The sequence below is a fragment of the Pseudomonas sp. VEM90 genome, assembly GCF_054611535.1.
Genome location: NZ_JBTRAR010000013.1, coordinates 1 through 53,797, shown reverse-complemented (window position 1 = coordinate 53,797; position 53,797 = coordinate 1). Strand labels below are relative to the sequence as shown.

Here is a 53,797-nt window from a genome sequence, read left to right as displayed (position 1 = left end):
TCCAGGTGCTGTTCGAGTTTGGGCAGCGTTTCGCTGGCAAAGGCCTTCAGCTCGGCCTTGTCGGACGATGCAGCCTCCTTCTTGAACAGTTCCACCGCTTTTTCGTGAGCGTCGACCTGGTTGTTGAGGTACGACTTGTCGAAGGACTCGTCGCGCCACTCCAGGATCATTTTCTTGATCTTGTCGGTCATCGCGGCCTCATCCGGAACCGAAATGTCCAGTTTGCGGGCAATGTCGCCGAGTTTCTGGTTGGCCTGGGTGTGGTCGGTGACCATTTGCTGAGCGAAAGTCTTGATCTCGGCGTTCTGGCTTTTCTCCTGAGCCAGCTTGCCAGTCACCACTTCGGCAATGCCGGCCTCGGTGGCTGCATCGACGAAATCATCGGAAGTCGTGGCCATTGCGTGCATCGATGCCAGGCCCAAGACCATGGAAAAACCAACATGCCTGATGAAGAGGTTATTCATGCTTCACTCCTTAAACCGTGGCGCGACCTCTGTGTCGCGTACGGTTGAGGGTGAAGCCGTGGCAAAGGTTTAATCTTTTTTGCTGCGGGTTTCGACCGCGCGACACTGAACTAGAGGGTGAGAGGCGGCGAAACGCGCAGACGCATTGCACAACGCCCACTGAAACCGTGAGCATACTCGCTGGCCAGAATGCCCCGGAGCCGTTCGCCAAGCCGCCTTTCCTGAAGCATCTCAAACCCGAAACGTGCATAGAACGGCGCATTCCAAGGCACATCCACAAAGGTGGTCAGTGTCAGCTCACGTACACCGGCGCAGCGCCCTGCATCGACCACTTGCTGCAGCAACCGGCGCCCGACACCTTGCCCTTGGGCCTCCTGGCGCACCGATATTTCATGAAGGTGCAATGCCTGATCCGCCAGCCGGGCGCATGCAAAACCCACAATGCACCCAGCCGCGTCCTGCGCCACCCAACTACCACCTTCCTCGACGAAAGCCCTGTGCGCCGCGCCATCCATGACTTCGCCTTGCGCCAGCCAGGCCAGTGCCGGCCAGTTGACAAAAGCCTGGGCTGCCGAACGCTCGACGTCCGGCAGCCATTCAATGTCCTGTTCAAGGGTAGGGCGGATAAGCATGAATCACTCCTGTCGTTCTAATCCGTCGCCAGCACCTGCGGCTGTAATTGCCAGCGCACCGAGCTTACACCTTTCTCCAGGCTGACCCTGCTGACCAGGCGCTCCAGCTGCGCCGGTGCCTGCGCGGTGCCCAACAGCTCGGCGCGCACTTCCAGGTGCGCAGGGTTGTCCAGATCCTGGCTCTGCAACGACTGCAGGCGCAGCTGTGGATCGCCCAGGCTGTGCAACATCAGGCTACGCACCTGGATCTCGTCCTCGCCGCGGCAGACGATACGGACTTCGAAGTGCTGTTCCACCTCGCTGGCCGGCACCACGTCCTGACGGTCGAGGCGCTGGGCGATGTCACGCAACAAGATGTTGGCGCAGAGCACCACCAGGCTGCCCAGTGCCGCCTCCATCATCAGCCCAAGGCTGCACAGCACGCCGACCGCAGCCGTGCACCACAAGGTGGCCGCGGTGTTCAGGCCTCGCACATTGAAACCATCGCGCATGATCACACCACCGCCGAGAAAGCCGATGCCCGACACCACATAGGCTGCGACGCGCGACGCATCAGCAGGCGCCATGCCTGGCACCGCCTGGGTCATCAATACGAACAGGCAGGCACCGGTACTGACCAGCGCATTGGTGCGCAGGCCGGTCAGGCGCTGGCGCAATTGCCGCTCGGCACCGATCAGCGCACCCAGCACCAAAGCAATGCTGACGCGCAGCAGAAATACTTTCCAATCCATAGCAAACCTCTTCCGCAGGCACACGCCTGCATGAACGCCATCAGTTGGCGCGGTTGAAAAACCAGAAAATTGCGCAGGACCACGAGGAGGGAAGGAGAAGCGGGGGTTACAGGAAACCACCGTCTTGCCAGCGCGGCCAGACAGTGCAGAACATTGCCGGGCTAGCGCGCTACGCGGGCCTGTCGCAAGCGACTGGGGCTACTGTCCAAGGCAGGTCTCCTGTTGAGGAAGGCAAAATTGCGTCGCGGACCATACGCCGCAGGGCAGAGCAGGTCAAGGGCAAAAACATGACAATGGCTTCATCCGGGAACGGCCTGCTGCCGGTCACGCCCACATGGAAAAAACCCTGGGCAGCCGGTAACCTTGCGCCTTCCTTTGCCATCACCCGGACCGTTCCATGCTGTTCAATCTCGCCATATTGTTCGGCACCCTGGTGGCCATGGAGGGCGTTGGTACGCTGGCTCACAAGTACATCATGCATGGCTGGGGCTGGTGGCTGCACCGCTCGCACCATGAGCCACACCTGGGCATGCTCGAAACCAACGACCTGTACCTGGTGGCCCTGGGGCTGATCGCCACGGCGCTGGTGGCGCTGGGCAAAAGTGGTTATGCGCCTTTGCAGTGGGTGGGCGGTGGTGTGGCAGGGTATGGGGCACTGTATGTACTGGCCCACGACGGCTTCTTTCACCGGCACTGGCCGCGCAAGCCGCGGCCGGTCAACCGCTACCTGAAACGCTTGCACCGCGCGCACCGCCTGCACCATGCGGTGAAGGGGCGCACGGGGAGCGTGTCGTTCGGGTTCTTCTATGCGCCGCCGCTGAAGCTGTTGAAGCAGCAGCTGCGCAGCAGGCGCAGCCAATCGTGACGCATCCCTGGCACGCCCGGCACCTGCCGGGCATTGGGTGACGTCAGTTCACGGTTTCACCCTTGGGCTCTGCCGCCACATGCCCGCGGCTCACCCACCAGCCAAACCCGGCCGCGGTAAAGAACATGATCAAGCTGTACAACGCAGCCGGCACCGCCATGGTCGCGTTGTTCAGCAGCGAAGGGCTCAACGCCAGGGCAATCGCCAAGGTCCCGTTATGGATGCCAATCTCCATACCAATGGCAATCGCCTGGCGCTTGGGAATGTTCAACAGCCGCGGCACCCAATAGCCCACCGTCAGGCTCAGCAGGTTGAACAGCAGCGCCGCCAGGCCCACCACCGGTGCGTACTCGACCACCGTCTGCCAGTCCTTGGCCAATGCCAGGACGATAGTGAAGGCCAGGAACAACGCAGCCACCAGCTTCATCGGTTTTTCCATGCGGGCAGCGAACGCCGGGGCGAAGTGGCGAATCAGCATGCCCAGCGCCACCGGCAGCAAGACAATGGCGAACACCTGCATGACCTTGGCGAACTGCAGTGGTATAGCCTGGTCGGAGGCCATGAACCAGCTCAGGGACAGGTTCACCAGCAACGGCATGGTCAGGATCGCGATCAGTGAGTTGACCGCCGTCAGGGTGATGTTCAACGCCACGTCACCGTGGGCCAGATGGCTGAACAGGTTGGCCGTGGTACCGCCCGGCGAAGCAGCCAGCAGCATCAGCCCCACTGCCAGGGCTGATTCCAGGCCAAAGCCATTGGCGATCAGAAAGCACACCAGCGGCAACAGCAGGATCTGGCACACCAGGCCCACCACCACGGGCTTTGGGTACTTCACCACGCGAGCGAAGTCAGCCAGGGTCAGTGACAACCCAAGGCCAAGCATGATGATGCCCAGGGCAAGCGGCAGAAACGCAGTGAGCAGGGGCGAGGCAGTCATGAGGGCGTTCTCGGGCGAAGGATCTGAAGCAGTGTAGGTCGGCCCTGATTGATAGCTAATTGCAAAGGGCCAGCTCTTGGTAACCGTTTGTTACCACGTGCAGCAGCTGGCGAGGCTGCATGCCGCATTGCAGCAGGCATGCAGGCGAAGTAGCATTCCGTTTTTACCTTAGGATTAGCCTGATATGCCGTTCCAGCAAGGTCTGCTTGCCACCCCGGTGCCGGCCCACGCCCGTCACCTGTTCTTCACCCTGCAGTCGCCCGAGGCGTTGCCTGCCGCGCTGGATGCCTTGCTGCCGCAGGTCGATGGCGAACAGTTGCTGCTCGGCGTAGGCGCCCCGCTGGCCAAGGCCCTGGGCCTTGAAATACCAGGCTTGCGCCCATTCCCACTGCTGGATGCCGCAGTGGAGAACCCCAGCACTCAACACGCCCTGTGGCTGTGGCTGCGTGGCGACGAACGTGGCGACCTGCTGCTGCGCGCCCAGGCCCTGGAGCAGGCGCTGGCACCGGCCCTGCAACTGGCCGACAGCGTTGATGGCTTCCTGCACAGGGGTGGCCATGACCTTACCGGTTACGAAGACGGCACCGAAAACCCGGTGGACGAAGATGCCGTACAAGCGGCCATTGCCGCCGATGGCTCCAGTTTTGCCGCGTTCCAGCTGTGGAAGCACGACCTGGAATACTTCAAGTCGCTGCCCCAGGCTGACCAGGACAACATCATCGGCCGCCGCCTGAGCGACAACGAAGAGCTCGACGACGCCCCGGAGTCCGCGCACGTCAAACGCACCGCCCAGGAAAGCTTTGAACCCGAGGCGTTCATGGTCCGTCGCTCGGTAGCCTGGGCCGACCAACGCGGCGCCGGCCTGGCTTTCGTCGCTCTGGGCAAAAGCTTCGAGGCATTCGAAGTGCAGTTGCGGCGCATGAGTGGCCTGGAAGACGGCATCATCGACGGACTGTACCGCTTTAGCCGCCCGCTGACGGGTGGCTACTACTGGTGCCCGCCGATGGGCGAGACGGGTGTTGATCTGAGCCTGTTGCTGCGGGCCTGATCACTAAACATCCAGATACAGAAACACCCGCAGGCGAGTAACAGAGCGGCTAGCCTTGAAAGTTTCCGGTTTATGACGGGAGATTTTCCGTGTACGCACGTCGTGATGTCCTACGCGCAGGTGCAGCATTGGGGTTGCTGGCTGCTGCCAGCCCTTGGCTGCACGCTGCCGTGCCGGCTGGTTTGCTAGCCCGTAAAATACCGTCCACCGGTGAAGCGTTGCCGGTGATCGGTGCCGGTACTTCCGGCAGTTTCGAGGTAGTAAGCGGTTCACCCCAATACCTTCAGCTCAAAACCGTGCTGAAGGCGTTCTTCGAAGGCGGCGGCCGGGTGATCGACACCTCGCCCAACTACGGGGGGGCCGACCGCATTCTCGGCCAGTTGCTGGAAGAGGGCGGCTGGCACCGCCAGTGCTTCATTGCCACCAAAATCGCCGCCAATAGCCGGGCTGAAGCCCAGGCGCAGTGGTTCGGCAGCCTCAAGAGCCTGCGTACCGACAAGGTGGACTTGCTGCAGATTCACAACCTGCGTGACTGGCAGACCCAGCTGCCTTATGCCCGCGAGTTGAAGCAGCAGGGCGGGACACGTTATGTCGGCATCACCCATTACCTGAACAGTGGCCACGACGACGTTGCCCGTATCGTACGCAGCGAGCCGCTGGACTTCATCCAGATCAACTACGCGGTCAATGCTCCCGACGCCGCCCGTGAACTGCTGCCACTGTGCCAGGACAAGGGTGTTGCGGTACTGATCAACCGGGCCTTCGACGATGGCCGGCTGTTCGCCCGGGTCAAGGGCCAGGCCTTGCCGGGCTGGGCCGCCGAGACAGGCATCGGCAGCTGGGCACAGCTATTTCTCAAGTTCGCCATCAGCCACCCGGCAGTGACCACGGTCATACCTGCTACCAGTCGGCCTGACCGCCAGCTCGATCAGCTCAAGGCCGGGCATGGGCCAATGCTCACCCAGGCGCAGCAACAGGCGCTGATCAAGCAGTTTGCCTGACACCATGCAAGCCTGGCGGCGGCGCCTGGACCAAGCGCTGAACATCCAGCCTGGTGAGGGGGCGGCGGTAGTCGCCGGCTTGTTGCTGTTCTACCTGTTGTTCACCGGTTACTTCATGCTGCGCCCGGTGCGCGAGACCATGGGCGTTGCCGGTGGCGTGGAAAACCTGCAGTGGCTGTTCACCGGCACCTTCATTGCCACGTTGGCGTGCCTGCCGCTGTTTGGCTGGCTAGCATCCAAGGTGCAGCGCAGGCATATCCTGCCTTGGACCTATGGCTTTTTCGCCAGCAACCTGTTGCTGTTCGCGGCACTGTTGGCCGCTAACCCTGACGATCTGTGGACCGCCCGGGCCTTCTACATCTGGCTGTCGGTGTTCAATTTGCTGACGATCTCGCTGGCCTGGAGCGTGCTCGCCGATCTGTTTTCCACCGCCCAAGGCAAGCGCCTGTTCGGCCTGCTGGCAGCCGGGGCCAGCCTGGGCGGGCTCAGTGGCCCCATGCTTGGCACCTTGCTGGTGGCGCCGCTCGGACATGCCGGGTTGCTGGTGCTGGCCGCGGTATTGCTGCTGGGCAGTGTCGGCGCGACACTGTTTCTACAACGCTGGCGAGCACACCAGCCCATGCCGATGCAAACCCGGCACCAGGACTCGCGGCCGCTGGGCGGCAACCCGTTTACCGGCGCCACCGCCGTCCTGCGCTCGCCCTATCTGCTAGGCATCGCTTTGTTCGTGGTATTGCTGGCCAGCGTCAGCACATTCTTGTACTTCGAGCAGGCGCGTATTGTCAGCGAAACCTTCACTGACCGCACCCGGCAGACACAGGTATTCGGGCTGATCGACACGGCTGTGCAGGCCCTGGCCATCCTTACCCAGGTCTTTGTTACCGGGCGCCTGGCCCGTCGGCTGGGGGTCGGTGTGTTGCTGGTTGCAGTGCCGCTGGTAATGGCTGCTGGTTTTTTGTGGCTGGCACTGGCCCCGGTGTTCGCCCTGTTCGTGGTGGCGATGGTAGTGCGCCGGGCGGGTGAATACGCATTGGTACGGCCAGGGCGGGAGATGCTGTTCACCGTGCTGCCCGCCGAGGACAAGTACAAAGCCAAGAACTTCATCGACACGGTGGTCTACCGCGGCGGCGATGCCCTGAGCGGCTGGGTCAAGCGTGCACTGGACGTGTTGGGCGAGCACCCGCAATTGGCGATGCTGATCGGTGCGCTGCTTGCCGTGGGCTGGGCCGCGACAGGTGGCTGGCTGGGCCGGCGCCAGGCGCGCATGGAGAGCCCGCCGCACCACTGACAAGCGCACCCAATATGGCAATGTCGCTGAACGCCACCGGCCCGAACCTCTCGTAATAAAGCGAATCTGCCGATATCGCCGAGACTTGCATTTAGGCTGTGTTGGCCGACAATGGCCGCGCCCTTTGCAGCCACTCGGAAACACCTGCTCCATGATGCTGATCAAGCAATTCCCCGACATTTCCCTGGATGACACGCTGTTCGTCTTTGCCCTCGAGGCCGAGGCTGGCGATGTCTTTACCGAGGTGAACACCGTGTTCACCGGCATTGGCAAGGTCAATGCCGCGATCGCCCTGACCAAGGCGATCGCAACGCGCAGGCCCAAACTTATCGTCAACCTGGGCTCGGCTGGCAGCCAGCGTCATGGCAAGGGCGAAGTCGTGTGCTGTAACCGCTTCGTACAACGCGACATGGATGTGACCGCGCTGGGCTTTGCCCGCTATGAAACGCCCTTGTCCGATACCCCGGTGGTACTCGAGCACGGGGCGGTAATTCCCGGCCTGGCTGTGGAAACCTGTGGCAGCGGTGACAGCTTCGAGATCAACCATGGCGACGCACCTTATGACGTGGTCGACATGGAAGCCTACGTACTGGCATTGATCGCGCGTGGCGAAGGTATTCCGTTCGTGTGCCTGAAATACATTTCCGATGACGCCGGCAGCGATGCCGCGGGGGATTGGGCAGTGCAAGTGCACCTGGCGGCCGAAGCGTTCAAACGGGTGCTGTTCAGCCAGGCGTGACGGTTGCCGCAGGGCAGGGCAGCTAAACCTTTGTCGCCCGGCGCAGTCACTTCTGGTATCAGCAGGCAACCCTGGGAGCACCCTCATGGCTCGGGCAATCTGGAAAGGCGCCATCAGTTTTGGCCTTGTGCACATCCCCGTGGCACTCAATACCGCCGTGCGCACCGAGCGTGTGGACTTCGACTGGCTGGACAAGCGCAGCATGGAGCCGGTCGGCTACAAGCGGGTGAACAAGGTGACCGGTAAGGAAATCGACAAGGACAATATCGTCAAGGGCGTAGAGTTCGAGAAGGGCCGCTATGTGGTGATCAGTGAGGAGGAGATCCGCAAGGCCCGGCCCGAAGCGACCCAGACGATCGATATCTTTTCATTTGTGGAAGCGGGCGATATTCCGCTGCAGCATTTCGATACGCCGTACTACCTGACCCCGGACCGCCGTGGCGGCAAGGTGTACGCCTTGCTGCGCGAGACGCTGGAAAAGACCGGCAAGGTGGCACTGGCCACTGTGGTACTGCATACCCGGCAGCACCTGGCGCTGCTGCGGCCGCTGGAGGATGCGCTGGTGATGATCACCTTGCGCTGGCCTGAAGAGGTGCGCGGGCTGGAAACGCTGGAGCTGGACTCCAGCGTCACCGACAGTAAGGTGGAGAAGCGCGAGCTGGAGATGGCCAAGCGCCTGGTAGAAGACATGAGCGGGCCCTGGAAGCCTGAGGATTATCATGACGCCTTCCGCCAGACGATCATGGACCTGGTGGAAGAGAAAGCCAGCAAGGGCAAGATCGAGGCGGTGGAGAAGGGCGACGCAGGTGGGGCCGAGAAAGGTGCGGACATCCTCGACCTTACCGAACTGCTCAAACGCAGCCTGGGTGGCAAGAAACCGGTGAAAAAAGCGCGCAAAGCTTCATGAACACTGCCGAAATCCCAGTGATTTCAGGACTGCGCCTGTAACCCGGCCAGGTAATCCCCAAACCCCTCGCGGGCGCGGCTATCGCGCCGGCTGCTGGTGGCCACACTATGCCTGGCGGTCCAGATGATCTGGGCACCGCTGGCCTGCAGGTCGCTGACCAGTTGCACATCTTCATGCGCCGCCAGGGGCTGGAAGCCACCTACACGCTCATAAGCATCGGTACATACCCCCAGATTCGCGCCGTGCACATGCCGATGCCCTTCATACGCCTGGTAGCGGCTCTGGTACAGCTTGCGCAGCGCGGCGGTCTGCCAGGGTTGCCAGTACTCGACATGCACGGTGCCGCAAACCACCTCGGCGCTACAGGCCAGCTGCGACAGCAGCCAGTGCGCAGGGACTCGGCTGTCAGCATCAGTGCATGCCAGCCACGTGGCGCCACGCTCGACCATGTGCGCCGCCCCAACACGACGTGCCATGCCGACATTACCGGCATCCACCTCCAGCGTGTGTACACCGAAACGCCGCGCCACGGCGGCGCTGCCGTCGCTGCAGCGGTCCAGCACCACCAGCACTTCCACGTGCAGCCCCGTTTGCTGCGCCTGCCGGGCAGCCACCAGCACCGCCCGCAGGCATCGCCCAAGGCGGCGGGCTTCGTTATGCGCAGGGATGACAACGGCAATCATGGGCACGTCTCATCGAGATCGACAACGCTTGGCTGGCATGACCAGCACTCCAGCAAAAAGTCCGCCTCCTCATGCCGGAACTGCAGATGCAACGGCAAATGCCGGGTCAACATACGGTGCACCTCGCGACCATCCTGCGGGCAACCCGCGATAGGGTGCTTCCAGTGGCAGGCCAGTAGCGTGCCGTCGTAGCCAAGGCTGGCCACCGATTGTTCGATCACTTGCAGCCAGTCAGTGGGATCAAGGTAATAGCCCACCTCGCTGAGCACGATCAGGTCAAAGCGCCCGCCCGGCCAGTCCCCCGGTAGCCGGGCCCGCTCGACCGTAGCATTGTGCACGTGAGCCAGGCGTTCGCGGGCCAGGCCTACGGCTGTCGGGTCCAGGTCTTGGCACAGCAGCTCGGCGCAACGCTCGGCCAGCAGCGCACTGAGCTCACCATTCGCGCAGGCAGGCTCGAACACACGCTGATAGCACTGCCGTGGCAGGCTGGCCATCACCAGCTCGCGTTTGCGCTTCTCATACCAGCGGGTGCGGAAGGCCCAAGGGTCTTCATTGGTGGCGTATAGCTCGGCAAAATACTGTGGATCAAGGCTCATGACAGCTCCATTCAAAGGAACACCAGTTCGAAAGGTTGCAGAAGGCAATCCAGCAGGTGTGGCGGTAGCACCGGCGGCTGCTCGCCGTCCGGCTGCAACTGGCTGACGTGGGCGGCCAAAGCCTTGCGCTTGCGTGCCAGACGGCTTTCATCGAGCTGCATGCGGTGCGCACGGGGCCATGGCAGGCGCGGGTCGTCAGGCTCAGCCCAGTGCCAGGCCCAGACTGGTACCTCAGCCAATTGCACCCCACGGTTTGCCGCCGCATGCGCAGCGGCGCGGCCAACGGCCTCGTGATCGCAATGGCCGTCACTGCGCCAGGTGGCCATCAGTAGGTCATCGGGGCGCAGTAACTGCGTGAGGTAACTGACCAGAAACGCTTCTTCGCGCGGCAACTGGCCGTCCTTCAGATGGAGCCTGCGCCAGTCCAGGCGCTCAAGGTCCAGGCCGAGCTGTTGCAGGGCCTGTCGGCTTTCCTGGGGGCGCTGGCGGCGCAAGCGATGTTCGGTCCAATGGCTGGAGCCGGGGTGGCTGCCTTCGCCGTCGGTGGCGGAGATCAGCACCAGCTCATCCTCGCGCCCCTTGAAACCTGCCAGCAGGCCGCCGGCCATGAGAATTTCGTCATCCGGATGCGGCGCAATCAATACCAGCCGGCGCCCCGGCGGGCACAGTTGGCGTGAGTCGAGCCAGGTCGCACGCGCCAGGTGCGCGCTTTGCTGCCATGCGGCCCACGGCGTGCCATCCGCGGACTGGATGAGGTTCTGGCTCATAGCTGCCACACCCCGGCTGGCAAACGGGCCAACTGCTGGCCGAGCATCGCCAGATCGCGCTCGGCATGGCTTTGGCGCAGGAACACCGGCAGGTCGGCGCTCAGCCGGGAAAAATGACTGCTGCGACAGAACGGCGTGGCCCCCAAGGCACGACCGACGTGGCTGATAACCTGCTCTACGGCCTGTTCTACCTGGGCGCGGGTGCGGCGAACTTCGAAACTGGCATCCACGCCGGGCTGTTGATCGATCCAGGCAGCACACTCACGCAGTGACGCCCGGGCGCCATGCAACGCAGCGTCCACAGCCCCCAGATGCGCATCGGCATGCGGGTCTGGGCGGGGTTTGCGGCAATGTTCACGCAGGTAATCCGCCAGCGCCTCGGCCGCGCCGTACCAGCAGGCGGCGATACCCGCACCGCCTTGCCAGAAGCCAGGGCGCGAAAGGTATTGGCCTGGCGTGCCGATGAGCGTGCCTGGGGTATCGTTGAACGCCACCTCGACACTGGCGGTAGTGGCCATGCCAACGGCCTGCCAGTGTTCGATGTTCAGGCCCTGGCTTGGCTGCGACAGCTCGATTGCCACCAATTGCGGCTGCTCGGCCTCATCCCAGGCGGTAATCAGCGCGCGATCGATCTGCAAGGCACCGGAACACCAGGCTTTGGTGCCGTTCAGGCGCACCTGGTCGCCTTCACGCGCAGTGATGAGGACCCGTGCATCGGGCGGCTCTGCCGCCCACACGCCCCAGATGCCGTCGTTGGCGTGGTGCGCTGCGCCGCATTCCGCGAGGATCGCCAACGCATCGGTATGGCCCTCATAGAGCTTGGCCAACGCCAGGTCGCAACCTGCCACCCGTGCCAAGGTCTGCCAGCGCAGCAAAGTGTTGCCTTGCCCCGGCAGCGGTAGCAGGTCGAGGTGATCAGCTTGCAGCGCCTGGATCAGTTGCGGCAATTGGCTGTCGAGGTTGAGCGGTAACTGGCGTTCGCCAAAGGTGCGTAACAGGCGGTCAAGGGTGGTCAGGTTGAAGTCCTGAACGATGCTCATGGGCGGGCCTCCCGGTTCGTGTCCAATCGCTGTGGCGTCATCATTCGAGCCCTAGCTGCTTGCGCCTGCGCGCGGTGATCGACTGGCGTACCTTGCCCATGTCGGCCCAAGGGTCGTCGACCTCCGCCAGGCGCTCGCGCAGGTTGGTGATGTTCCATTGATTGGCGCTTTTTATTTGCGCCAGTTCCTCACGCCAGACAGGTACCGATACAGGCAGCCCGTCACGGGCACGCAGTGAATAGGCGCACGCCGTGGTGGCGCCCTTGCCATTGCGCAGGTAGTCGATGAAGATGCGTCCCACGCGATTTTTCGGCCCCGACACCGCGCTCAGGCGCTCCGGGAACAGCTTGGCCAGGTAATTGACGATGGCGTGGCTGAAGTCCTTGACCTCGTCCCACCCGGTTCGCCGGGTCAAGGGCACGACCACGTGAATACCCTTGCCACCACTGGTTTTCAGAAACACCTTCAGGCCCAGCTCGTCCAGCAGGGTGAGGGTCAGTTGGGTCGCCTCCACCATTGCCTTCCAGGGCAGCGCGGGGTCAGGGTCCAGGTCGAGGACAAAACGGTCCGGTTTGTCGAAGTCCTTGTCCGTGGCGTTCCAGGTGTGCAGCTCCAGCATGTTCATCTGCACCGCGCCCAGCAGCGTGTCCGGGCGATTGATGACCATCGCCGCCTGGCCTGCCTCGGCCTTTTCATAGCTGATTAGGTTGGGTATGTGCAGCTGGCCCGCGTTTTTCTGGAAGAACAGCTCGCCGCCCAGACCGTCCGGGGCGCGCACCAATGCCACCGGGCGGTGCTTGAGCTGGGGCAGGATCCACTGGCTGATGCCGGCGTAATACTCGGCTACCTCGAGCTTGGTCACCCCAGTGGTGGGATCAATGACCCGGTCGGGGTGGGTCAGGCGGAGTTCACCCAGGTTTTCAGACGCCTTGGCCTGCTTGTTGCGGTTGGATACAGTCGTTGCGGGCATGGCGCGCTCCAGGTCAATGGCGGTTGCCGCCTTGTCATCGCGCAGTCCGTGGAATACCGAGTGGCGCACGATGCCGTCACGGGTCATTTGGGCATAGGCGACTTCGGCCAACAGCTGGGGCCGCAGCCAGTGCACACCACGCGCCTGGGCACCGGCAGGCGGCGAGGGCAGGGCTGGCCTGGCGATTTCCAGGGGCTTGAGCCGCGCGTGGATGCTGCCCAGTGTCGTGGTATTGAAGCCGGTACCTACCTTCCCGGCATAGCGCAGCTCGCCACTTTCGTTGTCGTGCAGGGCCAGCAGCAGGGCACCAAAGCCGCTGCGGCTGCCTTTGGGGTCGGTGTAGCCGACGATCACGAATTCCTGGCGTTGCTTGCACTTGAGCTTGATCCAGTCTGGGCTGCGGCGGCCGCTGTAAACACTGTCAGCTCGCTTTCCGATCAGGCCTTCCAGCTTCAGCCGGCAGGCACTGTCGAGCAGTGACCCGACAGGTTGGTCGAAGTCGGCGGAATACTTGATGACGTCGGAATGGTTGTGTTCAAGCAGTTGGCGCAATGTATCGCGGCGGTTCTGCAGCGGTAGCTGTCGCAGGTCCTGACCGCCCAGAAAAGGCAGGTCGAACAGGTAATAAGTGATGTGTTCGTCGTGCTCGGTATCGAAGGCGTTCTGCAACGCCTGGAAGTCAGCCATGCCATTCTCATCAGCCACCACCATTTCGCCGTCGAGCCAGGCCGAGTCGATACTGAGTGCGCGCAGGGCAGCAACCTGCCGGGGCATCTTGCTGCTCCAGTCATGGCCGTTGCGGGTGAACAGGCGGATGTCCTGGCCCTCGATACGGGCGAGGATACGGTAGCCATCGAACTTGACTTCGTAGCGCCAGTCGCCGCTGGGTGGAGAATCCACTAGCGTGGCCAGCTGCGGCGGCAGCTGCGCTGGCAACGGTGCAGTCTGAGCTTTGCCAGGGCGTTTACGGCTGCTGCGCGGTGTAGCGGCTTTTTTCGCAGCGGGTTTGCGTGGCACCAGCGTGCGTTCGCTGAGCACACTGTCGGGCAGGGCCTCGACAATGCTGTACTCCGCTTCGCTGCGCGCCTGGGCATCGTGTGACTTGACCAGCATCCATTGCTCTTTCTTGCCGGCCAGGTGGGTGCGGAACAGGTTCCACACGCCGCCAAGCTTCTCACCTTGCAGGCGGAAACGCAGCTTGCCTTTGGCGTAGCCTTCATGGGCATCGACTTCAGGCTCCCAAGTGCCACGGTCCCAGACGATCACGTCCCCTGCACCATAGTGGCCTTCCGGGATATGGCCCTCGAAATTGGCGTAGTCCAGCGGGTGGTCCTCCACATGCACTGCCAGGCGGCGCACATTGGGGTCCAGCGAAGGGCCTTTGGGGATTGCCCAGCTTTTCAAGGTGCCATCGAGTTCCAGGCGGAAGTCGTAGTGCAAATGGCTGGCGTCGTGTTTCTGGATGCAGAACTGCAGCGCATGAGCCCGCTTGCCCCGGATGCGTTTGCCGGCGGGCTCGGGTGTGGCGTTGAAGTTGCGCTTGCGCGCGTATTCCTGCAGGGGCTTGGCCATGGCGGGCTCCGGGCAGATCACAGTCTCTAAGGTGGGAGGCGTCGGCCGAGGCGGTAGTTCAAAAAACTCTGAATCTTCCCTGAGCTGGCGCAGTCGACCGAATGAAGCCAACTGATGGAGAACGCACATGACCCGACCCGACGAACCTAAGCCGTACACACCCACCGAAATCGATGACACCGAAGACCGCATGGGCAGCGTGCATGAGCTGGATTTCGATGAACGCCTGGATGAGCGTGAAGGGCGTGTGGGCGACGAACGACCGGCCGCCGAAGTCGCCCGTGAGTTTCCCCCCCGACGCGTGGCGCAGAGTGGCATGACAGGCGGCGAGGCGCTGAGTGACAGCCTGCATGAGGACAATGTTACCGATGACGATTTGAGCCCGGACACGCTGCTTGACGAAACCGGTGCCCGCGATCCCCACGAGGCGGGCGGCAGAGGCGGTCCGGCAGACCAACGCCTGCGGCAGGTGGATGCCGATGAGATTGGTGGCGGCATTGGCCTGGACGAGGCCGAACTGGCCCGCTCTGCGCCGCTGGATGGGGTGCCCTGGACCGATGATGTGATTGACGACGAGGAGAGCAAGCCATGAACGATCAACGCTGCGCGTGCACGCACTGTTCCTGCACGGTGGATGCCAATGCCTTGGAGCGCGACGGTAAGGCATATTGCTGCGAGGCCTGCGCCAGCGGCCACCGCAAGGGTGAGCCATGCCGGATGCAGGACTGCCATTGTGGTGAAAAGCCGGGCGAGAATGCGGTGGACAATGCGCTGGATGAAACCTATCCGGCGAGTGACCCCATTTCGCCCTGAGGCCGATAGGCGGGCTGCCCTTTCACCCGGGCGCCAGTCATTGGGGCCTCGGGTGTTGCGTTGCCTGCTTCGCGGGTAAACCCGCTCCTACATTTACGGCGCATGGCTTGCGCGGGGTTGGTTTCTTGGCGCGCGCCCCCGTAGGCACGGGTTCACCCGCGAACACCGGCGCAGCCGGTGCCATGCAACGAGTTGCCTGCTTCGCGGGTAAACCCGCTCCTACATTTACGGCGCATGGCTCGGGGTTGGTTTCCTGGCGCGCGCCCCCCGTAGGAGCGGGTTCACCCGCGAACACCGGCGCAGCCGGTGCCACGCAACGCGTCGCATTTGTCACCTCCAGCGCACATGGCCCCTTTCAGGTCTGGGCAGGCTTGTCGCGCCGGCGCATGGCCTTGGCGCGCTTTTCCAGGATCAGGTAGGTCACCACCGCCAACAGCAGCGGAATCAGGTAGTACAGCGTGCGGTAGCCGAGCAGGGCAGCCACCAGCGTGCCTTGGGCCATCTGCCCATGCAGCAGGGCCAGAAACACCGCCTCCAGCACGCCCAGCCCCGCAGGGATGTGCGCAACCACCCCAGCCACACAACTGATCAGCAGGATGCCGAGAATCGACGGGTAGAAGGCTTCGCCCGGTAGCAACCAGAAGATCAGCAGCGCCATCAGCGCCCAGTTGCTGGCACCCAGCACCACCTGGCAAAGCGCCAGACGCAGCGAGGGCAGCGTCACTTCGTGGTCGCGCCAGCACCAGGTGCGCTTCTTGGCAAAACCACAGGCCAGCAGGTAGCCGCCCGCAATCGCCAGCAGCAGCAAGCCGATCAGGCGCAGGCCTGTAGTGCCTACCGCCCAGTTGCCGGGCATCTCGACCAGGCCCAGGGCGAAGACGGTGCCGGCCAGCAGCATGTAACCCATCCAGTTGGTCAACAGGCCCAAGGTGAGGATTCGCGTAATGGTCGCGGTATCCAGGCCCAGTCGGCCATAGAGCCGGTAGCGCAAGGCAACCCCGCCTACCCAGGTAGTGAAGTTGAGGTTGAAGGCATAACACACGAACGCGACTGGCAATACCTGACGGGCAGGTAGTGTATGGCCGGTGTAAGCCCGGGCGAGCAGGTCGTAACTGGCAAACGCGAAATAGCTGCACAACGCGATCGCCAAGCCGATGACAAGGGTGCCAGGTTTGTAGGCCAGCAAAGACTGGCGCACTTCATTCCAGTCCAGATTGCGCGCCAGCAGGTACAACAGCACAGGGATCAGGATCAGGAACGCAAGCGTAAACAAGCGTTTGCCCCAGGTTTGCCAGTTTTTGCCCGCCATCAGGAATTGCCCTCGTGCAGTTTGCCCTGGGGTTCGGCGTCCGGCTGCAGCGAGCGTAATCGCTGCCGGTGCGCAGGGAACCAACCCGCAATGCGCGGGAAGTGACGGATCACGTGGAAACACACGAAGATCAACGGTGCTCGCCACCAGTAGCCGCGAATCATCCGCTCCAAGGTAACCGGTTTGCATTGCTCGCTGGCCAGTGCTTGCAAATGCTGGTGCAGTTGCTGGTTGAAGGCTCGATCACGAATGAACAGGTTGGCCTCCAGGTTGAACGACAGGCTCAGAGGATCGAGGTTGCTGGAGCCAACGGTGGCCCACTGGTCGTCTACCAGTGCCACCTTGCCGTGCAACGGCCGCTGGCAGTACTCATGAATCATCACGCCGTCGCGCAGCAGGTAGTTGTATAGCAGGCGCGACAGCGCACGTACCCAGCGCATGTCAGGCTGGCCCTGCAAAATCAAGTGAACCTCCACGCCACGCCGGGCCGCGTTACGCAACTCTCGCATCAACCGATAGCCTGGAAAGAAGTACGCATTGGCGACCACGATGCGTTGCCTGGCCTTGCGAAAAGCCTGAAGGTAGTACGCTTCTATATCGTTACTGCGCATCCCGTTGTCCCGCTCGATCAACACCGCGTCGCTCCCCCCGGCAGGCTCGGTAACCGGGCGCACCGCACTGGGGGGCTGCAACACGGGGGACATCAGGCGCTTGCTGGAGGCATGTACCTGCGCCACCACCGGGCCGGTGACCTCCACGGCATAGTCCTGCTTGGCCATGGCACCAAAGTCACCCAAATGGTCGGCGCTGTAGTTGATACCGCCGATGAAGGCCCGCTCGCCATCGACCACCACGATCTTGCGGTGCAAACGGCGGAACAGGTTAGTGCGCATGCCTAACAACCGGGGTTGTGGATCGAACGCGTGAAAGCTTACGCCCGCATCGGTCATCGCTGAAATGAATGCAGCCGGCAGGTCGGCTGTGCCGTAGCCGTCCGCAGCCACTTCCACGCGCACACCACGCCGGGCAGCGTCGATCAACACCTGCTGCAATTGCTGGCCCACCTTGTCGTCGAAGATGATGAAGGTTTCCAGCAGTATTTCTTCCCGCGCCTTGGCCATGGCCTCGAACACGCGGGGGTAGTACTGCTCGCCATTGATCAGCAACTGCACGCTGTTGCCCTCTACCCAAGGTCGGTTCACAGGTTGATCTCCGCAGCCAGTGGTACGTGGTCGGACAGATGCGACCACGGGTATTTCGACAGCACCTGGGCAGCGCCCGGCATGGCGTTACGCACGTAGATGCGGTCCAGACGCAACAACGGCAGGCGCGCCGGGAAACTGCGCGCTGGGGTGCCGAAGGCCTCTGTCAGGTGCTCGCTCAGCACCGCGTCCGCCTTCAGCCGCCAGTCGTTGAAATCGCCGGCGATGATGACCGGCGCTGTGGGCGGCAGGCTGGCCAGCAGGTCCAGCATCAGCTTCACCTGGCTCTGCCGGTGGGCTTCCCGCAGGCCCAGGTGTACGCATACCGCATGCACCTCGTCATGGCCCGGCACCTCCAGCTGGCAATGCAGCAGGCCACGCTGTTCATTGCCCTGCACCGAGACATCCAGGTTGTCGAAGCGGCTGATGGGGAATTTCGACAGCAGTGCGTTGCCGTGATCGCCATGTGGATACACGGCATTGCGACCGTAGGCGAACTGCGGCCACATGCTGTCGGCCAGAAACTCGTACTGCGGTGTTTCTGGCCAGGCAGGGTGGCGCAAGGCGTGCTGCTGATGACTGCCGTGCACCTCTTGCAGAAACACCAGGTCGGCGCCGGTGGCGCGCACCGCCTCGCGCAACTCGGGCAAGATGAAGCGCCGGTTGAAGAAGGTGAAGCCTTTGTGCACGTTCAGCGTCAACACATTGAGCCGGCGTACAGCGGTCACCTTGTCGATGATGCAGCGTGGGGTGGGCAGGGTCTTGTTCACAAGGCCACCTCCGGCACCATGCCAGGCTCAGTCATCAGCTCATGGTCCAACGACAGCTTTTGCAGCAAGCGCCTGGCGTCGTATGGCGCGTGAACCTTCTGGTCGTTGTCGAAGTAGCAGTATACATCCCGTGTCGCACGCCGAGGCGGCGGCCCCGGCACGATCAGACGGGCATCGTCCGCCTGGTTACCTTCACTCCATTGCTGGATACGTTGTTTCCAGCGCCGTAGCGCGCGTGCGGTATATCCGCTGCTGTACAGCTCCACATCCCCGTGCAGGCGCATGTAGACGAAGTCGGCGGTCACATCTTCGACACAGGGCCACTTGCCGGCGCTGTCGGCAACCACCAGCGCCACGCGATGCTTGCGTAACAGCTTGATGAAGGCTTCGCAGAGAAAGCTCTCGTGGCGGATTTCCACGGCGTGACGCAAGCGTGCATTGCCCTTGATGGCAAGGCTGCCATTGCCCTTGAGGCGTTCGGTGCAGCCTTGGGCGCGTTCACGGGCCGCTTTGCGGGTGTGAGGCAGCAGCTCGAAAAACCGGGCAAAACGGTCTTCATCGAACTTCATGCTGGGAGGGAACTGCCACAGGAACGGCCCGAGCTTTTCGCCCAACAGCAGCGGCCCGGAGGCAAAAAAGTTGGCCACTGGCTCTTCGATGTCCTTCAGCCGCCGCACATGGGTGATATAGCGCGGCCCCTTGACCGCGAACACGAAGCCGTCCGGTGTTTGTTCACGCCAGCCCAGATAGCGCTCGGGCGTTTGCAGGCTGTAGAACGAGCCATTGATCTCGATGCTGTTCACCGCCCGTGAAGCGAATGCCAGTTCATCGTCCTGCTTCAGGCCTTTGGGGTAGAAATCCTTGCGCCAGGGGCCATAGCGCCACCCGGAGATACCGATGCGAATATCGCTCACGCTGCCGTCCTCACTGCCGGTTCCTTGTTCGGTCGCTCTGAAGGTGCGACCGGCAAAGGCCGGCGAGGGTTCACAACGCTTGACCAACGGAAATGCTGACGCCGAGTTGAACTTTGTAGCGGCTGGCGTCTCCACCGCATACCCGCTTCATGGCAGGGTGCCAGGACCAAGTGCGCTATCTAATGGCCTATCCCAGGATACTGGCGCCGCAGGAAGCGCTGGCAAACGGGATGATCCACGCAATCGACGAGATGCCGATCGAGGCGGATGCAGCTCAGTGGAGTGTGCACGCTTAGCTTACCGAACTGACGCAGCAGTGCCCGGGTCACAAGCCAGCAAGGAACGGATCAGGGACTTGATCTCGCCCTTCACCGCAGCCACCTGGTCCAGGTGGGCAAAGCGGCAATCGGAGATTTCATGTCGGGCCTTGGGTTGCGGTGCGTCGGCAAACTCCGCTGCGAACACGTAATGCATCCGTTCTGGCGTTTCGTGGCGCATCAACAAAATCAGCGACTCAGCCTGTAGGCCGGTCTCTTCCAGCAACTCCCGCTCGGCGGCCTGCATTGGCGTCTCGCCGGGTTCGATCTTGCCGCCTGGAAGGGTCCAGGGCGCGTTGGGCTTTCTTACCCACAACCATTTATGGCGCTGCTTGCCATGCCGGCAAATAATGGTAGCGCGATGCTTGACTGGCTTCATTCAGGCTCCTGGGCGAGTCCCTTATTGCATGAAGTTTGGGCCTTGGTTGGCAATGAACGTTGCGTTGAAGCTGACGAACGGTCACCTCCGTCACGCAAACATCTTGCCTGCGTGTTTTTCATGCCCCCGGTCAGCTGACGCCAAAGCCACTGAGCGCAACATGAGCCGGGGTCTCGGAACCTAGGCAGGGGCACACATTCGGCCACTGGCACCAAAGGTTCGACAAAATTTTGAATCTTCTGGTCACGGCCAGATCAATCAAAATGTCATCCATGGAGAAGAGGAGGCCCCCTGCGATGCCTAGCCCACAGCTGTACATAATTGATTACAAACTGCATGACCAGCCGCGCAGCTTCATCATTCGCCTGGAACGTCTGGATAATGCCGAGGCCTGGCATTGGGCAAGTTGTGATGCGGGCATCGGCATCATTCCCAAGTTCGGTCGCGAGAAGATCAGGAAAGTCAGTCGGCCGATGGCCGAGCGTTACGGCATTACCGCCGTGAGCTGGCGGATTTCGGGGAGCAAGCCCAACCAGTCGGTGGGCGATCCGGCGGCGATGGTTTAATAGCTCGCTTGCAACCGGTAGAAGAAACTGCAGGAGCGGACGTGCCCGCTCCTGCAGGGTACGCTGATACTCATAGTGTCAGGCGCCAGACTCAGGGTCGCTGGCCGGGACGCCGGGCCGGTTTTCCTCATCATCAGTCACATTGGGGTCGGTATCCGGGTCGTCTGCCCGATCATTGCGTCGATCCGGCTCCAGCTCCGGCCAGTCATCTTCAACATTGCCGCCACCCATTCGCAGTAGGGAATCCATGGTGCAGTCCTCGTTCATGATCCTCATAAACTAAGAGCGACAGGTGCACGCCAGAGGTCCACTGAGCATTGGCAGTCGCTGACCAACGGTTTCAAATGCCTGAATACTTCACGGCAGCCACGTAGGTGCATTGATCCCAAGTGCCTTGAGCTGCTACCGGCCTCTTCGCGGGTGAACCCGCTCCTACGAGGGCGCTGTGCAGTACCGGGCAAAGGCGGCTTGCCCGGGAAGAGGCCAGTAGATTCAACACATCATGCTGGCTTTTTCAGCACCAAGGTCAGGATGTCATAGCTGGCCACCAGTTCACCCAGCTGATTGGTTACCTCCACATCCCATGCCACCACCCCCTGCGGCTGCCCCAGCGGGCTGGTCTTGCCCTGGTCGATCTTGCGCTTGCAGGTCAGGCGCGCCTGGATGGTATCGCCAATGCCCACCGGGTTGATGAAGCGCAGGGTGTCCAGCCCATAGTTGGCCAGCACCGGGCCGGCACCGGGCGACACGAACAGCCCGGCCGCTGCCGACAGTACGAAGTAACCGTGGGCAATGCGTTTACCGAACTGCGACGCCTTGGCGGCGATTTCGTCGAAGTGCATATAGAAATGGTCGCCGGAGAGGCAGCCGAAATTGACCAGGTCAGCTTCCGTCACGGTGCGGCGATGGGTGAGCAGCGACTCGCCGATACGCAACTGCTCGAAGTAGCGACGGAACGGGTGCACTTCGGTTTCGATCACTTCGCCGCCGCGCACGTACTCGCCGGTGACCGCCGTGAGCATGCTCGGCGAGCCTTGTACTGCCGCGCGCTGCAGGTAGTGCTTGACCGCACGCAGGCCACCCAGCTCTTCACCACCACCGGCGCGGCCCGGGCCACCGTGCTTGAGCTGCGGCAGTGGCGAGCCGTGACCGGTGGACTCTTTGGCGGCCTGGCTATCGAGCACCAGCAGTCGGCCATGCCAGGCAGCAGCCACCGGGATAGCCTTGGCGGCCACGCTGCGGTCGGCGGTGACCAGGGTCGCCACCAGGCTGCCTTTGCCACGGGCAGCCAGTGCCAAGGCCTCGTCGAGGTCGTCATAGGCCATCAGCGTACTGACCGGGCCGAACGCTTCGATGTCGTGGGCGCCGCCCTCGGCATGCGGGTCGCGGGCCTGCAACAAGGTTGGCGCAAAGAACGCGCCTTCAGCCACGCCTTCGCCACGCGGGGCAAAGCCATCGCTGGCGCCAAACAGTTGATCACAACTCTGCAGCAGGCTGCGCACCCGCTCGCCAACGTCGCGCTGTTGGTCATGGGAGGCCAGGGCCCCCATGCGCACACCTTCCAGCGACGGGTCGCCAACCACGACCTTGCTCAGGCGCTCGCGCAGGCGGGTGGCAACGGCATCCAGGTGCCTGGCCGGGACGATCGCCCGGCGGATGGCGGTGCATTTCTGCCCGGCTTTAGTGGTCATTTCACGCACCACTTCCTTGATGTACAGGTCGAACTCTTCGCTGTCCGGTGTCACGTCCGGGCCGAGGATGGCGCAGTTGAGCGAGTCGGCCTCGGCAGTGAACGGCACCGAGTTGCGAATCAGATTGGGCGTCACGCGCAATTTGGCAGCGGTATCGGCAGAACCAGTGAAAGTCACCACGTCCTGGCCTTGCAGGCGGTCGAGCAGGTCGCCGGTGCTGCCTATAACAAGCTGCAGGCTGCCTTCGGGCAGCAGGCCTGAGGCATTCATCAGGCGCACCACGGCCTCGGTCAAATAGCTGGTCGAGGTCGCCGGCTTGACGATGCAGGGCATACCGGCGAGGAACGTCGGGGCAAATTTTTCGAGCATGCCCCAGATGGGGAAGTTGAACGCGTTGATGTGCACCGCAACGCCTGCCCGTGGCACCAGGATGTGACTGCCGGCGAAATGGCCTTGCTTGCCCAACGGTATGGCTGGGCCCTCGTGCACCAGGTTACCCGACGGCAGCTCGCGGCTGCCTATACCGGCATAGGAGAACAGCGTGGCGTTGCCGCCTTCGATGTCGATCCAGCTGTCGGCACGGGTGGCACCGCTGTGGAGCGACAGGGCGTAGAGCTGCTCCTTGCGTTCGGCCAGGTACAGGGCCAGGGCTTTGAGGCGTTGGGCACGCTGTTGGAAATCCATGCGCATCAGCGAGGCAAGGCCACGTGCACGCGCGTAGTCCACAGCTTCGGCGAAGTCTGGGCGCTCTTCATGGCTGTAGGCCAGTACGTGGCCGTCGAGGGCGCTGCGCAGGGCCTGGGCACCGTGCTGGCCGAGCCAACGGCCGGCGATGAAACTTTGCAGAGTAGGGGCGGCAGACATGCTGTTCTCCATGCTGTTCAAAATGTGAGGGGCGCTGTTACCACAGCGCCAGGGTGTAGCCGATGATCAGGCGGTTTTCGTCCACGGCGTTGGTCAGGCCGTTGCCGGAGCGGAAGGTGACATTGCGCCAGCGCAGGCTGACGTCTTTAAGCGGGCCGCTCTGAATGACATAAGCGATGTCGGTGTCGCGCTCGCGCTCGCGGCCATTGGTCACGGTGGCAGTTTCGGCGTGGCGACCGTCGGTGTAGCGGGTCATGAAACTCAGGCCGGGGATGCCCGTGGCAACGAAGTCGTAGTCGTAGCGTACTTGCCAAGAGTCCAGCCCGGCGCGGGTGAAGGTGTTGTAGGTGACCAGGTTGACGGTGAACGGGTCGCCGCCGTTGACGAACGGGAAGGCGCTGTCACCGGACATCTGCTGCCAGGTGGCGGTGAACTTGTGCGCCCGCACGCCCAGCGTGAACATGGCGTTGAAGTTACGGTTGTCAATGTTGCCGGCACGCTCGGCGCCGTCGTTGCGGCTGTCGAAGTAGCGCAGGTCACTGCGCAGGCTCACACCTTCTGCCAGTGGGCGGGTGTCGATCAGCCCGACGAATTGCTGACGGTAGATGTCCTGGAGCTTGGCGTAGTAATAGCTGACCGTGGTTTGCGGCGTGATGGCGTAGCTGCCACCACCAAAGTCCAGGTGGTCACTGCTGGCAGCGCCATAGCCGATGTCGTCGCGACCAGAGGAATCGCGCAGATTGGCCTTGGTCAGGCGCCCGGCATTGAAGGTGAGGCCATCGAGGTCCTGACTGGTGAGCAGCCCCCCCTGGAAGGTGGACGCCAGCAGGCGGGTGTCGTTGTACACCACCACCGGCAGGATCGGCTGCAAGGTGCCCAGGCGCAAGGTGCTCTTGGACACACGAACCTTGCCGGTCAGGCCCAGCTCACTGTACTCGTCGACCGGTTCGTGGCTGTTCGGGCCAAACGGCAGCAGGCCGGTGTTGCGACGGTCGCGGCTGGAGTCGAGCTTGATGCCCAACTGCCCCAGCGCGTCCACGCCAAAGCCGACCGGGCCCTCGGTAAAACCCGATTCCAGCTTGGCGGTAAAGCCCTGGCCCCATTCCTCGGCCTTGGCCTGCGGGGCGTTGCTTTGGCGGAAGTCGCGGTTGAGGTAGTGGTTGCGCAGCTCCAGGCGAGCATGGCTGTCGCCGATGAAGTCGGCCAGCGCGGGCATGGGCAGGGCGAGGGTGGCCAGCCAGGCGGCTGACAGGAAGTGTGTGCGGTTCATTGTTGTTGTTTTACCCGACATGTCTGTTCGTCCTTGAAGTCAGTGTTTGCTGGCGCCAGCCGCACCGATACCGGTCATGGAGCGGATGAACTGGCCCAGGTAGCGGCCACGCTCTTCAACGGCACGTTCGGAGCTGTCGGTAACCGAGAACACCCAGGCACTGAGGAAGGCCAGGCTCATGGAGAACAGTGCCGGGTTGCTGTAGGGGAACAGCGCCGTTTCGTTGTGCAGCACGTTGACCCACACTGCCGGGCCCAGCACCACCAACAGCACCGCCGAGACCAGCCCGGCCATGCTGCCGCACACCGCGCCGCGGGTGGTCAGGCCTTTCCAGAACATCGAAAGGAGCAGCACCGGGAAGTTGACCGAAGCGGCCACCGCCAGCACCAGGCCGGAGAGGAAGGCAATGTTCTGCGACTCGAACATCAGGCCCAGGATCACTGCCAGCAGGCCTATGACCAGCGTGGCGATGCGCGACACGCGCATTTCCTCTTGCTCGGTGGCCTTGCCTTTGCGCATCACGCAGGCATACAGGTCGTGGGACACTGCCGAAGCCCCGGACAGCGCCAGGCCGGCAACCACCGCCAGAATGGTGGCGAAGGCCACGGCAGAGATGAAGCCGAGGAACAGGTTGCCACCCACGGCCTGGGCCAGGTGCACGGCGACCATGTTGCCACCACCGATGATTGCGCCGGAGGCGTCGCGGTAGGACGGCTCGGTGCCGACCATGACGATGGCGCCAAAGCCGACAATGATCAGCAGCAGGTAGAAGTAACCAATGAAACCGGTGGCATAGAACACGCTCTTGCGTGCTTCCTTGGCATCACTGACAGTGAAGAAGCGCATCAGGATATGCGGCAGGCCAGCGGTGCCGAACATCATGCCCAAACCGAGGGAAATGGCGTCCACCGGGTTGGACAACAAGCCCCCTGGGGCCATGATCGCCTGGCCCTTGGCATGCACGGCCACGGCGCTGGCAAACATGGCCTCGGTGCTGAAGCCGAAGTGCTTGAGCACCATGAAAGCCATGAAACTGGTGCCCGACAGCAGCATTACCGCCTTGATGATCTGCACCCAGGTGGTGGCGAGCATGCCACCGAAGGTGACATAGGCAACCATCAGCACGCCGACCAGCATCACGGCGTACAGGTAGCTGATGCCGAACAGCAACTCGATCAGCTTGCCGGCACCGACCATTTGCGCCACCAGGTACATCAGCGCCACCACCAGGGTGCCGAAAGCCGAGGTCAAGCGCACCGGGGTTTGCGCCAGCCGGTAGCTGACCACGTCGGCGAAGGTGTACTTGCCCAGGTTGCGCAGCCGCTCGGCAATCAGGAACAGGATGATCGGCCAGCCTGCCAGGACACCGAGGGCATACAACAGGCCGTCGTAGCCGTTCATGAACATCATCGCGGAAATGCCCAGGAACGAAGCAGCACTGATCATGTCCCCAGCGATCGCCAGGCCGTTCTGCATGCCGGTCAGGCCCCCGCCGGCGGTGTAGAAGTCGCTGGCCGAGCGGGTCCGCAGGGCAGCCCAGCGGGTGACCAGCAGGGTGAAGCAGACAAACACCATGAACATCGAAATGGCTGTCCAGTTCATTGTGCGCACTCCTGCTTGACCTTGTCGTTGAGCGGGTCGAGCACGTTGTTGGCGCGGTGCACATAGATGCCGGTCAGGGCAAAGGACAGCAGCACCATCAGCACGCCCACCAGCATGCCGACAGTGGTTACGCCGCCGCTGAGGGACTGGCCGAGGGTGCTGGGCGAGAACGCGACCAGCAGGACGAAGCCGTAGTAGACCACCAGCATGGCCAGGGTCAGGCTGCCGTTCAGGCGGCGTTTGCGCCGCACCAGGTGCTGGAAGTCGGGGTGGTTGGCGATGCTTTCTATGCGTTCGGGTGTCATAGGTTGCGATCTCTGGGTGTTGTAATTGTTTTGTTGAGGTCACGCGGGGTATTGCGTTGCTGCTTAGGCCCTTCGCAGGCAGGAGGCTGCCATAGGGTCTTGCGCAGCCCCTGTAGGAGCGGGTTTACCCGCGAAGCAGTCGACTCGGTCTACAACTGGTCGAAGTCCAGCACCACCTTGTCGCTCACCGGGTAGGTCTGGCACGACAGCACATACCCGGCCGCCACTTCGTAATCTTCGAGGGCATGGTTGCTGTCCATTTCCACTTCGCCCTCGATCACCCGGCACTTGCAGGTGGAGCACACGCCGGCCTTGCACGAGTAGGGCAGCTCGGCGCCGATGGCGTTGCCGGCGTCCAGTACGTTCTGGGTGTTGCGCGGCAGGTCGAAGCTCAGTGCCCGGCCGTCGCTGATTACGGTGATATGGCTAAGCGCCGAATCCACCTGGCGTGCCGCCTCACGGGCTTCGCGGCGGGCCTCGCTGCCGGCGGCGGCGAACAGCTCGAAGTGAATGCGTTCCTTGGCCATGCCGTTGGCCTGCAGGCTGTCACGCACGGTTTCGGTCATCGCCTGCGGGCCGCAGATGAATGCCGCGTCCAGGCCGGCAACGTCCAGCCAGCGCGAAAACAGTTGGCCGCATTTGTCAGCGTCGATGCGGCCGTTGTACAGGTCGACGTCCTGCTGTTCGCGGCTGAACACGAAAATCAGGTTCAAACGGTCGAGGTAACGGTTTTTCAGGTCTTCGAGCTTGTCGCGGAACAGCGCCCCCGAACTGGAGCGGTTGCCGTACAGCAAGGTGAAACGGCTGTGCGGCTCGCTAGCCAGCGTAGTGGCGATGATCGACAGTATCGGGGTGATGCCGCTGCCGGCGGCCACCCCCAGATAGTTGCCCTGGCGAGCCGGGTCCAGAGGCACAAAGAAGCTCCCCGATGGCGGCATCACTTCCAGCTGCTGGCCGGCCTTGAGCACTTCATTGGCAAATGCCGAGAAGCGCCCGCCCGGCACGCGCTTGACGGCCACGCGCAGCTCGCCGTCCTGCACGGCGCTGCAGATGGAGTAGGAGCGGCGGACTTCTTCGTTGTCCAGCTGGGTACGCATGACCAGGTACTGGCCCTGAGTGAAGCGGAACTGGTCCTGCAGGTGCTCGGGCACATCGAAGGCAATCGATACCGCATCACGGGTCTCATTGCGCACTTGCTTGATGGTCAGGCTATGAAACTGGCTCATGGTGGTCTCCACGGCTCAAATGCATTTGAAATAGTCGAATGGCTCCAGGCACTCGCGGCAGCGGTACAGCGCCTTGCAGGCCGTGGAGCCGAACTGGCTGAGCAATTCGGTAAGGGCGCTGCCGCATTGCGGGCAGCACACCTGGGGCGCTTCGCCGAGCAGGCTGCGCTTGCTGGCGCTGCCTTGCGGCGGCGCAATGCCATAAGCGCGCAGGCGCTCGCGGCCCAGTTCGCTGATCCAGTCGGTGCTCCAGGCCGGGGTGAGCCGGCGCTCCAGGTCTGGCGCGGTGAAACCGGCCTGTTCCAGCGCCTGACGGATATCCCCTTCGATGACTTCGGTGGCCGGGCAGCCAGAGTAGGTCGGGGTGACCACCAGGTGCAGGTGGCCGGCGCGCCAATCGACATCGCGCACGATCCCCAGGTCGACCACGCTGACTACCGGCACTTCAGGGTCCATGACCTGGCCCAATACCGCCCAGGCCCGGGCCAGGTCGTCACCTTGCTGTGCCCGCGCGCCGCGGTCACCGGCAATCAGTTCACCAGGTTGCATCGGGGTAGGCCCTTGGCAGGAACTGCATTTCGGCCAGCAGCAGGCCCAGATGCTCGGTGTGCAGGCCTTTGCGGCCGTCCAGGTAGAAGTGGCTCGCGGCCTTGGGCAGCGGCAGTTCGACCGAAGCAAAAGTCTCAGTGACCTGCTTCAGCCAGGTGGCCCCGACGGTCGCTGGGTCGGCGGCAATACCGCATTCGGCCAAACGCACTTCGTTGTCGCTGCCAGCGGCGAGTTCGACGGTGAAGCGCCACAGTGCCGGGATAGCGGCCAGCATGCGCTGGCGGCTGGCATCGGTACCACCACCCAGACGTTGTACCCACTCGCTGGACCGGCGCAGGTGGTAGGTGACTTCCTTCAGGGCCTTGGCGGCAATACCGGCGATTCGCGCGTCGCTGGACTCGACCAGCCCCCGCAGCACGGCGAAGTGCCAGGCGTCGTAGAGGAACTGTTTGGTCATGGTCACGGCAAAATCACCGTTGGGCTGCTCGACCAGCAACAGGTTGCGGTAGGCGCGCTCGTCACGGCGGAACGCCAGGGCATCGGCATCCCGGCCATCGTCGAGCAGCTCGGCGGCATACTCCAGCCAGTTGCGGGCCTGGCCGACCAGATCGAGGCCGACGTTCATCAGGGCCAGCTCTTCCTCGATGGCCGGGGCGCGGCCACACCACTCACAGAGGCGCTGGCCCTGGACCAGGGCGCTGTCACCGAGCAACAGCAGGTAGGGGATAAGGGCTTCTTTATGCATGGCCCACCTCACATGTGTCCGACTTCGTCGGGCAGTTCGTAGAAGCTGGCATGGCGATAGACCTTATCGTCCGAAGGGGCGAACAGCGGGTCTTTCTCGTCGGGAGAGGAGGCGGTGATCAGCGCCGAAGGCACCACCCACAGGCTCACACCTTCGCTACGGCGGGTGTAGAGCTCGCGGGCATTCTCGATGGCCATGGCGGCATCGGCGGCGTGCACGCTGCCGACATGTTTGTGGTTAAGGCCGTGCTTGCTGCGCACGAACACTTCGTAGAGGGTCCAGACAGACATTTTCGATCTCCGCATCAATCGCCGCTCAGGCGGCGTTCTTGTTCTGTTGCTTGCGCGCATAGGCCACGGCAGCCTCGCGTACCCAGGCGCCGTCCTCGATGGCCTTGCGCCGGGTGGCGACACGTTCCAGGTTGCACGGGCCATTGCCCTTGATCACTTCGTAGAACTCGTCCCACTGGATTTCACCGAAGTCGTAGTGGCCGCGCTCGGCGTTCCACTTCAGCTCAGGATCAGGCGCAGTGCAGCCAAGCAGTTCCAGCTGCGGCACGGTCTGGTCGATGAAGCGCTGGCGCAGTTCGTCGTTGGTCTGGCGCTTGATCTTCCAGGCCATCGACTGGGCGCTGTTGGGCGAGTGTTCATCGCTAGGGCCGAACATCATCAGTGCCGGCCACCACAGGCGGTTGATGGCGTCCTGAACCATGTCGCGCTGGGCTTGGGTGCCCTGGCGCATCATGGTCAGGAGCATTTCGTATCCCTGGCGCTGGTGGAAGCTCTCTTCCTTGCAGATACGGATCATCGCGCGGGAGTAGGGGCCGTAAGAAGTGCGCTGCAGCACCACCTGATTGACGATGGCGGCGCCATCCACCAGCCAGCCCACAGCGCCCATGTCGGCCCAGCTGAGGGTGGGGTAGTTGAAGATGCTCGAGTACTTGGCCTTGCCGCTGTGCAGTTTGGCGATTTCTTCGTCGCGGTCCGCCCCCAGGGTTTCCATGGCGCTGTACAGGTACAGGCCGTGGCCGGCTTCGTCCTGAATCTTGGCCATCAGCTGCAGTTTGCGCTTGAGGCTGGGGGCACGGGTAACCCAGTTGCCTTCGGGCAGCATGCCGACGATTTCAGAGTGGGCGTGCTGGGAGATCTGCCGGATGAGGGTCTGGCGGTAGGCCTCGGGCATCCAGTTCTTGGCTTCGATCTTGATTTCGGCGTCGATCTTTTCCTGGAAGTTGCGTTCCTCGGGGGACATTTCTTCCAGCGTCTTAACGCGCTTGACTCCGGTTTCCACTAGCTGTGCGTACATGTGCTGCGACTCCTGCTAAGGCATGAGTCATTTGTAAGCGATACAAAACATAACGTCAAACACATTTATGTGTATCAGGTAATATTTGTGTATCACATTGACAGCCAAGAGGGCTGTCGGGCAGCAGCATTTGCCCGGCGTAACGCAGGCAAAAAAAAGGCCCCGGACAATGCCGGGGCCGAAAAGGCAGCCGAATGGGTCAGCTGGCCAACCGTCTGTCGAACACGTGGCACGCCTTGCCCTCGGAGCGCTTGAGCGTGCCGCAGGGCTGCAGGTGCACCTGGGTGCTGATGCCGATGTAAGTCTTGATCTGTTTGCTCAGCTCGCCTATCACCAGCTTGCGCTGGCCCTCATCGAGGTGCTGGCACTCGGCACGCAACTCCACATGCACCTCGACGCTATCCAGGTTGCCGTTACGATACAGATGAATCTCATAAAGCTCAGATAGCTGTTTTATTTTCAGGACCTGTTCCTCGATCTGGGTCGGGAACACATTGACCCCGCGAATGATCAGCATGTCGTCACTGCGGCCGGTGATCTTGCCGATCCGCCGCATCGGCCGAGCGGTGCCGGGCAGCAGCCGGGTGAGGTCGCGGGTGCGGTAGCGCACCATCGGCAATGCCTCTTTGCTCAGCGAGGTAAATACCAGTTCGCCCAATTGGCCATCCGGCAGTACCTCGCCGGTGGCAGGGTCGATGATCTCGGGATAGAAGTGGTCTTCCCAGATGGTCGGGCCGTCCTTGGTCTCGATGCACTCCATTGCCACGCCGGGGCCCATGATTTCCGAGAGGCCATAAATATCGAGGGCATCGATACCCAGGCGCTGCTCGATCGAGCGGCGCAGCTCGTCGGTCCACGGCTCGGCACCAAAAATGCCCAGGCGCAGCTTGAGGTCGTGCGGGTCGATGCCCTGGCGCTCGATTTCATCAGCCAGGTTGAGCATGTAGGACGGGGTGACCATGATGATGTCGGGCTGGAAGTCGCGAATCAGCTGCACCTGCTTCTCGGTCTGGCCACCGGACATGGGGATCACGGTGCAGCCCAGGCGCTCGGCACCGTAGTGCGCGCCGAGCCCGCCGGTGAAAAGCCCGTAGCCGTAGGACACATGCACCTTGTCGCCTTTGCGCCCGCCAGCCGCACGAATCGAACGGGCAACCACATTGGCCCAGGTGTCGATATCGTTCTGGGTGTAGCCGACCACCGTTGGCTTACCGGTGGTGCCACTGGAGGCATGCAAGCGCACCACTTCTTCCTGGGGCACGGCAAACATGCCATAGGGGTAGTTGTCGCGCAGGTCGTTCTTGCCGGTGAAGGGGAACTTCGCCAGGTCTTCCAGGCACTTGAGGTCATCGGGGTGGGCGCCGTACTCGGCAAAGCGCTGGCGGTACAGCGGCACATTGTCGTAGGCGTGCTTCAGGCTCCAGCGCAGACGCTCCAGCTGGTGTTGGCGCAGGGCATCGACGCTGGCGGTTTCCATCGGATCCAGCAGGGCACGATCGGCATCATGGTACATGTTCATGGCTTCACTCGAATTGTTCTTGTACGCCGCGCGCCAGCGGTTGCAGGCCACGCGGTGAGTGTCATGGAGGCAGCATATACGGCTGCGTTCAGTTCGGTAACAAGCGCAGGGCCTGAACCGCTCAGAGGCGCTCGATGATCATGGCGATGCCTTGGCCTACGCCAATGCACATGGTGCACAGGGCGTAGCGGCCGGCCGTTTCTTCAAGCTCGTGCAAAGCAGTGGTCACCAACCGGGCACCGCTCATACCCAGTGGATGGCCCAGGGCGATGGCGCCGCCGTTGCGGTTGACTCGCGGATCGTCGTCGGCCAGACTCAGCTCGCGCAACACGGCCAGCCCCTGGGCGGCAAAGGCCTCATTGAGCTCGATGACATCCATGTCAGCCAGTGTCAGGCCGTTGAGTGCCAGCACCTTGCGGGTCGCAGGCACCGGACCGATGCCCATCAGCCTGGGCTCGACCCCGGCCACCGCCATGCCGACAATGCGCCCGCGCGCTTTCAGGCCATGGCGGCGGGCTACGGCACTGTTGGCCAGCAGCAGGGCGCAAGCGCCGTCATTCACGCCGGAGGCATTACCGGCCGTTACGCTGCCGCCTTCACGAAACGGCGTGCCGAGCCGAGCCAACTGCTCCAGCGTGGTGTCGCCGCGCGGGTGCTCGTCATGCTCGACCACTTTGGACGGGCCTTTGCGTTGCGGGATTTCGACCGGCACGATTTCCTGTGCCAGGCGGCCGCGGGCCTGAGCGGCTGCAGCCTTGTGCTGGCTGCGCAGGGCAAACGCATCTTGGTCGGCGCGCGAGATGCCGAACTGTTCGGCCACGTTTTCGGCCGTTTCCGGCATCGAATCGATGCCGTAGGCAGTCTTCATCAGCGGGTTGACGAAACGCCAGCCGATCGTGGTGTCGAACAGTTCGGCCGCACGCCCGAATGCCTGTTCCGACTTACCCATCACAAACGGCGCACGCGACATGGATTCCACACCGCCGGCCAGCATGAGCCCTGCTTCACCACAGCGCAGGGCACGTGCCGCATTGCCGATGGCATCCAGGCCGGAACCGCACAGGCGGTTGATCGTGGTCCCTGGAACTTCGACTGGCAGCCCGGCCAGCAGGCTCGCCATGTGAGCCACGTTGCGGTTGTCCTCGCCGGCCTGGTTGGCACAGCCGAAGATGACGTCATCAATGGCTTTCCAGTCCAGTTCGGGGTGGCGCTGGATCAAGGCTTTGAGCGGGATGGCCGCCAGGTCGTCGGCGCGCACACTGCTCAGGGCCCCGGCATAGCGGCCAATGGGGGTGCGTACGGCGTCGATGATCAAGGCATCGGCGTGGGTCGGTTCATTCATCTTGCGTCTCCTGCGCCAGCACGGTGCCGCGCACTTTGTAGGATTTGCCATGGAACATCGCCACCAGGTCACCGCGCTGGTTGTCGATGCGCACGTCGTACAGGCCGGTGCGGCCTTTGCGGCTGACTTCGCTGGCGTGGGCGGTGAGCACGTCATCGCGCAGCGCCGGGGCCAGGTAGTTGATGCTGCAGCCCAGCGCCACCGTGGCCTGGTCGTAGCTGTTGCAGGCGAAGGCAAACGCCGAATCGGCCAACGCGAACAGGAAACCGCCATGGCAGGTGCCGTGCCCCTGGATCATGTCGGCACGCACCGGCATGCGCAGGCTGGCCCGGCCTGGGCCGGCATCCAGCAGGCTGATACCCAGGCCCTGGGTGGCTTGGTCGCGGGCGTACAGGGCATCGGCACAGGCTTGTGCCAGTTGCTCTTCAGTCATGTAGGGTGCCTCCTTTGGCTTCACAGCGGCGTAACAACAGGGAAGGGCGGTAGCGGCTCTCGCCATAGCTGCGCTGCAGGTTGTCGAGCACGGCCAGGGTGTGGGCAAGGCCGATGTCTGCGGCCCAGGCCAGCGGGCCGCGGGGGTAATTGACGCCGGCGCGCATGGCCAGGTCGATGTCGGCGGCGCTGCCGACGCCCTGAAGCACCGCATCGGCAGCCTCGTTGGCGAGCATTGCCACGGTGCGCAGCACCACCAGGCCGGGCAGGTCGGCGATGCCGGTCACTTTCAAGCCTGCGCGCTGCAGCAGGGCTACAGCCTGGTCACGGGCGCTGTCGCTGGTATCCGCTGACCAGCTGATGGCTAGGCGCGTGGCGCTGCTGTAGTCCAGCGCCAGGTCGAGCAGCACAAGGTTGCGCAGGCCGTCTTCGCGGGCGCGCTGGCTCGCCAGGCGGCCATCGGACAGGGCCAGGGTGGCATCGCCCACCTGAATCAGGCCACTACCGGCGCGTTGGGTCACGGCAATACCGCTTTGGCGCAGGCGCTCGACCAGCGGCTGCATCACCCCCAGGTTGCCCTCGACAACGCAGGCCTCTGCGCCGGCGGAGCTGTGCAGTTCGGCCGGCTGCGGGCGCTCGACGCCTTCGGCATAGCGATAGAAGCCTTGGCCGGTCTTACGACCCAGGCGACCGGCGTCCACCAGTTCCTTCTGCACCAGCGAAGGCTGGAAACGGAAATCGCCATAGAAAGCATCGAATACGGAACAGGTGACCGCGTAATTGACGTCATGGCCAATCAGGTCGGTCAGCTCGAACGCCCCCATGCGGAAGCCACCCGCGTCACGCATCAGCGCATCCAGGCTGGCGCAATCGGCGGCACCTTCCTGCATCAGGCGCAGGCTTTCGGCATAGAACGGCCGCGCTACCCGGTTGACGATGAAACCGGGTGTAGAGCGCGCATGGACCGGCTGCTTGCCCCAGGCCTGGGCAGTGGCGTAGATGCGTGCGGCAACTGTCGGGTCGGTTGCCAGGCCCGACACCACCTCGACCAGCGCCATCAGCGGTGCCGGGTTGAAGAAATGCATACCGACCACGTGCTGCGGGCGTTCAAGGCCCGCCGCAAGGCTGGTGATGGACAGTGACGAAGTATTGCTGGCAAGGATACAGTCGACTGCGCAAAGGGTTTCGAGCTGACTGAACAGCGCCTGCTTCACCTGCAAATTTTCGACGATGGCTTCAATCACCAGGCCGGCATCAGCCAAGGCCTCGAGTGTCTCGACCGGGCACAGGCGGGCATTGATCGCTTCGCGTTCAGCGGCCAGCAACTTTCCTTTTTCAACCAGCCGGGCCAGTTGGCGATCGATACCCTCCACTGCCTGGGCGGCAGCACCCGGGCGGTTATCGTAGAGCTTGACGGGGTGGCCGGCCTGGGCCGCGACCTGGGCAATACCGGCGCCCATGGCGCCGGCACCGATCACTGCCACCTGCGCATTGCTTGCGAGTGCGCCCATGTTCAGCGCCCCTTGAAGGCTGGCGAGCGTTTGTTCATGAAGGCGCTCACGCCTTCGCGGTAGTCCTCGCTGCGCCCGGCCAGGCGCTGCAGGTCGCGCTCCAGCTCCAGCTGCTCCTCAAAACCGTTGTCGAAACTGGCATTGAGGCTGCGCTTGATCAGTGCCAGGCCGTAGGTAGGCTGGGCAGCGAGCTGGCGGGCGAGGGTGAGGGCTTCGTCACGCAGCGCGGCATCATCCACCACGCGATGGATCAGCCCCCATTGCTCGGCCTGTTCGGCGCCAAGGCGCTCGCCCAGCATGGCCAGCGCCTTGGCCCGGGCCATGCCGACCAAGCGCGGCAGCAGCCAGGTACCGCCGGAATCCGGCACCAGGCCGATCTTGCAGAAGGCCTGGATGAAGCTGGCCGAGCGTGCGGCCAGCACCAGGTCGCAGGCCAAGGGAATGTTGGCACCGGCTCCGGCAGCCACGCCGTTGACCGCGCAGATCACCGGCAATGGCAGGTCGCGCAGGGTGCGCACCAGCGGGTTGTAGAACTTGTCGATCGATTGGCCCAGGTCTGGCATCTCGGCGCCTGGGGCAACGTTGCGGTCGGACAGGTCCTGGCCGGCGCAGAAGCCGCGGCCTTCAGCCGTCAGCAGCAGCACCCGTGCTTCACTGCTCTGGCGCACTTGCTTGAGCGCTTCGCGCACCTCCAGGTGCATGGCCGTATTGAAGCTGTTCAGCTGCTCGGGGCGGTTCAACGAAAGGAGGGCGACGCCGTCCTCGATGGAAAACAGGATGTGCTGGAAAGTCATGACAGGCTCGCTCCGTCAGTCGAGAGAATGAAGTTCAGCGCCCCTGGAAACGGGCCTGGCGCTTTTCCTGGAAGGCGCGGATGCCTTCATCGCGGTCGGCGGTGCCAGCCAGCAGAGTGAACGCATGACGCTCGAAGCGCAGACCGCTGGCCAGGTCGGTATCACCGGCCTTCAGTAGCGCCTCCTTGGCCAGGCGCACGGCCAGCGGCGCTTTGGCGGCGATGCTGCGGGCAACCTGCATGGCGCGTTCTACGGTGAGTTCGGGCTGGGTAATTTCGCTGACCAGGCCGGCCTGCTGGGCGCGATGGGCAGTGATGGGCTCCCCCGTCAGCACCATCTGCATGGCCAACGGCTTACCGACGGCGCGCAACAGGCGCTGGGTGCCGCCAGCACCGGGGATGATGCCCAGGTTGATTTCCGGCTGGCCGAAACGGGCGTCGGTACTGGCGATGAGGATGTCGGCGCACATTGCCAGTTCGCAGCCGCCACCCAGGGCATAGCCGTTGACTGCGGCAATCAGCGGCTTGGCGAATGCAGCGATGCTTTGCCAATGCGCTACGCGGGGGTCATTAAGGATGCCGACCAGGTCGCGATCGGCCATCTCGCCAATGTCGGCGCCTGCGGCGAAAGCCCTGGCACTGCCCGTAATCACTACAGTTCGGACACGCTCGTCGTCCCCGGCAGCCTGCAACGCAGCAGCCAGTTGTGCCAGTAACTCGGTGCTCAGGGCGTTCAAGGCCTCGGGCCGTTGCAGGGTAATGAGCTGAACGCCGTGTTCGGGCGCCTGCACATCGATATATCGCGGCATCTCGGGTTCCTCTGGCTGCACGCACGGCACATCGCGGGGCCGGCATTTCTTGGCATTGTTTGCAGGGGCGTAATGCGGGATCACGACCAGGTGAGGCCAGTATATGCTCTAAATGATACATATATGCAACATCAAAAATACGTTTCCGTATCTCTTTGTGTGTTATCCGGCGATCACCGCTCCGCCGCAATATCTGCAGATGAATCGTTTTTCCTATGGATTTACGGGTATTTTCAGCTGATTTTTGTCTGGCAGCATTAGATCAACACAAGTGATACACGATTGACGATCAAACAGCTTCTGATACAAGATCGACTGACATTTCAAATCATTTCAGGAGTGATGCGATGCCTTGCTATCGACTGGACGGCCTGACGCCCGTGGTTCACCCGACAGCCTACGTACACCCCAGCGCAGTCCTGATCGGCGACGTCATCGTCGGCCCCCGCTGCTACATTGGCCCACTGGCATCGCTCAGGGGCGATTTCGGCCGCATCGTGCTGGAGGAGGGCGCCAACTTGCAGGACACCTGCGTGATGCATGGTTTCCCGGGGGGCGATACCGTAGTGGAGCGTAACGGGCACGTCGGCCATGGCGCGGTGCTGCACGGCTGTCGCGTGGGCGAAGATTCATTGATCGGCATGAACGCCGTGGTGATGGATGGCGCCCATGTCGCACCACGCTGCATCGTCGCGGCCACCGCCTTCGTCAAAGCTGGCTTCGAATGCGCGGCGCAGAGCCTGGTGATGGGGTCACCAGCCCAGGTCAAACGCCCACTGAGCGAGCAGGAACTGGCCTGGAAACAGCGCGGGACGGCGGAGTACCAGCACCTGGCGCGGCGCTGCATGAACAGCATGGTCGAATGCCCGCCGCTGGCCGAGGCGGAGCCTGGGCGCCCGCGCATGGAAGACACTGGGGTCAGGCCCAAGGGCCAGGCGAGCGCATGAGCCTGGCAGTGACACGCAATGGCCAGGCGGCCCGCCGCACAGGTATAGTCGGTGCTTTATCCGCGCACAGTTCGCCCATGAGCAATCTCGCCCCACTGAACCACTTGATTACCCGCTTTCAGGAGCAGACGCCAATCCGCGCCAGTTCCCTGATCATCACGTTGTACGGCGATGCCATCGAGCCGCACGGCGGTACAGTCTGGCTCGGTAGCCTGATCAACCTGCTGGAGCCGATCGGCATCAATGAACGGTTGATCCGCACGTCGATCTTTCGCCTGACCAAAGAGGGTTGGCTCACTGCAGAAAAGGTGGGGCGACGCAGTTATTACAGCCTGACCGGCACTGGCCGTCGGCGTTTCGAAAAAGCCTTCAAGCGCGTCTATAGCCCGAGCCAGCCGGCCTGGGACGGGGCCTGGACGCTGGTGTTGCTGTCGCAACTCGAGACGGGTAAACGTAAGGCGGTGCGTGAAGAACTGGAGTGGCAGGGGTTTGGCGTCATGGCACCGAACCTGCTGGGCTGCCCACGGGCAGATCGTGCCGACCTGGCGGCCACGTTGCGTGATCTTGAAGCCAGCGACGACAGCATCGTCTTCGAAACCCACACCCAAGAGGTACTCGCGTCCAAGGCCATGCGCGCCCAGGTGCGGGAAAGCTGGCGTATCGACGAACTGGGGCAGCAATACAGCGAGTTCATCCAGCTGTTCAGGCCGCTGTGGCAAGGTTTGAAAGAGCAGCCGTTGCTCGATGCTCAAGATTGCTTCCTGGCACGCACGCTGCTGATTCACGAGTACCGCCGCCTGCTGCTGCGCGACCCGCAACTACCCGACGAGCTACTGCCAGGGGACTGGGAGGGAAGGGCCGCGCGACAGTTGTGCCGCAACCTCTATCGACTGGTGTTTGCCAAGGCCGAAGAATGGTTGAATGCAGCGCTGGAGACAGCAGATGGCCCATTGCCGGACGTGAGCGAGGGTTTCTACAAGCGTTTTGGCGGGTTGGTTTGAAAGGAATGCTCGCGTCACAGCGTCGTGGCCAACATCTACGGCGTCCGAGCAGGGTGCCTTCAGGGGCCCTTGACCTCACATTCACCGCCGCCCTGTTCCAGTGCCATGAGTGCAGGCATATCGAGAATTTCTACCAACCTGCCATGCAGGTCGACGAGACCCAGCGCCCGCAGGTGGGCGATGGATCGGCATACGGTTTCCAGGCGTAATCCCAGGTACGACGCCATGTCTTCTCGGGACATCCGCAGCATGAAGCCATGGGCAGAATAACCACGGCTGACGAAGCGCCTGGAGAGCCCTACCAGGAAGCTGGCCAGCCGCTGTTCTGCAGTAAGGTTGCACAGCATCAGCACACGCCCGTGCTCACGCACGATCTCCCGGCTCATCAAGCGATTGAGGCTTTGCTGCAGGAACGGAAAGTCACGCGCCAGGGTTTGCAAGCGGCGATAGGGGACTGGGCAGACTTCGCTGTCTTCCAGGGCAATGGCGTCGCAGACATGGTGCTCTGTGGCAATGGCATCGAGGCCCAGTACATCGCCCGGCATCCAGAAGTTGATCACCACGCCTTGCCCCTCGGCGGTGTTCAGGCTGGTCTTGAAACTGCCGCAGCGGACGGCATAGAGCATGGTCAGCGGATCGTTGGCATTGAACAGCGCGGCGCCCTTGCGAATGCGAAGGCGTGGGCCTATCAACGCGCCCAGGCAGCTGTCGTCGTCAACCGGCAGGCCGGTGGGGAGACACAGGCCGCTGACCCGGCAATCCCTGCAGTGGTTCGCCAGCGGTTTCAGGTGAATAGGGTTTGCCTTGGACGACTCGTTGGGCGAGTCGAGCCGTGTGACCTTCAGTTGGCCTGGCATCTTCAGGCCTCCTCAGCACTTCGGAGGCCGCTTTGGGCCTTCAAGCCAATGCGCGCACTGTGCGCATCGGCAATCCCAGCGTGGCGCGACCAATCGGCCAGCATGTCAAACGAGTGGGGCGCATTGAGGCGGGTTGTCAACCGTTCGACAAACTGCTCGGCTTCAGCTGCCGTACTGAAACTCACCCGCCAGTGATCCATGCGAACCCAACAGCGTCCCTGCACAGTGTTCTTCTCGACGTAAACGTTCATCAGAGCCTCCAAAGCATGTATCGGTAGACAATGCAAAATGAAGGCGTCCCTGCCGGCAGCGCAGGTGAAGCTCAGGGCGTTATCACCATGGCACGCCTGCGGCGCCTGAAGTGAATGTTGATATGGGTACAGGGTGCGCCTGCGAAGTGTCGAGACATTGATCCGCGTCAAGTTGTTGCGCCATGGGCAATGCCGTTTGTCAGAAGGTGCCTCCAGTTGATAAACATCAAATTCGCAAGGCCTGGGTGGCAGATGCTTGAGCTACATATCGCAACCTCAGAGGTGTGCCATGGAAACTCCGCAAAGACTGCTGCTGATCGCCTCCCCCCTGATGCGCCGAACCCCGGTCTATGACCGGGCTGCTGCGTTGGCCAAGGCCAAGGGGATGGCCCTGCACATCGTGGCTTTCGACTACGTGGAAGGGCTTGCCACGGCGGGCCTGGTGAATGACCAGGCGCTGGCAGTCATGCGCGAGGGTTACGTGCAGCAGCACCGTGAATGGCTGGAAACCCAGGCGACATCGATGCGGCGCAGTGGTGTCATCGTCACAACCGAGGTGGTGTGGGTACAGCAACCCTTGAACGAGATCCTGGTGCACTTGCGTGAGCAGCCGTTCGCCATGCTGATCAAGGCGTTCGAGCATGAGCCCTGGTGGATGCGCGCAATGTTCACCTCGCTGGATATCCAGTTGCTGCGTGAAACGCGAACCCCCTTGCACTTGGTACACAAGGCCAGCCACGCGTTGCCACGCAGGATTCTTGCGGCGGTGGACCTGTCCAGGCCTGAGGATCAGTTCGAAGGTTTCAACGACCAGATCATCAGCGAAGCGCTGAAACTGACATTGCAGTGCAATGCACAGATCGAGTTGCTGTATGCCTACGACTTGGGTTCCATGTACCTGGATGCAGGCGGCAGCCGGGAACATTCGTTCCTGTTCGATTCGAACCACGCCCGGACCTTGCATGACGCTCAGAGTGCTGCCTTCCAGGAGCTTGCCGAACGCAACGGGATCGCCGTCGAACACCGCCACATGCGCATAGGCGACCCGGCAAAGGCCTTGGGGATATTCATGGATAACAATGATATCGACGTGCTGGTCATGGGCAGTTATCACCACCATGGCATCGGCTGGTTCATCGGCAGTACTGCCGAGCGGGTTTTGCATCGGTTGTCCAGCAGCGTGCTGGTGATTTCTCCAGAGCGCTCCCAAGGCTGAAGCACAAGGCCCGCAAGGGCCTTGTCTTTTCAAGGCTGCAGGTCAAGTTCGTGCATGATCTCGCTCACATCCCCGCCAGGGTAGCGTGAGGTGAAGCCTAGTGCCTTGACCAGCCGGTGCATGCCATAGTTGCTGGCCAGATCCCGGGAAACCATGCACTGAAAGCCATTGCGTCGTGCGGCTGCAATCAGGTGCTGCATCAGGCGCTTGCCCAACCCTTTGCGCTGCCAGTCTTCGCTGACCGCCACTGCGCATTCGCAACATTGGCTGCCAGGTAGGCCTGCATAACGGCTGACGCCGATCTGTTGCAATTTACCGTCCACATGAGCCAAGGCGACGTAGGCCATGCGCTGCTGATAGTCCACGGGCATGCATTGCGTGTCCAAGCTGGGCAAGCCGCCGCTGAGTCCGGCAATGAAACGAAAACGCCGTGATTCATAAGTGATTGTGCTCAGAAAACGCTTGTCCCGTTCGTGGTCCTCCTCGCGTAAGGGGCGGATCAGCACCGCCGAACCGTCCTCGAGGTTTTCGACCCAGTGTTCGCAGGTCTGTGGCTGTGCTGTTTGCTGCCCGTTCATGACGCCTCCCGTTACCCGATCATTGCCTGGTGCAGCCGTTTTAACGTGACGGACCGGTTAGGTTCTGACAATCATCAAGTTCAGGCTGGGTAGCAGTTTTCTGATCTGCATCAAGCAACATCGATCCTGCGCGCGGAACATCGTCAGCATCACATCCACTGACGCAAGCGCGGAGGTTCACCATGGGGCAATATCGACAATTGCTGGTGCTGCTGAGCGAGGTCGATCCGCATTCCGCCGCTTTGCGCCGAGCCCTTGCCTTGGCGCAAGTCAGCGGCGCCAGCGTGCATGTGCTGGGCCTGTTCGAGCCGAGCGAGGAGCACCTTCTGCGCGAAGAGCGGCTGAACGAGGCCGATATCAAGCGCCAGTACCAGCATTATCGCGTTCAGTTGACGGGATTGGTCGAACGGCATCGGGGCAGCGGTACGACGCTGACGGTCGACAGCCTGAATGCGGAGGATATCCGCAGCCAGGCGATCGATTACATCAGTGAACTGCAGCCGGATATGGTCATCAAGGACAGCGAAGCCGCGTCGGCCCTGATGCGCATGTTCGGCACCCCACTGGATTGTGCGATGATGCGAGGTTTCAAAGGCGTCAGCCATTTCGTGCCGGCGGCGGCCGTTTCATTGCCGCGGCGTGTGCTGGTCGCCGTGGATACTGCGTTCAGCGAGACGCCTGCCGTCCAGGCGTGCTTCAATCATGGACTGATTCGTGCTGGCCAGGCGCTGGCGTTGCAGTGTGACGCGCCCCTGCATCTGCTGTCGGCCTACAACCTGGCAGGGGTATTCGCCTCGGACATGAATGTCACCCAGGCGTGGATCGACGAGATGCGTGAGGCACTGCAGGAGCCTTTCGAGGCGCTGGCCGATGCCGAAGGCGTCGCGCCGGACCGCCGACATTTCATGGAAGGAGGCCCGGTACAGGTGATCCGTGAACAGGTCGCAGCACTGGACATCGACGCGGTGGTGATGGGCGTGGTACAGCCCAAGGGCCTGGACAAACTGTTGGGTGACACCACCGAGCGTATCGTCAGCCGCCCACCGTGCAGTGTGCTCGCCGTTCATCCCCAAATAGCCGAAAGTTGGGGGCCTTGGCCATGCAACTGACTTTTCTTGGCGGCACCGGGACCGTGACCGGCAGCAAATTCCTGTTGACCCGTGACAGCACGCGGGTATTGGTCGACTGCGGACTCTTCCAGGGGTTCAAGCAACTGCGCCTGCGCAACTGGCAGCCACTGCCCCCAGCGCTGCGTGCGCTCGATGCGGTGGTGCTGACCCATGCCCACCTTGACCACAGTGGTTATCTACCGGTGCTGGTTCGGGAAGGCTACCGCGGGCCGATCTACGCCACGCCGGCGACTTGCGCCCTGGCGGAAATCCTCTTGCTCGACAGTGCGCGGCTGCAGGAAGAGCAGGCCGACCATGCCAATCGCCACGGTTACTCCAAGCATGCACCGGCGCAACCGCTCTATACCGAGCAGGATGCCAAAAGGGTCCTGGCACTGTTTCATCCCGTAGAGTTGCACCAGGTGACCCTGATTGCCGAGGGCATGGAGCTGCTATTGCGTACCGCCGGACATATTCTGGGGGCAGCCACGGTCCAGATCAGCGCCGAAGGGCAGGCCGTGCTGTTTTCGGGTGACCTCGGCCGCCCTCAGGATCCGATCATGCGTGCGCCTGAACTGGTCAGGACGACGGACGTGCTGTTGATCGAGTCTACCTATGGGGATCGCCAGCATCCGGCCGAATCGACCGAACAGTACCTGGCCAAGGTCATCAACGAAACGCTCCTGCGCCACGGCATTACCCTCGTGCCCTCGTTCGCTGTCGGCCGTGCCCAACTGCTCATGTACTACCTGTACACGCTCAAGCGCGACCGGCTGATCCCTGATATCCCGGTCTACCTGAACAGCCCGATGGCCACCGATGCCACTGTCCTGTACCAGCAGTACCGCAGTGAACACCGGCTGACAGCAGCCGAGTGCGCCGCCATGTGCAGGGGCACGCACATCGTCCGCACGGTCGACGAGTCCAGGCACCTGGACCAGCTGCGCGAGCCCGCAGTGATCATCGCCGCCAGTGGTATGGCGACCGGTGGACGGGTGCTTCACCACCTCAAGGCGCTGGCCCCCAACCCACGCAACAGCATTCTGTTCTCGGGCTTTCAAGCCGGGGGGACGCGGGGTGCCGATATCGTCGCGGGCGCCCACAGCGTGCGGTTGCACGGCGAGGACGTGCCCATCCGTGCACAGGTGCATGCGATGGAGAATCTTTCTGCGCACGCCGATGCTGATGAAATCATGGAATGGTTACGTGGGTTCACCCGGCCACCGCGTCAGACCTATGTCATTCATGGCGAGCCACACGCAGCCGACACCTTGCGGCGGCGGATCAGCCTCGAACTCGGCTGGCAGGTGTGCGTGCCTGAGCATCAGGAAACGGTTGCCATCGACCCTGTGCGCTAGGGGCTGTTTCCAACGCAGCATCAACGAGTATCAAGGCTTTTCATACAGAGCCTGGGGTGGCGCGGGAGGTATTCATGAACACACAAGCAAGGGCAAGACTCAGAGCCTGGATGCATCGTCCAAAGGGCAGCCTGGGTTGGATCGTGGCGATTCTGGTCTTGCTACTCGCCGCATCGGCCTACCACGGGCTGAGCCCGACCTGGCGCCTGCCCATGCACGATCCGGCCGTGATACTGGCCTTGCTGGCCCTGAGTGTGGCGCTAGGCTGGGCGGTGCAGCGAGGCGTGAAGCGCACTGTCGGCAGGGCCATTTTCAACGGCCAGGAGGCAGGCTGGCAGGCCAGGCTGGCGTTCCTTCGCTCGGTGGCCCGGGAGTCGAACATCCTGCTGGTGGTGCTGTTGTGCCTGGGGCTGCTGGGCACAGGCGCCTTGTGGTTGGCAGGACGCTCGGTGACGCAGATCGTGGCGAACTGCGAAGCCAACCTGCAGGCTCAAGTGGACGTACCCGAAGATGAAAAACTCACCGCACTGGTCGGCAAACCGGTGTGCACGTGCCTGGCGCAGACCTTCATGGAGCGCAACGGGGTGCTGCGCATGGCTTTGCTCGAAACGCCCATGCAGGAGGTGAGCGGCTTGAAGGTACTCACACCCGATGATGAGCAGCGCTGCCTCAAACAGTTCGACCTGCTGCCCGAGGAGCCTCAGGCAACCATGCCTTGAATAAGATGCTGGCCGCCGCGTCAGGACCGGTCATGGCGCGGCGGCTTCGGTTCAGCTCAGTACAAGCCGATGGATTACCTGGCTCGGATCATCAGGGTCGGTGGTCGTGGTAAATCCTGCTGCCTTGGCCATGTCACGCATTGCCTGGTTGGCGGCGAAATCGATCGAATACATCTGCCGAAAACCTTTTGCCCGCGCATGATCAGTCAGGTGCTTGAGCAGCAAACGGCCGAGACCATGGTGTTGCCAGCTGTCGAGAACCGTGACCGCGCATTCGCATTCATCCTTGGCATCACAAGCGGCGTAACGGGAAATGCCCACTTCTTGCAGTTCGCCGTCGACATGCGCGAGGGCGACGAAGGCCGCTTGTCGGTCCTGATCGACCGCCATCAACTGGTCGAGCATGGCTTCACCGGGCTCCCTGATCTGGCACAGGAAGCGAAAGTGCCGTGATTCAGGTGACAACCGTTCGATGAAGGCCCTTTCGCGCTGCCTGTCCTTGGCTTGCAACGGCCTGATCAGTACATGGGTGCCATTGTCCAGAGCATCGATCCAATGCTCGCCGGATGGCACCGGAAACGCGGTGGGGGCAGGTTGAGGGGAGGGGTTGACTGGAGCCATGGCGGTATCCTCACACGTCTGGAATGAACAGTGGAGATACAGTTTCGTCGCATGGCCTTGCACCGACTTGATAGTTGTCAATTGCACGGCTACCAGCCCATTAGGCGGCAGTCTCACCGGCCGTTGATCAGGAGCAAAAGGGGCAGGCAAAGGTTGCCGCAGGCAGGTTGATAAAGGTCAAGCGTGGGGTTAGCTGCAGGCTCAAGATCAAGGCGTCTCCCAGCGAGGCATAACTCATTCGAGGAGGTCGCCATGTCCGAAGCAGCCAAGAAAGTACCTGATACTCCCACAGCCGCCCAGCCTGCCAAGGCTTCGCCGCCCAGCGCCGAAACATCGGATCAGTGGCGGCCATTCCAGCAGTTACGGCGCCAGATCGACAGCCTGTTCGAGGATTTCGGGCGCCGGCCTTTACGCACACCGTTCAGCCACACGCCGTTTGACGTAGAGCCGTTCTGGCGTCGCGACCTTTTCAGCCATGGCATGCCGGCGATGGATATCAGCGAACTGGCCGATGAATTTCGCATCAGTGCCGAATTGCCAGGCGTGGACGACAAGGACATCGAAATCAAGCTGGTCAATGGGAATGTGGTGATTCGCGGAGAGAAGCAGGAAGAACGCGACGAAAAGCGCAAGGAGTATCACCTGTCAGAACGGCACTACGGCAGCTTCGAGCGGGTTTTCCAATTGCCCCGCGAAGTCGATGCTGAAAAAATCAATGCAGAGTTCGCCAACGGTGTACTGCGGTTACATCTGCCAAAGCGTGCCGAAGCCATTCACCCGGAAAAAGTGATTCCGATCAAGAGTAGCGAGTGAACGACGTTCGGGAACGCTTCAGGAGCAAGGACGCTCCGGCTTCTATTTGGCTTTCCAGTACTTCTGCATTTCCAGGAAGAGAAACGAAGCGGTCCAGGTGATCAGCACCAGGCCAGTCAATGCCTGCAGGCCAGTAAGGTATTTGAGGTGCCCGTCAGGGGTGATGTCGCCGAAACCAATGGTGGTATAGGTGGTGAAGGAAAAGTACACGCAGTCCAGGAAACTCCCGTCGAAATTGCCGCTGAGCGTGCCCCAGCCGTCGGCATGGGCCATCAGGTAATACACCAGGGCAAAGCACCAGACCTCAAGCGCATGGGCTAGCAGTGCGCCGAACACGCCCGCTACGATGCGAAACCGGCTCCAGAGCTTGAGGCGGGGTAGCCAGTCATTCAGGCGCAGCAGGCATTCGTAGTGAATGATCACCACCAGTATCACGACCAGCATGTTGATCAGCGTGACAGTGAGCATCGCGAAGGTACTCTTGCCCTGTGTGGCGGTTCATTTCAAGTTGTCGACCAACGCATGGATGGTAGCTCATTGGCCTGCGGCAGTAACGGCGGGAACGCTTCGAGCCAGATCGCGCGCATCAATCCTTGGCAAACCCGAGCCACGATGCGCGCCTGGAGTCGGTAGAGGACAGTGATGGCCGCCCCGATGACGGCGCATCGGTTCAGCCGTAAAGTGGCGCTATGGCGCCTGGGGGCCTTGATATTTATCAAGAACGAACCAGCGCCGGCTTCGATAATGACAATCGCATACACCCCAAACGCCGCGCTGGGAGGTGCCCATGACGCCGTATCGCCGGATTCTGCTCATCATGACCGAGGCCCAAGCCAATACAGCGCTGTCCTGGGCCATGGCATTGTCTGCGGCGTCGGGTGCAAGTTTACAAGTACTGGGCATCCATGAGTCGGGTGAACTGCGCCTGCGTCATGAATTGCAGGAGGACCCGGTACCTTCGGTCTCATTCGTGCACTTCAGCACCGAACTCAAAGCGCTGCTCGATGAGCAGCAGTTCGTGGGGGCTCGGCCAGGTTTCGAGGCCGTAGAAACCTCCAATCCGCGTGATCAACTGCCAGCCTGCATTGCCCGCTACGCACCTGACCTGGTGATCAAGGACTGCCCGGGCCACTCCCTGCTCGAGCAGATCGCCCGGACCTCGCTAGACCAAGCGTTGCTGCATGGGTGCGAGACGCCGTTGTTGTTCGTGCCGGCGAATGCCCCAGCCATCCCCCGCAACATTCTGGTCGCAGTGGATGTCGCCAACCCGTCGCCACACAAGGATGCCCTCAACCATGCCCTGATCGCGGCAGGTCAGCAACTGGCTGCTCAATGCAAGGGCCAGTTGCACCTGCTCTCGGCTTACGACCTGCCCATCGCCATGCTGGCCAACCCTGACCTTGCCGGCCCCTGGGCGAACCAGTTACGTGAGTCACTGCAGTTGCCTTTCGATGCGTTGGCCGATGCACATGGCGTTGCCCACACGCACCGGTATTTCAGCGAAGGCGCGCCCCTGCGCGTGATCAAGACCTACATCGCCACGCTGAAGATCGATGCAGTGGTTGTCGGCGTCGTGCAGGCCAGGCATTGGGCCAAGGTGATCGGCGATACCACCGAGCGGCTTCTCAGCCATGCGCCGTGCAGCATCCTGACGATCAGGTCTGCGCCGGTCAGCTGACTTTATTGTTTCGCTTCTATCGTTTCTGCAGCAGGCTTGGACGCGGGCACCGCATGCTGGGAAGTGTCATGAGGTCGCTCTCTAGCGTTAAGATGGAATCTGTTTTTGTCTCTAATACGACAATGGAGCGCTGAGATGTTTGTTGATATGGCTGCCTTCACGCCGTGGTCGGCATTGGCAGGCGGGGCACTGATCGGTTTGGCCGCTGGGCTGTTCGCCGTTGCGAACGGGCGCATCGCGGGCATCAGCGGTTTGCTCGGTTCTCTGCTGCAAAGTGGCGGGGAAGGGCGGGGCGAAAAAGTGTACTTCTTGTTGGGACTCATTGCCGCGCCACTTTTATGGCAACTGTTCTCGGCAATGCCTCCGGTTCATTTCAGTATGGCGCCTTGGCTGCTTATGGTCGCGGGAGTTCTGGTAGGCCTCGGTACTCGCTATGGCGGTGGCTGCACCAGTGGCCATGGCGTTTGTGGCCTGTCACGCCTGTCGCCCCGTTCGGCAGTGGCGACACTGTGCTTCATGGCCGCCGGCTTTGCCACGGTCTTCGTGGTCAGGCATCTTTTTTCAGGAGCGTGAAATGAAGCGGATCAGTGGCTTCATTGCAGGGTTGCTATTCGGCATGGGGATATTGCTATCCGGCATGGCAAACCCCGCCAAGGTGTTAGGGTTTCTCGACATTGCCGGGCACTGGGACCCGTCGCTGGCACTGGTCATGGTGGGTGCGATAGGTGCCGCACTGTTGCCTATGACCTGGGCGCGGCGTCACACCACGGCTGCGCTGGGAGGTAAGATACAGTTGCCTGCCAGGCGTGACATCGACCGTCGACTTGTCGGTGGGAGCCTGGTCTTTGGCATAGGCTGGGGGTTGGCCGGCGTTTGTCCGGGGCCGGCGTTGGTGTTGCTCGCCGGGGGGTACTGGCAAGCCTGGCTGTTCGTGATCGCGATGCTCGTCGGTATGGGATTGTTCAATGTTGCGGAAAACTTTCGCAGTCGTCAGGGTAGGGTTTGACGATACACAAATTAGTCTTGATTGAACTCATTACCAGGCACTTACTGAGTGCAACTCTACTAAATGAATATTTAGTAGAGTTATTCCTTAAATTCATATTATAAGGGCAGGGTACCAGAGCTTATCCCGCTATGCTATGCGGCCGCAGGCTGTTGCTACCAGCCACAGCTCCAAGCGAAGGTCCACTTAAGACGCCATATGAAGGATGACGTCCCGCTGCCCAATACTTGGGTTATAGAGGAAGCCCGGACATTTCTGCAGGCAACTCAAGCGCTTGAGGTGAGAGCGAAAAGTTCCCCAGATAGAACGCGTTACTGGCCAGCTGTGAGGAATCCGGCGCTCGCTTGAGAGCTGTTTCTCAAGTCGCTTCTGGTTAAGGCTGACCCGCGTTCCCCAGATCTGAATATGATCCTGATGGGCACCTGCGACTGCGCCTGAAGCCACGTGGTAATGGACACTGCTTGTCTGATCTGTAAAACGCAATTCCTAGCGACCTAGCCAGCCAGTTTCGTGCGATTCACAGAGCCTGGCACCAGGCTTTGAGTTGGACACCTGGCACCAGGCTTTGAGTTGGACAGATGAATAAGTACTGCGTCGACTCTGTTCTCTGGCACGCGGTATCCGTACGAAGCCGATTCAGTTCTAGGCGTAGACTTGGACGTGTTGAACCTCGCGCCGCAACTTGACCAGGTACTGGGTCAAATGACGCAACGTCGGCCGAAAAGCCAACGGCGAGCGTAATTTCGGTGCCCGCGAAAATCGTAGTGCGATCTGGGCTCTGAAGTTTCACCGTGGATTTTTTCACCGTGAAAAACCACCGGCAGAGCTGTCTGCAGCGACTTACTTCGGAGCTGATGCGTGTTGCTGGTAGCAACACCTGGAGCCGGCTGAACTGGTCATTTTTTCGCGTCCGCGAAAATCGCACTGCGAACGGGCTTCCAATCTGGCCAACCCACGGCCCGGTACCTTCATACGAAGGTGCTCATAATGCATATTATGTTAAATTATGGTCTTTGATGAATCCGCCTTGTTTATTTGTCTGTGTCCACTAACCTACGCAGCTGATTCCGCAAACCCCCGAACCCGTTGAAAATCAGCAGCCTCACGATCCCTTGCTCATCCATTCTGTCACCCGTCGTTTCACGAACCCCTGACGTACCGCAACCTACTTCCTACTGCTGCCCAGCGTATTGCACCAGCATCTACACATACCAACAACGATCATCAGATTTGCTGCGCCGGCACGCACCTACAAACGCGATCTGCGCTATACATATCAAATGACTCAGACCATTTGAGATCACTGCCGCTTTCGCCGATCAGAGGCTATTCATACCCCAGACGCCTCAAATGCTGCTCACTAGACACCGACTTCTCGCACCCATTATAGGCTCAGGGAGCGCATATGGCGTTACCGTTCACTCCATTCCCGATCTTCGCTCCGTATGAACATTGGAAGCCTGCCAGTTCGTACAGCGTCCCTCAGAACCATGATGTCCGTTCCAGGCTCGACCAGGTTGACCCTGCCTGCAAAGCCTTTACGAGCGTCATGTATTGCTCGAAGTTTCTGGAGTGTTCAGCGCTTGAGTGGGCCCCCGATCAAGCCAAAGCCCGCTATTCGCTAACCTGCCATTGCTTGGAGCTCATGCTGAACTGGAGCTTTTTCAAAGGTATTCCACTGATGGGTTGGGATGTCGGCGATTTTCGAGAGTTTCTTAACTTTCAATGCAACCCTCCAACTGCCTGGTGCAGTTCTATTTCGCATCTTAGATATCTGCCAAATGATAGGATGGAATTTGCCGATTGGGCGATCAACGAACGGTGGCGGATTTTTCGTCGGAAAGCTGAGGTCTTTCATAAAGAAAGTGGCGACGACCGTTTCGGAAAGCTAGTTCAATGGGCTTTGGGGCGATCTGCGAAAGTGGCAAAAGTTTTCTTCGATTTTTACTTGGCGGAAACTGGATTACTAAAAGCTAATTGCGCGGAGGAATGCCCGCGCGACATCCTTGGAAGTTTGGCAAAAGTTAAGCCATCACTTTGTTTCACCTCAATTGAGCTTGACTGGGCTTTCCAGCAGCTCATGATGGGCAACCTCTCAGATCAACGGTCTGAGCAAATTTTGCTGTATATGGCAATCGCCCGACACACTATTGTGGCAATTAGTGATGTTCATATGTTAGGTCAATTTCGTAGCGCATCTGACGGATCATGGGTATTCGAAAGTGGTGTGCACTCGAGGCGGGCACTTAATCTCTCCGTAGAATTTAATGCTTACCTAGAGCGATATCTAGGCTGGTATCAGGTTGATGCGAGCGAGGCGCTACCTTCGGCACCCATGTTCCCGACTAAAAATGGCGCATTTAGTTATTCTCCGGATGCGCTTAATCAATATATGACTATTTTCGGTGAGCGACTTTCAGTCATGGCGCGCACCGATTCGGATCCAGCGATTGTGAATGCTGCCGCCAAGTTTAAGGGCTTGAACTTCTCATCAATTCGAAGATCATCGGACTTTCGATGATCTTCCGACAAATGATTTAGCTTTCCAGGCGCTCAAGTTGTTGATGGCGGCGCCCTCGCCCATCTTGGGCGTGGCTCTTCGAGCACGGCTGTCGTAAATCAAGCCGCCCGCTGGGCGTGCGTCTTGACCCTGCGGGTGGACATCCTCACGCCTGCGCGCTCCGCTTGCCGCGCGCCGCAGAATTGCTTAGTAAGTCGCGCAGACGGATATGTCTTAGACGCTGATGGAGGGTTGATACGGATTATGCGCAAGCCAAATAGGCCAGAGCTCTCTCCTGGCAATGCCAGACTGGTCATGCCTGACTGATCACCAGGCTCGACCGTGGAAAGAGATCCGGGGGATTAGCTGGAACTGAAGGCATCCACTAGGCATTTGTCGGCGGCTGGTTGCGGTGACGCCACAGCTGGTAGGGTATAAGCTCTTCCTCGTACTTCTCACTCTCATGGTATGTAGCTATGCGATCCGTCAGGTACGCTCTGAAATCTTCGATTGACACAGGCTCTTGGCAGTCCCCGAACGAGCCGCGCTGGCACATTAAAAGAGGTGCTAGCAGCCGCTCTACTCTCCCTAAAAGCTGATGGTGTCTTGATGACTTCACATCGACATTGTAGCGAAGCGCGTACTCTCTCAGTCGTGCCCCACCATGAGCACGATCCACGTGAAGGACGATCTGACAGGATTGGCCGAGCGGGAATCTCGCTTCGACCTGCCCTCGCCCATTGCGTCCAAATGCGCTATCTATAGCCCTTTCAGCCACGCTGAGCTTGTCTCCAGTATCGACAGCTTCTCCCACCACGTCCCAGCTCTGCATATCGATGACGAGGGCAACGATGGCACGTCCCTCAGATCTGTCATCGCACCTAATTCGGTTATGACTGGTGCATATTTCAAGCACGGCCTGCGGCTGCCCGATAGACCTGAGATTCGACTCGAATGACTCGAAACTCGAAACTCGAGCTTTTCTCAGAATGAAGAGCTTCTGCAGAAGCTATCTGACGGCATCAAAGGTTGCTTGGCGCAAACCACAGTTGATTCCACTGAACTCGCAAACTGGGCGAGAGCGATTATGGAGTGGGGAGGCGTCTTCAAACGCCCGGGTAATGCGGTGTGGCTGGAGAATTTAAACGGAGGCCTGCACAGGTACCTTACTCGCGCCCTTCCGGCTCTCCAGGACGAAGACCCTCTTCTCCTTGAGAGGTTGAGCGATCTTCGCTCCAACGCTGGCACCACAAAAATCTATTCGCTAATTTTGCCCGGATTCGTGATTTACGACAGCCGCGTCGCTGCGGCGCTTGCATGGCTAGTAAGATGCTGGGCGCAAGAGTGCGGGATCCAGGCTCCCCCACATCTGCGCTTTGGGTGTATGAGGGCCAATACTCAGAAAGTACCGCGGGCGGTGAGAACCCCTGATAGCAAGACCTTTAAATACTTCGCACCTTCTGGCCACATCAGGTACCACCGACGACATGCGACGTGGAATCGGAGGGCAAATTGGATCATCGAGCAGTTGTCTAAAGTCTCAACGGTAGACCGCAACGGCGTTAGGCTACCCAGGTCATGGACGAGTCGTGCAATTGAGGCCGCACTTTTCATGATGGGCGAGGATCTCACCTTGGCGTTGTAAGCCAGACCCTGCGGACTAGAGATGCGTTTCCGACGAAAGTCCCGTGCTAGACTGGCGCCCGCCCTTGCCTTCGCCAATCACGATCAAGTGTTCGCCCTCCCCTATGCGACATCCTACAAAGGAAACGCTGAGCGCGACGCACGTACAATGTCAGATGACCAGGCCGAACTCATGACACTCAAGTCATCATTTGCCACTGTGCTCCGCGCCATTAGGAGCAAACGCAATATCACCCAGCGGCAATTTGCCGATGCAAGCAGTCGTACCTACTTGTCGAAGCTTGAGGGTGGCAAATCAAGCATCACGCTGGACAAGCTTGAACAGCTAAGCGCGCGTCTCAAGCTGAGTCCATTGACTTTACTGGCTCTAACGCTGAGCGAAGACGGCTGTAGACCGGCTAAAGACCTTGTCAACACACTCAAGTTTGAACTCGAAACGCTAGAACGCGAAGGTGGGTTACCAGGCCTGATAAGCCTGCAACAGGCCACTACTCTCGATTCACCCCTATCTCTCGAGCGAGGTCGAGCAGCGCGGCTCTCTAAACGACCGACTACCGTTTCCCCTAGTCAAACCGAGCTCGCCTTCCCTGAATGAGCACCTGCCGGCATCAAGTCAGCCTGTAAACCCGTGCTCGATTCTGTCCAACTCCTCTCTTGCACGCAGGTAGGTCGCCTCGTCCTGAACAAACTCCAGCGCACTGCATCCATCGAAGCTTGACCGTGGCCGCCCCAACCACACCGCAGCTTTGACCTTGTCACCGAATACTCGCTCAGCTTGATTGCGAAGCAGCTCTGAGAGCTCCATCATCACCATTCTCCAAAACCTTGCTTAGGGCCATCTGTAACCGTCACTGCAAACACTGGTCGATCCCTACCTGGTTGGACAAGTGCATCAACACCCCCCGGTGTCAGGATAGTTGTCGCCTCGCCAGATTTACCTGAAACCAGACCCCGGGGGCGGAAAGAGAGCCGTTGTGCCGTACTATTCCTCTGAGCGCAAAGCCGAACTGCTCAAGATGCTGGGTC

The 53,797-nt window shown here is 61.4% G+C and carries 57 protein-coding genes and 2 pseudogenes (1 of these 59 cut by a window edge); 23 read left to right on the top strand and 36 right to left on the bottom strand.

The window, feature by feature from the left end:
- The 3 genes from ACYCCG_RS14220 to ACYCCG_RS14210 form a co-directional block, all read right to left on the bottom strand.
- Window positions 1–464 carry the 5' portion of a DUF4142 domain-containing protein gene (locus ACYCCG_RS14220; RefSeq protein WP_209966149.1) on the bottom strand. 37 nt of this gene lie to the left of the window's left edge, so 464 of the gene's 501 nt are visible here — the first part of the coding sequence; its start codon is at window positions 462–464; its stop codon lies beyond the left edge, outside the window.
- Between the two features lie 110 nt (window positions 465–574).
- Entirely contained in the window at window positions 575–1,096 is a 522-nt protein-coding gene (locus tag ACYCCG_RS14215) for a GNAT family N-acetyltransferase (protein ID WP_459670857.1), read from the bottom strand.
- A gap of 17 nt (window positions 1,097–1,113) precedes the next feature.
- Window positions 1,114–1,827 carry an MgtC/SapB family protein gene (locus tag ACYCCG_RS14210; protein ID WP_209966146.1) on the bottom strand — a complete coding sequence of 238 codons (714 nt, stop codon included), beginning with the start codon at window positions 1,825–1,827 and terminating at the stop codon, window positions 1,114–1,116.
- Between the two features lie 397 nt (window positions 1,828–2,224).
- Here ACYCCG_RS14210 and ACYCCG_RS14205 point away from each other — a divergent pair, with 397 nt between their 5' ends.
- On the top strand, window positions 2,225–2,692 hold the full coding sequence (locus ACYCCG_RS14205; RefSeq protein WP_339443237.1) for a sterol desaturase family protein: 468 nt from the start codon (window positions 2,225–2,227) through the stop codon (window positions 2,690–2,692).
- Window positions 2,693–2,735: 43 nt separating this feature from the next.
- Here ACYCCG_RS14205 and ACYCCG_RS14200 read toward each other — a convergent pair whose 3' ends face one another.
- Window positions 2,736–3,629 (bottom strand): bile acid:sodium symporter family protein, encoded by an 894-nt coding sequence (locus ACYCCG_RS14200; RefSeq protein ID WP_012052327.1) that lies wholly within the window; start codon window positions 3,627–3,629, stop codon window positions 2,736–2,738.
- A gap of 184 nt (window positions 3,630–3,813) precedes the next feature.
- Here ACYCCG_RS14200 and ACYCCG_RS14195 point away from each other — a divergent pair, with 184 nt between their 5' ends.
- The 5 genes from ACYCCG_RS14195 to ku all read left to right on the top strand — a co-directional run bounded on the left by ACYCCG_RS14195 (window position 3,814) and on the right by ku (window position 8,612).
- Window positions 3,814–4,677 carry a Dyp-type peroxidase gene (locus ACYCCG_RS14195; RefSeq protein WP_209966142.1) on the top strand — a complete coding sequence of 288 codons (864 nt, stop codon included), beginning with the start codon at window positions 3,814–3,816 and terminating at the stop codon, window positions 4,675–4,677.
- An 89-nt stretch (window positions 4,678–4,766) separates the two neighbouring features.
- Window positions 4,767–5,678, top strand: coding sequence for an aldo/keto reductase (locus ACYCCG_RS14190; RefSeq protein WP_252461349.1), 912 nt, complete (start codon window positions 4,767–4,769; stop codon window positions 5,676–5,678).
- A 4-nt stretch (window positions 5,679–5,682) separates the two neighbouring features.
- Entirely contained in the window at window positions 5,683–6,966 is a 1,284-nt protein-coding gene (locus ACYCCG_RS14185; protein ID WP_252461351.1) for an NTP/NDP exchange transporter, read from the top strand.
- A 151-nt stretch (window positions 6,967–7,117) separates the two neighbouring features.
- Entirely contained in the window at window positions 7,118–7,705 is a 588-nt protein-coding gene (locus tag ACYCCG_RS14180; protein ID WP_209966134.1) for a phosphorylase family protein, read from the top strand.
- 85 nt (window positions 7,706–7,790) lie between these two features.
- Window positions 7,791–8,612 (top strand): non-homologous end joining protein Ku, encoded by an 822-nt coding sequence (gene ku, locus ACYCCG_RS14175; RefSeq protein WP_459670854.1) that lies wholly within the window; start codon window positions 7,791–7,793, stop codon window positions 8,610–8,612.
- A 23-nt stretch (window positions 8,613–8,635) separates the two neighbouring features.
- On the opposite strand, the gene ACYCCG_RS14170 is transcribed toward ku, so the two are convergent.
- From ACYCCG_RS14170 to ligD, 5 genes are read right to left on the bottom strand one after another with little or no spacing between them, the layout of a single operon-like run.
- Window positions 8,636–9,295 (bottom strand): glycosyltransferase family 2 protein, encoded by a 660-nt coding sequence (locus ACYCCG_RS14170; RefSeq protein WP_339443238.1) that lies wholly within the window; start codon window positions 9,293–9,295, stop codon window positions 8,636–8,638.
- Window positions 9,292–9,891 carry a class I SAM-dependent methyltransferase gene (locus ACYCCG_RS14165; protein WP_209966127.1) on the bottom strand — a complete coding sequence of 200 codons (600 nt, stop codon included), beginning with the start codon at window positions 9,889–9,891 and terminating at the stop codon, window positions 9,292–9,294. Before ACYCCG_RS14165 ends, ACYCCG_RS14170 begins: the two co-directional genes overlap by 4 nt.
- 11 nt (window positions 9,892–9,902) lie before the next feature.
- Window positions 9,903–10,658, bottom strand: coding sequence for a PIG-L deacetylase family protein (locus ACYCCG_RS14160; protein WP_459670852.1), 756 nt, complete (start codon window positions 10,656–10,658; stop codon window positions 9,903–9,905).
- Window positions 10,655–11,698, bottom strand: a complete 1,044-nt coding sequence (locus ACYCCG_RS14155; protein WP_209966123.1) for an acyl-CoA dehydrogenase family protein — start codon at window positions 11,696–11,698, stop codon at window positions 10,655–10,657. The genes ACYCCG_RS14160 and ACYCCG_RS14155 overlap by 4 nt, the downstream gene beginning before the upstream one ends.
- A 40-nt stretch (window positions 11,699–11,738) precedes the next feature.
- Window positions 11,739–14,240 carry a DNA ligase D gene (ligD, locus tag ACYCCG_RS14150; RefSeq protein WP_339443239.1) on the bottom strand — a complete coding sequence of 834 codons (2,502 nt, stop codon included), beginning with the start codon at window positions 14,238–14,240 and terminating at the stop codon, window positions 11,739–11,741.
- Between the two features lie 127 nt (window positions 14,241–14,367).
- On the opposite strand from ligD, the gene ACYCCG_RS14145 reads away from it, so the two are divergent.
- Together ACYCCG_RS14145 and ACYCCG_RS14140 are read left to right on the top strand one after the other, a co-directional pair.
- A complete protein-coding gene (locus tag ACYCCG_RS14145) occupies window positions 14,368–14,832 on the top strand; it encodes a phosphotransferase system, HPr-related protein (RefSeq protein ID WP_459670850.1) in 465 nt (154 codons plus the stop codon).
- Window positions 14,829–15,053, top strand: a complete 225-nt coding sequence (locus tag ACYCCG_RS14140; protein WP_339533448.1) for a metallothionein — start codon at window positions 14,829–14,831, stop codon at window positions 15,051–15,053. Before ACYCCG_RS14145 ends, ACYCCG_RS14140 begins: the two co-directional genes overlap by 4 nt.
- Before the next feature lie 355 nt (window positions 15,054–15,408).
- On the opposite strand, the gene ACYCCG_RS14135 is transcribed toward ACYCCG_RS14140, so the two are convergent.
- Genes ACYCCG_RS14135 through ACYCCG_RS14120 form a run of 4 tightly spaced genes read right to left on the bottom strand, consistent with a single transcriptional unit; the run spans window position 15,409 to window position 19,383 of the window.
- The gene (locus ACYCCG_RS14135; protein ID WP_176684230.1) at window positions 15,409–16,362 is read right to left on the bottom strand and encodes a lysylphosphatidylglycerol synthase domain-containing protein; all 954 of its coding nucleotides are present in this window, start codon (window positions 16,360–16,362) and stop codon (window positions 15,409–15,411) included.
- Entirely contained in the window at window positions 16,362–17,564 is a 1,203-nt protein-coding gene (gene clsB, locus ACYCCG_RS14130; RefSeq protein WP_176684229.1) for a cardiolipin synthase ClsB, read from the bottom strand. The genes ACYCCG_RS14135 and clsB overlap by 1 nt, the downstream gene beginning before the upstream one ends.
- The gene (locus tag ACYCCG_RS14125; protein ID WP_176684228.1) at window positions 17,561–18,334 is read right to left on the bottom strand and encodes an endonuclease/exonuclease/phosphatase family protein; all 774 of its coding nucleotides are present in this window, start codon (window positions 18,332–18,334) and stop codon (window positions 17,561–17,563) included. The genes clsB and ACYCCG_RS14125 overlap by 4 nt, the downstream gene beginning before the upstream one ends.
- Window positions 18,331–19,383 carry a DUF72 domain-containing protein gene (locus ACYCCG_RS14120; protein WP_209966115.1) on the bottom strand — a complete coding sequence of 351 codons (1,053 nt, stop codon included), beginning with the start codon at window positions 19,381–19,383 and terminating at the stop codon, window positions 18,331–18,333. Before ACYCCG_RS14120 ends, ACYCCG_RS14125 begins: the two co-directional genes overlap by 4 nt.
- Before the next feature lie 29 nt (window positions 19,384–19,412).
- Here ACYCCG_RS14120 and ACYCCG_RS14115 point away from each other — a divergent pair.
- Window positions 19,413–19,544 (top strand): annotated as a pseudogene (locus tag ACYCCG_RS14115) (Clp protease); the annotation flags it as partial.
- A gap of 1 nt (window position 19,545) precedes the next feature.
- On the opposite strand, the gene ACYCCG_RS14110 reads toward ACYCCG_RS14115, so the two are convergent.
- Window positions 19,546–19,944 carry an NUDIX hydrolase gene (locus ACYCCG_RS14110; protein WP_252461368.1) on the bottom strand — a complete coding sequence of 133 codons (399 nt, stop codon included), beginning with the start codon at window positions 19,942–19,944 and terminating at the stop codon, window positions 19,546–19,548.
- Window positions 19,945–20,240: 296 nt separating this feature from the next.
- Here ACYCCG_RS14110 and ACYCCG_RS14105 point away from each other — a divergent pair, with 296 nt between their 5' ends.
- Window positions 20,241–20,510 carry a DUF6555 family protein gene (locus ACYCCG_RS14105; protein WP_004374494.1) on the top strand — a complete coding sequence of 90 codons (270 nt, stop codon included), beginning with the start codon at window positions 20,241–20,243 and terminating at the stop codon, window positions 20,508–20,510.
- A 78-nt stretch (window positions 20,511–20,588) separates the two neighbouring features.
- On the opposite strand, the gene ACYCCG_RS14100 is transcribed toward ACYCCG_RS14105, so the two are convergent.
- From ACYCCG_RS14100 to paaF, 16 genes and pseudogenes are all read right to left on the bottom strand, one after another.
- Window positions 20,589–20,759 (bottom strand): hypothetical protein, encoded by a 171-nt coding sequence (locus ACYCCG_RS14100; RefSeq protein WP_155295227.1) that lies wholly within the window; start codon window positions 20,757–20,759, stop codon window positions 20,589–20,591.
- Between the two features lie 251 nt (window positions 20,760–21,010).
- Window positions 21,011–23,065 carry a phenylacetic acid degradation bifunctional protein PaaZ gene (paaZ, locus tag ACYCCG_RS14095; RefSeq protein WP_459670846.1) on the bottom strand — a complete coding sequence of 685 codons (2,055 nt, stop codon included), beginning with the start codon at window positions 23,063–23,065 and terminating at the stop codon, window positions 21,011–21,013.
- A 37-nt stretch (window positions 23,066–23,102) separates the two neighbouring features.
- Window positions 23,103–24,335, bottom strand: coding sequence for an OprD family porin (locus ACYCCG_RS14090; protein WP_459670844.1), 1,233 nt, complete (start codon window positions 24,333–24,335; stop codon window positions 23,103–23,105).
- Window positions 24,336–24,374: 39 nt separating this feature from the next.
- A pseudogene (locus ACYCCG_RS14085) lies at window positions 24,375–25,943 on the bottom strand (cation acetate symporter); the annotation flags it as partial.
- Window positions 25,934–26,242 (bottom strand): DUF485 domain-containing protein, encoded by a 309-nt coding sequence (locus ACYCCG_RS14080; RefSeq protein WP_004374508.1) that lies wholly within the window; start codon window positions 26,240–26,242, stop codon window positions 25,934–25,936. The pseudogene ACYCCG_RS14085 and the gene ACYCCG_RS14080, both read right to left, overlap by 10 nt.
- A gap of 149 nt (window positions 26,243–26,391) precedes the next feature.
- Window positions 26,392–27,468, bottom strand: coding sequence for a 1,2-phenylacetyl-CoA epoxidase subunit PaaE (gene paaE, locus ACYCCG_RS14075; RefSeq protein ID WP_070383930.1), 1,077 nt, complete (start codon window positions 27,466–27,468; stop codon window positions 26,392–26,394).
- Between the two features lie 15 nt (window positions 27,469–27,483).
- Window positions 27,484–28,017, bottom strand: coding sequence for a 1,2-phenylacetyl-CoA epoxidase subunit PaaD (gene paaD / locus ACYCCG_RS14070; RefSeq protein ID WP_176684221.1), 534 nt, complete (start codon window positions 28,015–28,017; stop codon window positions 27,484–27,486).
- A complete protein-coding gene (paaC, locus tag ACYCCG_RS14065) occupies window positions 28,004–28,762 on the bottom strand; it encodes a 1,2-phenylacetyl-CoA epoxidase subunit PaaC (protein ID WP_176684220.1) in 759 nt (252 codons plus the stop codon). Before paaC ends, paaD begins: the two co-directional genes overlap by 14 nt.
- Window positions 28,763–28,770: 8 nt before the next feature.
- Window positions 28,771–29,052: a 1,2-phenylacetyl-CoA epoxidase subunit PaaB gene (gene paaB / locus ACYCCG_RS14060; protein WP_004374528.1), complete on the bottom strand. Its 282-nt coding sequence runs from the start codon at window positions 29,050–29,052 to the stop codon at window positions 28,771–28,773.
- A gap of 25 nt (window positions 29,053–29,077) precedes the next feature.
- Window positions 29,078–30,067, bottom strand: a complete 990-nt coding sequence (gene paaA / locus ACYCCG_RS14055) for a 1,2-phenylacetyl-CoA epoxidase subunit PaaA (RefSeq protein ID WP_101196787.1) — start codon at window positions 30,065–30,067, stop codon at window positions 29,078–29,080.
- Window positions 30,068–30,266: 199 nt separating this feature from the next.
- Window positions 30,267–31,586, bottom strand: coding sequence for a phenylacetate--CoA ligase PaaK (gene paaK, locus ACYCCG_RS14050; RefSeq protein WP_404701018.1), 1,320 nt, complete (start codon window positions 31,584–31,586; stop codon window positions 30,267–30,269).
- Between the two features lie 121 nt (window positions 31,587–31,707).
- Entirely contained in the window at window positions 31,708–32,928 is a 1,221-nt protein-coding gene (pcaF, locus tag ACYCCG_RS14045) for a 3-oxoadipyl-CoA thiolase (RefSeq protein ID WP_459670839.1), read from the bottom strand.
- Window positions 32,921–33,361 carry a hydroxyphenylacetyl-CoA thioesterase PaaI gene (gene paaI, locus ACYCCG_RS14040; RefSeq protein WP_459670837.1) on the bottom strand — a complete coding sequence of 147 codons (441 nt, stop codon included), beginning with the start codon at window positions 33,359–33,361 and terminating at the stop codon, window positions 32,921–32,923. The genes pcaF and paaI overlap by 8 nt, the downstream gene beginning before the upstream one ends.
- On the bottom strand, window positions 33,354–34,871 hold the full coding sequence (paaH, locus tag ACYCCG_RS14035) for a 3-hydroxyacyl-CoA dehydrogenase PaaH (protein ID WP_459670835.1): 1,518 nt from the start codon (window positions 34,869–34,871) through the stop codon (window positions 33,354–33,356). The genes paaI and paaH overlap by 8 nt, the downstream gene beginning before the upstream one ends.
- A 2-nt stretch (window positions 34,872–34,873) precedes the next feature.
- Window positions 34,874–35,665 carry a 2-(1,2-epoxy-1,2-dihydrophenyl)acetyl-CoA isomerase PaaG gene (gene paaG, locus ACYCCG_RS14030; protein ID WP_209966093.1) on the bottom strand — a complete coding sequence of 264 codons (792 nt, stop codon included), beginning with the start codon at window positions 35,663–35,665 and terminating at the stop codon, window positions 34,874–34,876.
- Window positions 35,666–35,699: 34 nt separating this feature from the next.
- Window positions 35,700–36,473 (bottom strand): 2,3-dehydroadipyl-CoA hydratase PaaF, encoded by a 774-nt coding sequence (gene paaF, locus ACYCCG_RS14025; RefSeq protein WP_209966092.1) that lies wholly within the window; start codon window positions 36,471–36,473, stop codon window positions 35,700–35,702.
- Window positions 36,474–36,820: 347 nt separating this feature from the next.
- Between paaF and paaY the strand changes: the two genes are divergently transcribed.
- The gene (paaY, locus tag ACYCCG_RS14020) at window positions 36,821–37,420 is read left to right on the top strand and encodes a phenylacetic acid degradation protein PaaY (RefSeq protein WP_176684213.1); all 600 of its coding nucleotides are present in this window, start codon (window positions 36,821–36,823) and stop codon (window positions 37,418–37,420) included.
- Window positions 37,421–37,497: 77 nt separating this feature from the next.
- Window positions 37,498–38,421, top strand: a complete 924-nt coding sequence (paaX, locus tag ACYCCG_RS14015; protein WP_209966089.1) for a phenylacetic acid degradation operon negative regulatory protein PaaX — start codon at window positions 37,498–37,500, stop codon at window positions 38,419–38,421.
- Window positions 38,422–38,480: 59 nt separating this feature from the next.
- Here the strand turns inward: paaX and ACYCCG_RS14010 are convergent, their stop codons facing one another.
- Both ACYCCG_RS14010 and ACYCCG_RS14005 read right to left on the bottom strand, forming a co-directional pair.
- Window positions 38,481–39,278 carry a helix-turn-helix domain-containing protein gene (locus ACYCCG_RS14010; protein WP_339443246.1) on the bottom strand — a complete coding sequence of 266 codons (798 nt, stop codon included), beginning with the start codon at window positions 39,276–39,278 and terminating at the stop codon, window positions 38,481–38,483.
- Window positions 39,279–39,280: 2 nt separating this feature from the next.
- On the bottom strand, window positions 39,281–39,529 hold the full coding sequence (locus tag ACYCCG_RS14005; RefSeq protein ID WP_209966087.1) for a hypothetical protein: 249 nt from the start codon (window positions 39,527–39,529) through the stop codon (window positions 39,281–39,283).
- Between the two features lie 289 nt (window positions 39,530–39,818).
- On the opposite strand from ACYCCG_RS14005, the gene ACYCCG_RS14000 reads away from it, so the two are divergent.
- The gene (locus ACYCCG_RS14000) at window positions 39,819–40,745 is read left to right on the top strand and encodes a universal stress protein (protein WP_459670831.1); all 927 of its coding nucleotides are present in this window, start codon (window positions 39,819–39,821) and stop codon (window positions 40,743–40,745) included.
- A gap of 29 nt (window positions 40,746–40,774) precedes the next feature.
- Here ACYCCG_RS14000 and ACYCCG_RS13995 read toward each other — a convergent pair whose 3' ends face one another.
- Complete coding sequence (locus ACYCCG_RS13995; protein ID WP_459670830.1) at window positions 40,775–41,323, bottom strand: N-acetyltransferase family protein; 549 nt, start codon at window positions 41,321–41,323, stop codon at window positions 40,775–40,777.
- Window positions 41,324–41,505: 182 nt separating this feature from the next.
- Here ACYCCG_RS13995 and ACYCCG_RS13990 point away from each other — a divergent pair, with 182 nt between their 5' ends.
- The 3 genes from ACYCCG_RS13990 to ACYCCG_RS13980 all read left to right on the top strand — a co-directional run bounded on the left by ACYCCG_RS13990 (window position 41,506) and on the right by ACYCCG_RS13980 (window position 44,509).
- A complete protein-coding gene (locus tag ACYCCG_RS13990; protein ID WP_459670828.1) occupies window positions 41,506–42,432 on the top strand; it encodes a universal stress protein in 927 nt (308 codons plus the stop codon).
- Window positions 42,423–43,790 carry an MBL fold metallo-hydrolase RNA specificity domain-containing protein gene (locus ACYCCG_RS13985; protein WP_459670826.1) on the top strand — a complete coding sequence of 456 codons (1,368 nt, stop codon included), beginning with the start codon at window positions 42,423–42,425 and terminating at the stop codon, window positions 43,788–43,790. The genes ACYCCG_RS13990 and ACYCCG_RS13985 overlap by 10 nt, the downstream gene beginning before the upstream one ends.
- A gap of 110 nt (window positions 43,791–43,900) precedes the next feature.
- Window positions 43,901–44,509, top strand: coding sequence for a hypothetical protein (locus ACYCCG_RS13980; RefSeq protein ID WP_176684205.1), 609 nt, complete (start codon window positions 43,901–43,903; stop codon window positions 44,507–44,509).
- 51 nt (window positions 44,510–44,560) lie between these two features.
- Here ACYCCG_RS13980 and ACYCCG_RS13975 read toward each other — a convergent pair whose 3' ends face one another.
- A complete protein-coding gene (locus ACYCCG_RS13975) occupies window positions 44,561–45,130 on the bottom strand; it encodes a GNAT family N-acetyltransferase (RefSeq protein WP_339443252.1) in 570 nt (189 codons plus the stop codon).
- A 252-nt stretch (window positions 45,131–45,382) separates the two neighbouring features.
- On the opposite strand from ACYCCG_RS13975, the gene ACYCCG_RS13970 reads away from it, so the two are divergent.
- Window positions 45,383–45,943, top strand: a complete 561-nt coding sequence (locus ACYCCG_RS13970; protein WP_459670824.1) for an Hsp20/alpha crystallin family protein — start codon at window positions 45,383–45,385, stop codon at window positions 45,941–45,943.
- A gap of 42 nt (window positions 45,944–45,985) precedes the next feature.
- Here the strand turns inward: ACYCCG_RS13970 and ACYCCG_RS13965 are convergent, their stop codons facing one another.
- On the bottom strand, window positions 45,986–46,411 hold the full coding sequence (locus ACYCCG_RS13965; protein WP_209966075.1) for a potassium channel family protein: 426 nt from the start codon (window positions 46,409–46,411) through the stop codon (window positions 45,986–45,988).
- Between the two features lie 319 nt (window positions 46,412–46,730).
- Between ACYCCG_RS13965 and ACYCCG_RS13960 the strand changes: the two genes are divergently transcribed.
- The 6 genes from ACYCCG_RS13960 (at window position 46,731) to ACYCCG_RS13935 (ending at window position 53,366) form a co-directional block, all read left to right on the top strand.
- A complete protein-coding gene (locus ACYCCG_RS13960) occupies window positions 46,731–47,621 on the top strand; it encodes a universal stress protein (RefSeq protein ID WP_459670821.1) in 891 nt (296 codons plus the stop codon).
- 135 nt (window positions 47,622–47,756) lie between these two features.
- Window positions 47,757–48,194: a YeeE/YedE family protein gene (locus ACYCCG_RS13955; protein WP_339533459.1), complete on the top strand. Its 438-nt coding sequence runs from the start codon at window positions 47,757–47,759 to the stop codon at window positions 48,192–48,194.
- Between the two features lies 1 nt (window position 48,195).
- Window positions 48,196–48,627, top strand: a complete 432-nt coding sequence (locus tag ACYCCG_RS13950) for a DUF6691 family protein (protein ID WP_459670819.1) — start codon at window positions 48,196–48,198, stop codon at window positions 48,625–48,627.
- Window positions 48,628–50,032: 1,405 nt separating this feature from the next.
- Entirely contained in the window at window positions 50,033–51,148 is a 1,116-nt protein-coding gene (locus tag ACYCCG_RS13945; protein WP_459670817.1) for a hypothetical protein, read from the top strand.
- 643 nt (window positions 51,149–51,791) lie between these two features.
- A complete protein-coding gene (locus ACYCCG_RS13940) occupies window positions 51,792–52,085 on the top strand; it encodes a hypothetical protein (RefSeq protein ID WP_459670815.1) in 294 nt (97 codons plus the stop codon).
- A gap of 708 nt (window positions 52,086–52,793) precedes the next feature.
- Window positions 52,794–53,366: a helix-turn-helix domain-containing protein gene (locus tag ACYCCG_RS13935; protein WP_459670813.1), complete on the top strand. Its 573-nt coding sequence runs from the start codon at window positions 52,794–52,796 to the stop codon at window positions 53,364–53,366.
- A gap of 18 nt (window positions 53,367–53,384) precedes the next feature.
- Here the strand turns inward: ACYCCG_RS13935 and ACYCCG_RS13930 are convergent, their stop codons facing one another.
- Window positions 53,385–53,576 carry an MbcA/ParS/Xre antitoxin family protein gene (locus ACYCCG_RS13930; protein WP_459670925.1) on the bottom strand — a complete coding sequence of 64 codons (192 nt, stop codon included), beginning with the start codon at window positions 53,574–53,576 and terminating at the stop codon, window positions 53,385–53,387.
- Window positions 53,577–53,797 lie beyond the last annotated feature (221 nt).

Excerpts from the sequence above, each read along its gene's own strand:
- ACYCCG_RS14215 (WP_459670857.1), bottom strand. The coding sequence starts at position 1,096 with ATGCTTATCCGCCCTACCCTTGAACAGGACATTGAATGGCTGCCGGAC.
- ACYCCG_RS14210 (WP_209966146.1), bottom strand. The coding sequence starts at position 1,827 with ATGGATTGGAAAGTATTTCTGCTGCGCGTCAGCATTGCTTTGGTGCTG.
- ACYCCG_RS14205 (WP_339443237.1), top strand. The coding sequence starts at position 2,225 with ATGCTGTTCAATCTCGCCATATTGTTCGGCACCCTGGTGGCCATGGAG.
- ACYCCG_RS14200 (WP_012052327.1), bottom strand. The coding sequence starts at position 3,629 with ATGACTGCCTCGCCCCTGCTCACTGCGTTTCTGCCGCTTGCCCTGGGC.
- ACYCCG_RS14195 (WP_209966142.1), top strand. The coding sequence starts at position 3,814 with ATGCCGTTCCAGCAAGGTCTGCTTGCCACCCCGGTGCCGGCCCACGCC.
- ACYCCG_RS14185 (WP_252461351.1), top strand. The coding sequence starts at position 5,683 with ATGCAAGCCTGGCGGCGGCGCCTGGACCAAGCGCTGAACATCCAGCCT.
- ACYCCG_RS14180 (WP_209966134.1), top strand. The coding sequence starts at position 7,118 with ATGATGCTGATCAAGCAATTCCCCGACATTTCCCTGGATGACACGCTG.
- ku (WP_459670854.1), top strand. The coding sequence starts at position 7,791 with ATGGCTCGGGCAATCTGGAAAGGCGCCATCAGTTTTGGCCTTGTGCAC.
- ACYCCG_RS14170 (WP_339443238.1), bottom strand. The coding sequence starts at position 9,295 with ATGATTGCCGTTGTCATCCCTGCGCATAACGAAGCCCGCCGCCTTGGG.
- ACYCCG_RS14165 (WP_209966127.1), bottom strand. The coding sequence starts at position 9,891 with ATGAGCCTTGATCCACAGTATTTTGCCGAGCTATACGCCACCAATGAA.
- ACYCCG_RS14160 (WP_459670852.1), bottom strand. The coding sequence starts at position 10,658 with ATGAGCCAGAACCTCATCCAGTCCGCGGATGGCACGCCGTGGGCCGCA.
- ACYCCG_RS14155 (WP_209966123.1), bottom strand. The coding sequence starts at position 11,698 with ATGAGCATCGTTCAGGACTTCAACCTGACCACCCTTGACCGCCTGTTA.
- ligD (WP_339443239.1), bottom strand. The coding sequence starts at position 14,240 with ATGGCCAAGCCCCTGCAGGAATACGCGCGCAAGCGCAACTTCAACGCC.
- ACYCCG_RS14145 (WP_459670850.1), top strand. The coding sequence starts at position 14,368 with ATGACCCGACCCGACGAACCTAAGCCGTACACACCCACCGAAATCGAT.
- ACYCCG_RS14140 (WP_339533448.1), top strand. The coding sequence starts at position 14,829 with ATGAACGATCAACGCTGCGCGTGCACGCACTGTTCCTGCACGGTGGAT.
- ACYCCG_RS14135 (WP_176684230.1), bottom strand. The coding sequence starts at position 16,362 with ATGGCGGGCAAAAACTGGCAAACCTGGGGCAAACGCTTGTTTACGCTT.
- ACYCCG_RS14110 (WP_252461368.1), bottom strand. The coding sequence starts at position 19,944 with ATGAAGCCAGTCAAGCATCGCGCTACCATTATTTGCCGGCATGGCAAG.
- ACYCCG_RS14105 (WP_004374494.1), top strand. The coding sequence starts at position 20,241 with ATGCCTAGCCCACAGCTGTACATAATTGATTACAAACTGCATGACCAG.
- ACYCCG_RS14100 (WP_155295227.1), bottom strand. The coding sequence starts at position 20,759 with ATGGATTCCCTACTGCGAATGGGTGGCGGCAATGTTGAAGATGACTGG.
- paaZ (WP_459670846.1), bottom strand. The coding sequence starts at position 23,065 with ATGTCTGCCGCCCCTACTCTGCAAAGTTTCATCGCCGGCCGTTGGCTC.
- ACYCCG_RS14090 (WP_459670844.1), bottom strand. The coding sequence starts at position 24,335 with ATGAACCGCACACACTTCCTGTCAGCCGCCTGGCTGGCCACCCTCGCC.
- ACYCCG_RS14080 (WP_004374508.1), bottom strand. The coding sequence starts at position 26,242 with ATGACACCCGAACGCATAGAAAGCATCGCCAACCACCCCGACTTCCAG.
- paaE (WP_070383930.1), bottom strand. The coding sequence starts at position 27,468 with ATGAGCCAGTTTCATAGCCTGACCATCAAGCAAGTGCGCAATGAGACC.
- paaD (WP_176684221.1), bottom strand. The coding sequence starts at position 28,017 with ATGCAACCTGGTGAACTGATTGCCGGTGACCGCGGCGCGCGGGCACAG.
- paaC (WP_176684220.1), bottom strand. The coding sequence starts at position 28,762 with ATGCATAAAGAAGCCCTTATCCCCTACCTGCTGTTGCTCGGTGACAGC.
- paaB (WP_004374528.1), bottom strand. The coding sequence starts at position 29,052 with ATGTCTGTCTGGACCCTCTACGAAGTGTTCGTGCGCAGCAAGCACGGC.
- paaA (WP_101196787.1), bottom strand. The coding sequence starts at position 30,067 with ATGTACGCACAGCTAGTGGAAACCGGAGTCAAGCGCGTTAAGACGCTG.
- paaK (WP_404701018.1), bottom strand. The coding sequence starts at position 31,586 with ATGAACATGTACCATGATGCCGATCGTGCCCTGCTGGATCCGATGGAA.
- pcaF (WP_459670839.1), bottom strand. The coding sequence starts at position 32,928 with ATGAATGAACCGACCCACGCCGATGCCTTGATCATCGACGCCGTACGC.
- paaI (WP_459670837.1), bottom strand. The coding sequence starts at position 33,361 with ATGACTGAAGAGCAACTGGCACAAGCCTGTGCCGATGCCCTGTACGCC.
- paaH (WP_459670835.1), bottom strand. The coding sequence starts at position 34,871 with ATGGGCGCACTCGCAAGCAATGCGCAGGTGGCAGTGATCGGTGCCGGC.
- paaG (WP_209966093.1), bottom strand. The coding sequence starts at position 35,665 with ATGACTTTCCAGCACATCCTGTTTTCCATCGAGGACGGCGTCGCCCTC.
- paaF (WP_209966092.1), bottom strand. The coding sequence starts at position 36,473 with ATGCCGCGATATATCGATGTGCAGGCGCCCGAACACGGCGTTCAGCTC.
- paaY (WP_176684213.1), top strand. The coding sequence starts at position 36,821 with ATGCCTTGCTATCGACTGGACGGCCTGACGCCCGTGGTTCACCCGACA.
- paaX (WP_209966089.1), top strand. The coding sequence starts at position 37,498 with ATGAGCAATCTCGCCCCACTGAACCACTTGATTACCCGCTTTCAGGAG.
- ACYCCG_RS14010 (WP_339443246.1), bottom strand. The coding sequence starts at position 39,278 with ATGCCAGGCCAACTGAAGGTCACACGGCTCGACTCGCCCAACGAGTCG.
- ACYCCG_RS14005 (WP_209966087.1), bottom strand. The coding sequence starts at position 39,529 with ATGAACGTTTACGTCGAGAAGAACACTGTGCAGGGACGCTGTTGGGTT.
- ACYCCG_RS14000 (WP_459670831.1), top strand. The coding sequence starts at position 39,819 with ATGGAAACTCCGCAAAGACTGCTGCTGATCGCCTCCCCCCTGATGCGC.
- ACYCCG_RS13995 (WP_459670830.1), bottom strand. The coding sequence starts at position 41,323 with ATGAACGGGCAGCAAACAGCACAGCCACAGACCTGCGAACACTGGGTC.
- ACYCCG_RS13990 (WP_459670828.1), top strand. The coding sequence starts at position 41,506 with ATGGGGCAATATCGACAATTGCTGGTGCTGCTGAGCGAGGTCGATCCG.
- ACYCCG_RS13985 (WP_459670826.1), top strand. The coding sequence starts at position 42,423 with ATGCAACTGACTTTTCTTGGCGGCACCGGGACCGTGACCGGCAGCAAA.
- ACYCCG_RS13980 (WP_176684205.1), top strand. The coding sequence starts at position 43,901 with ATGCATCGTCCAAAGGGCAGCCTGGGTTGGATCGTGGCGATTCTGGTC.
- ACYCCG_RS13975 (WP_339443252.1), bottom strand. The coding sequence starts at position 45,130 with ATGGCTCCAGTCAACCCCTCCCCTCAACCTGCCCCCACCGCGTTTCCG.
- ACYCCG_RS13970 (WP_459670824.1), top strand. The coding sequence starts at position 45,383 with ATGTCCGAAGCAGCCAAGAAAGTACCTGATACTCCCACAGCCGCCCAG.
- ACYCCG_RS13965 (WP_209966075.1), bottom strand. The coding sequence starts at position 46,411 with ATGCTCACTGTCACGCTGATCAACATGCTGGTCGTGATACTGGTGGTG.
- ACYCCG_RS13960 (WP_459670821.1), top strand. The coding sequence starts at position 46,731 with ATGACGCCGTATCGCCGGATTCTGCTCATCATGACCGAGGCCCAAGCC.
- ACYCCG_RS13955 (WP_339533459.1), top strand. The coding sequence starts at position 47,757 with ATGTTTGTTGATATGGCTGCCTTCACGCCGTGGTCGGCATTGGCAGGC.
- ACYCCG_RS13950 (WP_459670819.1), top strand. The coding sequence starts at position 48,196 with ATGAAGCGGATCAGTGGCTTCATTGCAGGGTTGCTATTCGGCATGGGG.
- ACYCCG_RS13945 (WP_459670817.1), top strand. The coding sequence starts at position 50,033 with ATGGCGTTACCGTTCACTCCATTCCCGATCTTCGCTCCGTATGAACAT.
- ACYCCG_RS13940 (WP_459670815.1), top strand. The coding sequence starts at position 51,792 with ATGAGCACGATCCACGTGAAGGACGATCTGACAGGATTGGCCGAGCGG.
- ACYCCG_RS13935 (WP_459670813.1), top strand. The coding sequence starts at position 52,794 with ATGCGTTTCCGACGAAAGTCCCGTGCTAGACTGGCGCCCGCCCTTGCC.
- ACYCCG_RS13930 (WP_459670925.1), bottom strand. The coding sequence starts at position 53,576 with ATGGAGCTCTCAGAGCTGCTTCGCAATCAAGCTGAGCGAGTATTCGGT.